Source organism: Actinoplanes sp. NPDC051851 (assembly GCF_040681165.1).
Lineage (GTDB): Bacteria > Actinomycetota > Actinomycetes > Mycobacteriales > Micromonosporaceae > Actinoplanes.
On record NZ_JBFAYF010000005.1, the window covers coordinates 227,817 to 275,914 of the forward strand.

Annotated in this window: 46 protein-coding genes (1 of these 46 only partly in view); 36 read left to right on the forward strand and 10 right to left on the reverse strand. The window is 71.4% G+C overall.

Annotated elements, in window-relative coordinates; translation table 11 throughout:
* The 11 genes in view from AB0M08_RS07790 to AB0M08_RS07840 are tightly spaced (at most 51 nt apart) and all read left to right on the forward strand, a layout consistent with a single transcriptional unit that may run on beyond the window.
* Positions 1-55: the final stretch of a hypothetical protein gene (locus tag AB0M08_RS07790; RefSeq protein ID WP_364490188.1), read on the forward strand. Its footprint begins 767 nt before the window's first position; 55 of the gene's 822 nt are visible here — the last part of the coding sequence; its start codon lies off the left edge, out of view; its stop codon occupies positions 53-55.
* On the forward strand, positions 52-804 hold the full coding sequence (locus AB0M08_RS07795) for a hypothetical protein (protein WP_364490191.1): 753 nt from the start codon (positions 52-54) through the stop codon (positions 802-804). The genes AB0M08_RS07790 and AB0M08_RS07795 overlap by 4 nt, the downstream gene beginning before the upstream one ends.
* Entirely contained in the window at positions 801-1,265 is a 465-nt protein-coding gene (locus AB0M08_RS07800) for a hypothetical protein (protein ID WP_364490194.1), read from the forward strand. Before AB0M08_RS07795 ends, AB0M08_RS07800 begins: the two co-directional genes overlap by 4 nt.
* Complete coding sequence (locus AB0M08_RS07805) at positions 1,262-2,194, forward strand: hypothetical protein (RefSeq protein ID WP_364490197.1); 933 nt, start codon at positions 1,262-1,264, stop codon at positions 2,192-2,194. Before AB0M08_RS07800 ends, AB0M08_RS07805 begins: the two co-directional genes overlap by 4 nt.
* Positions 2,191-3,366, forward strand: a complete 1,176-nt coding sequence (locus AB0M08_RS07810) for an OmpA family protein (RefSeq protein WP_364490200.1) — start codon at positions 2,191-2,193, stop codon at positions 3,364-3,366. Before AB0M08_RS07805 ends, AB0M08_RS07810 begins: the two co-directional genes overlap by 4 nt.
* 7 nt (positions 3,367-3,373) lie before the next feature.
* Complete coding sequence (locus AB0M08_RS07815) at positions 3,374-5,695, forward strand: serine/threonine-protein kinase (RefSeq protein ID WP_364490203.1); 2,322 nt, start codon at positions 3,374-3,376, stop codon at positions 5,693-5,695.
* A 51-nt stretch (positions 5,696-5,746) separates the two neighbouring features.
* Positions 5,747-7,039, forward strand: a complete 1,293-nt coding sequence (locus AB0M08_RS07820) for a hypothetical protein (RefSeq protein WP_364490206.1) — start codon at positions 5,747-5,749, stop codon at positions 7,037-7,039.
* Positions 7,036-9,048, forward strand: a complete 2,013-nt coding sequence (locus AB0M08_RS07825) for an AAA family ATPase (protein WP_364490208.1) — start codon at positions 7,036-7,038, stop codon at positions 9,046-9,048. Before AB0M08_RS07820 ends, AB0M08_RS07825 begins: the two co-directional genes overlap by 4 nt.
* Positions 9,045-9,599: an FHA domain-containing protein gene (locus AB0M08_RS07830; RefSeq protein ID WP_364490211.1), complete on the forward strand. Its 555-nt coding sequence runs from the start codon at positions 9,045-9,047 to the stop codon at positions 9,597-9,599. Before AB0M08_RS07825 ends, AB0M08_RS07830 begins: the two co-directional genes overlap by 4 nt.
* Positions 9,596-10,768, forward strand: a complete 1,173-nt coding sequence (locus tag AB0M08_RS07835) for a hypothetical protein (RefSeq protein WP_364490214.1) — start codon at positions 9,596-9,598, stop codon at positions 10,766-10,768. The genes AB0M08_RS07830 and AB0M08_RS07835 overlap by 4 nt, the downstream gene beginning before the upstream one ends.
* Complete coding sequence (locus tag AB0M08_RS07840; RefSeq protein ID WP_364490217.1) at positions 10,765-11,415, forward strand: 4Fe-4S single cluster domain-containing protein; 651 nt, start codon at positions 10,765-10,767, stop codon at positions 11,413-11,415. Before AB0M08_RS07835 ends, AB0M08_RS07840 begins: the two co-directional genes overlap by 4 nt.
* A gap of 9 nt (positions 11,416-11,424) precedes the next feature.
* Here AB0M08_RS07840 and AB0M08_RS07845 read toward each other — a convergent pair whose 3' ends face one another.
* Complete coding sequence (locus tag AB0M08_RS07845; protein WP_364490220.1) at positions 11,425-12,024, reverse strand: TetR/AcrR family transcriptional regulator; 600 nt, start codon at positions 12,022-12,024, stop codon at positions 11,425-11,427.
* A 128-nt stretch (positions 12,025-12,152) separates the two neighbouring features.
* On the opposite strand from AB0M08_RS07845, the gene AB0M08_RS07850 reads away from it, so the two are divergent.
* The 8 genes from AB0M08_RS07850 to AB0M08_RS07885 all read left to right on the forward strand — a co-directional run bounded on the left by AB0M08_RS07850 (position 12,153) and on the right by AB0M08_RS07885 (position 16,881).
* The gene (locus tag AB0M08_RS07850) at positions 12,153-12,911 is read left to right on the forward strand and encodes an SDR family oxidoreductase (RefSeq protein ID WP_364490223.1); all 759 of its coding nucleotides are present in this window, start codon (positions 12,153-12,155) and stop codon (positions 12,909-12,911) included.
* Positions 12,912-13,074: 163 nt separating this feature from the next.
* On the forward strand, positions 13,075-13,854 hold the full coding sequence (locus AB0M08_RS07855) for a hypothetical protein (RefSeq protein ID WP_364490226.1): 780 nt from the start codon (positions 13,075-13,077) through the stop codon (positions 13,852-13,854).
* 121 nt (positions 13,855-13,975) lie between these two features.
* Positions 13,976-14,401, forward strand: coding sequence for a YbaB/EbfC family nucleoid-associated protein (locus tag AB0M08_RS07860; protein WP_364490229.1), 426 nt, complete (start codon positions 13,976-13,978; stop codon positions 14,399-14,401).
* Positions 14,398-14,721 (forward strand): hypothetical protein, encoded by a 324-nt coding sequence (locus AB0M08_RS07865; protein WP_364490232.1) that lies wholly within the window; start codon positions 14,398-14,400, stop codon positions 14,719-14,721. The genes AB0M08_RS07860 and AB0M08_RS07865 overlap by 4 nt, the downstream gene beginning before the upstream one ends.
* Before the next feature lie 4 nt (positions 14,722-14,725).
* Positions 14,726-15,220, forward strand: coding sequence for a hypothetical protein (locus AB0M08_RS07870; protein ID WP_364490235.1), 495 nt, complete (start codon positions 14,726-14,728; stop codon positions 15,218-15,220).
* Entirely contained in the window at positions 15,213-15,770 is a 558-nt protein-coding gene (locus AB0M08_RS07875) for an endonuclease (RefSeq protein ID WP_364490238.1), read from the forward strand. Before AB0M08_RS07870 ends, AB0M08_RS07875 begins: the two co-directional genes overlap by 8 nt.
* Entirely contained in the window at positions 15,767-16,345 is a 579-nt protein-coding gene (locus tag AB0M08_RS07880) for a hypothetical protein (protein WP_364490241.1), read from the forward strand. Before AB0M08_RS07875 ends, AB0M08_RS07880 begins: the two co-directional genes overlap by 4 nt.
* Positions 16,342-16,881 carry an SUKH-4 family immunity protein gene (locus AB0M08_RS07885; RefSeq protein ID WP_364490244.1) on the forward strand — a complete coding sequence of 180 codons (540 nt, stop codon included), beginning with the start codon at positions 16,342-16,344 and terminating at the stop codon, positions 16,879-16,881. The genes AB0M08_RS07880 and AB0M08_RS07885 overlap by 4 nt, the downstream gene beginning before the upstream one ends.
* A gap of 6 nt (positions 16,882-16,887) precedes the next feature.
* Here the strand turns inward: AB0M08_RS07885 and AB0M08_RS07890 are convergent, their stop codons facing one another.
* Positions 16,888-17,649, reverse strand: coding sequence for an SGNH/GDSL hydrolase family protein (locus tag AB0M08_RS07890; protein ID WP_364490247.1), 762 nt, complete (start codon positions 17,647-17,649; stop codon positions 16,888-16,890).
* A gap of 180 nt (positions 17,650-17,829) precedes the next feature.
* On the reverse strand, positions 17,830-19,047 hold the full coding sequence (locus tag AB0M08_RS07895) for an NAD(P)/FAD-dependent oxidoreductase (protein WP_364490250.1): 1,218 nt from the start codon (positions 19,045-19,047) through the stop codon (positions 17,830-17,832).
* 119 nt (positions 19,048-19,166) lie between these two features.
* Here AB0M08_RS07895 and AB0M08_RS07900 point away from each other — a divergent pair, with 119 nt between their 5' ends.
* Entirely contained in the window at positions 19,167-19,880 is a 714-nt protein-coding gene (locus AB0M08_RS07900; RefSeq protein WP_364490253.1) for a TetR/AcrR family transcriptional regulator C-terminal domain-containing protein, read from the forward strand.
* A 105-nt stretch (positions 19,881-19,985) separates the two neighbouring features.
* Here AB0M08_RS07900 and AB0M08_RS07905 read toward each other — a convergent pair whose 3' ends face one another.
* Both AB0M08_RS07905 and AB0M08_RS07910 read right to left on the reverse strand, forming a co-directional pair.
* Positions 19,986-21,275 (reverse strand): cyclopropane-fatty-acyl-phospholipid synthase family protein, encoded by a 1,290-nt coding sequence (locus AB0M08_RS07905; protein WP_364490256.1) that lies wholly within the window; start codon positions 21,273-21,275, stop codon positions 19,986-19,988.
* A gap of 98 nt (positions 21,276-21,373) precedes the next feature.
* Positions 21,374-22,753, reverse strand: a complete 1,380-nt coding sequence (locus AB0M08_RS07910) for a S28 family serine protease (RefSeq protein ID WP_364490259.1) — start codon at positions 22,751-22,753, stop codon at positions 21,374-21,376.
* Positions 22,754-22,819: 66 nt separating this feature from the next.
* Between AB0M08_RS07910 and AB0M08_RS07915 the strand changes: the two genes are divergently transcribed.
* Positions 22,820-25,153, forward strand: a complete 2,334-nt coding sequence (locus tag AB0M08_RS07915) for a fibronectin type III domain-containing protein (protein ID WP_364490262.1) — start codon at positions 22,820-22,822, stop codon at positions 25,151-25,153.
* A gap of 88 nt (positions 25,154-25,241) precedes the next feature.
* On the opposite strand, the gene AB0M08_RS07920 is transcribed toward AB0M08_RS07915, so the two are convergent.
* The 4 genes from AB0M08_RS07920 to AB0M08_RS07935 all read right to left on the reverse strand — a co-directional run bounded on the left by AB0M08_RS07920 (position 25,242) and on the right by AB0M08_RS07935 (position 29,193).
* Positions 25,242-26,477, reverse strand: coding sequence for an Ig-like domain-containing protein (locus AB0M08_RS07920; protein WP_364490265.1), 1,236 nt, complete (start codon positions 26,475-26,477; stop codon positions 25,242-25,244).
* A gap of 160 nt (positions 26,478-26,637) precedes the next feature.
* Positions 26,638-27,618: a hypothetical protein gene (locus tag AB0M08_RS07925; RefSeq protein WP_364490268.1), complete on the reverse strand. Its 981-nt coding sequence runs from the start codon at positions 27,616-27,618 to the stop codon at positions 26,638-26,640.
* The gene (locus AB0M08_RS07930) at positions 27,611-28,126 is read right to left on the reverse strand and encodes a SigE family RNA polymerase sigma factor (RefSeq protein ID WP_364490271.1); all 516 of its coding nucleotides are present in this window, start codon (positions 28,124-28,126) and stop codon (positions 27,611-27,613) included. Before AB0M08_RS07930 ends, AB0M08_RS07925 begins: the two co-directional genes overlap by 8 nt.
* Before the next feature lie 23 nt (positions 28,127-28,149).
* Positions 28,150-29,193 carry an endo alpha-1,4 polygalactosaminidase gene (locus AB0M08_RS07935; RefSeq protein ID WP_364490274.1) on the reverse strand — a complete coding sequence of 348 codons (1,044 nt, stop codon included), beginning with the start codon at positions 29,191-29,193 and terminating at the stop codon, positions 28,150-28,152.
* 130 nt (positions 29,194-29,323) lie between these two features.
* On the opposite strand from AB0M08_RS07935, the gene AB0M08_RS07940 reads away from it, so the two are divergent.
* From AB0M08_RS07940 to AB0M08_RS07990, 11 genes are all read left to right on the forward strand, one after another.
* Complete coding sequence (locus AB0M08_RS07940) at positions 29,324-31,171, forward strand: cellulase family glycosylhydrolase (protein WP_364490277.1); 1,848 nt, start codon at positions 29,324-29,326, stop codon at positions 31,169-31,171.
* A gap of 40 nt (positions 31,172-31,211) precedes the next feature.
* The gene (locus AB0M08_RS07945; protein ID WP_364490280.1) at positions 31,212-31,466 is read left to right on the forward strand and encodes a hypothetical protein; all 255 of its coding nucleotides are present in this window, start codon (positions 31,212-31,214) and stop codon (positions 31,464-31,466) included.
* Between the two features lie 40 nt (positions 31,467-31,506).
* Positions 31,507-31,869, forward strand: coding sequence for a hypothetical protein (locus AB0M08_RS07950; RefSeq protein WP_364490283.1), 363 nt, complete (start codon positions 31,507-31,509; stop codon positions 31,867-31,869).
* Between the two features lie 40 nt (positions 31,870-31,909).
* Positions 31,910-32,041 (forward strand): hypothetical protein, encoded by a 132-nt coding sequence (locus AB0M08_RS07955; protein WP_364490286.1) that lies wholly within the window; start codon positions 31,910-31,912, stop codon positions 32,039-32,041.
* Between the two features lie 144 nt (positions 32,042-32,185).
* Positions 32,186-34,393, forward strand: a complete 2,208-nt coding sequence (locus tag AB0M08_RS07960) for a S8 family serine peptidase (protein WP_364490289.1) — start codon at positions 32,186-32,188, stop codon at positions 34,391-34,393.
* A 160-nt stretch (positions 34,394-34,553) separates the two neighbouring features.
* A complete protein-coding gene (locus AB0M08_RS07965; RefSeq protein ID WP_364490291.1) occupies positions 34,554-36,203 on the forward strand; it encodes an ABC transporter substrate-binding protein in 1,650 nt (549 codons plus the stop codon).
* Positions 36,204-36,207: 4 nt separating this feature from the next.
* Positions 36,208-37,215 carry an ABC transporter permease gene (locus AB0M08_RS07970; RefSeq protein WP_364490293.1) on the forward strand — a complete coding sequence of 336 codons (1,008 nt, stop codon included), beginning with the start codon at positions 36,208-36,210 and terminating at the stop codon, positions 37,213-37,215.
* On the forward strand, positions 37,212-38,171 hold the full coding sequence (locus AB0M08_RS07975) for an ABC transporter permease (RefSeq protein ID WP_364490296.1): 960 nt from the start codon (positions 37,212-37,214) through the stop codon (positions 38,169-38,171). The genes AB0M08_RS07970 and AB0M08_RS07975 overlap by 4 nt, the downstream gene beginning before the upstream one ends.
* Before the next feature lie 5 nt (positions 38,172-38,176).
* On the forward strand, positions 38,177-39,160 hold the full coding sequence (locus tag AB0M08_RS07980) for an ABC transporter ATP-binding protein (protein WP_364490328.1): 984 nt from the start codon (positions 38,177-38,179) through the stop codon (positions 39,158-39,160).
* A complete protein-coding gene (locus AB0M08_RS07985; protein WP_364490299.1) occupies positions 39,157-40,257 on the forward strand; it encodes an oligopeptide/dipeptide ABC transporter ATP-binding protein in 1,101 nt (366 codons plus the stop codon). The genes AB0M08_RS07980 and AB0M08_RS07985 overlap by 4 nt, the downstream gene beginning before the upstream one ends.
* A gap of 159 nt (positions 40,258-40,416) precedes the next feature.
* Positions 40,417-42,114 carry a GGDEF domain-containing protein gene (locus tag AB0M08_RS07990; protein ID WP_364490302.1) on the forward strand — a complete coding sequence of 566 codons (1,698 nt, stop codon included), beginning with the start codon at positions 40,417-40,419 and terminating at the stop codon, positions 42,112-42,114.
* Between the two features lie 60 nt (positions 42,115-42,174).
* Here AB0M08_RS07990 and AB0M08_RS07995 read toward each other — a convergent pair whose 3' ends face one another.
* The gene (locus AB0M08_RS07995) at positions 42,175-42,780 is read right to left on the reverse strand and encodes a LamG domain-containing protein (RefSeq protein ID WP_364490305.1); all 606 of its coding nucleotides are present in this window, start codon (positions 42,778-42,780) and stop codon (positions 42,175-42,177) included.
* A gap of 18 nt (positions 42,781-42,798) precedes the next feature.
* Here AB0M08_RS07995 and AB0M08_RS08000 point away from each other — a divergent pair, with 18 nt between their 5' ends.
* The 4 genes from AB0M08_RS08000 to AB0M08_RS08015 all read left to right on the forward strand — a co-directional run bounded on the left by AB0M08_RS08000 (position 42,799) and on the right by AB0M08_RS08015 (position 45,936).
* Complete coding sequence (locus tag AB0M08_RS08000) at positions 42,799-43,401, forward strand: polymorphic toxin-type HINT domain-containing protein (RefSeq protein WP_364490308.1); 603 nt, start codon at positions 42,799-42,801, stop codon at positions 43,399-43,401.
* Positions 43,402-43,508: 107 nt separating this feature from the next.
* A complete protein-coding gene (locus tag AB0M08_RS08005) occupies positions 43,509-44,936 on the forward strand; it encodes an IS1380 family transposase (RefSeq protein ID WP_364490311.1) in 1,428 nt (475 codons plus the stop codon).
* Positions 44,937-45,247: 311 nt separating this feature from the next.
* The gene (locus tag AB0M08_RS08010) at positions 45,248-45,454 is read left to right on the forward strand and encodes a hypothetical protein (protein WP_364490314.1); all 207 of its coding nucleotides are present in this window, start codon (positions 45,248-45,250) and stop codon (positions 45,452-45,454) included.
* Between the two features lie 152 nt (positions 45,455-45,606).
* On the forward strand, positions 45,607-45,936 hold the full coding sequence (locus AB0M08_RS08015) for a hypothetical protein (RefSeq protein ID WP_364490317.1): 330 nt from the start codon (positions 45,607-45,609) through the stop codon (positions 45,934-45,936).
* Positions 45,937-48,098: the final 2,162 nt, after the last annotated feature.

Below are 48,098 nucleotides of genomic sequence, written 5' to 3' on the forward strand. Positions count from 1 at the left end.
CTGGCTGACGGACGCGCGTGCCCGGTACGCGCCGCACGAGGGGGGTACGGCATGAGACGGCGGCGGAGACCGGAGCCGGAGGACGGTACCGGGCCGATCGCGTACGGGCCCGCGGACCGGCGGGCCGACGCGCGGCACGGGCGGCGGGACGGGCGCCGGCGCATCCCCTCGCTGACCACGGTGGCCGATCTCGCCGAGGCGGAGGCCCGGCTGAGCACGCCGTACCAGGAGGAGCTCGGGCACACCGGGACCTACCGGCTGAGCGAGCTGTACCAGGACTTCCTCCTGCGGACGTCGGACCTGCGCGACCAGGTGGCGCGGCTGCGCGCCGCCCTCACCACCGATCTGGAGCTGATCGAACGCGGCCGGGAGGCGCTGAGCGAGGCCAGGGCCGAGGTGACCGAGAGCGAGCTGCTGCCGCGCAACCCGCAGGAGCTGCCGCTGGCCGGCACCCCGGAGCTGGCCGGGCGCCGGGAGTCGATGCGGCGGCAGCGGATCGCGACGGCCGAGGAGGAGCTGACCCGGCGGCGGTCGGCGGCGGACGGGCGCCGGGAGGCGATCACCGCGGCGCTCGCCCGGATCGACCACGAGTTCGCGCTGGCGCAGGCCCGGGCCCGGCGGCTCGCCGACTACTACGTGCTGCGGATCGCGTCCTACTGGGACGCGGTCGTGCAGACCCACCCCGACGGGCGCAACCTCTCGTCGGCCCTGCCGCCGGTCTCCCTGACGACACCCGCCTGGGTCGACGGGACCTGCCGGGACGGCGTCGTCACCCTGTCGTCCGCCGAGGAGGTCGTGCCATGAGGTTCCCATCGCTCCGGCCGTGGCGCCGGGACCGCCCACCCGCCGCGCTGGTCCGGGCCCTGCACGAGCTGGGCCGGCTCTCCGCGGAGCCGGTCGAGTACGAGGTCGACGCCGACCTGAAACGGATCCGGGAGGGGCTGGTCCAGCTGATCGGCGACTGGGTGCCGGACGAGGGGGACGCGGCGATCAGCCGGAGCGTCGAGGAGTACATCACCTCGTCGATCGCCCGGCTCAAGGCGGACATGCACGTCCGGCACGACGAGTTCCTCAACCGGTACGACAAGCTCGAGGCCGAGGTGCAGCCCTACGTGGACCGGGCGGCCACCCTCCGCGACGACCGGTACCAGGACCTGCGGGCGATGACCGGCGCCGTCTCGCACGCGCTCGACCGGCTCAGCGATCCGGAGACCCCGATCTACGACCCGCGCGACACCGACGAGCCTGGGGAGCCCCGGCCATGACGACACCGCGAGGCGCCCGCATCATCTACGGCGACCCGTCCCAGATCGCCGGCCGGCCCTGGACGAAGGCGTTCTCCTGGCTGGTCCTGGCCGCCGCGGCGGGCGTCGACATCGTCACCTTCTACCAGGTGCTGGTCCTGGTGCTGAACGTGCCGGACGAGCTGGTCATCGTCTCGGTGGTGGGCTTCGCGGCGGTCGCGCTGGCGCTCGCCCACCACGCCGGGCTCCAGGCGCGCCAGGCGCTGGACCCGCGCACCGTCGCCGGCTCCCGGACCATCGCCGTCATCGCCGCCGGCGGCTGGGCGCTCCTCGGTGCCGTCGCCTTTCTGGTACGCATCGTCCTGGAGGACTCGACCGGCTCCGGCGCCTCGCAGTTCACCACCGAGGACGGCCTCGTCACCGATCTCGGCGCCGGCACCGGTACCGCCGAGCACTACCTGCCCGCCCTGCTCTTCCTGGTGCTCTACCTCGCGACCGGGCTGGTGGCCGCCCTGGCCGCGTACTTCCGGCAGGACCCGGCGGCCGTCCAGTTCAACCGGGCCGCCGAGCGCCGCTCCAAGACCGCCCGTGAGTACGCCGACACCCGTTCCCGGTACGCCCGGGCGAAGGCGGTGCTGGACGCCATCGCCCAGGCGCGGCGCCGTCGCGAGGACGCCATCCGCCAGCTGGACGGTCAGTTCGACGCGGCCGCGCGGATGCTGCACTCCGAGGCCCAGCTGAGGCTCTCCCGCAGCCGGGCGGCCGCGGGACGCCGTCCCCCGGTCTTCTACGCCCAGGGCTTCCCGGTGGACCCGGCGCACCCGCCGCTGCCCACCGACCGTGGGCTGGCCGACCCGACCCTGCGCATCCCCCTGATCCCCCCGGCCGCGCCGCTGCCACCGACCCCGCCGCGCGGTCACCGACCCGACGATCCCGAGGAGACACCGTGAAGTACCGGATCCGTTGCCTGGTGGCGACGTCCGCGCTGGCCGCGACCGCGCTCGCCGGTTGCTCCGAGAGCGACCCGTTCGCCGCCGAACCGGTGAACATGGCCTGCCCGGCACAGTCCGGCACGGCGGTGACCCTGGTCGTCGGCGCCCGGGCGAACAGCCCCGTACCGAAGCTCCCGGACCAGGTCAGGGCCCTGGTCCGGGAGGCCGCGAAGAAGTCGGCGCCGATCCAGGTGATCCGGGTGGACGGGGTGCCGACCGTGGCGCTGAACGCGACGTTCAAGAGCACCGGGAAGAACGACGCGATCCGGGGCCGGGAGCTGACCGGCTTCCTGGACCAGATCACCGGGTTCGTCGGACGGTTGCAGCCCAAGCAGCCGCAGGCGGACGTGCTCGGCGCGCTCACCCTGGCCGCGCACGGCACCCCGGAGGGCGGCACGATCGTCCTGCTGGACTCCGGCATCCCGACCACCGGGCCGCTGACCTTCACGAACACCGAGATGTTCACCGTGAAGCCGACGGAGGTGGCCGACTTCCTCGGCACCGAGAAGCTGGTGCCGGACCTGACCGGCCGCTCGGTGGTGCTGGCCGGTCTCGGCGACACCGCCGATCCGCAGGAGGTCCTCCCGGAGAATTACCACAAGCAGGTCACCGACCTGTGGACCACGGTGGCCGACCGGGCCGACGCGGCCTGCGTCGACGCGCTCACCTCGGCGCCGGGCCGTACCGCGATCACCACCGCGGTACCGGTCAGCGTGGTGGCGCTGCCGAAACCGCCGGCCTTCTCGGACTGCGGCACCACGGTGCTCTCCGACAGCAGCCCGGTCGGCTTCACCTCGAACACCGCCGACTACCGCGACCCGGACGGTGCCGCGGCCACGCTGAAGAAGCTGGCCGACCGGATGAAGGGGCACACCCAGCGGGTCACCCTGACCGGGACCACGTCCAGCGAGGGGAGCGAGGAGTCGAACCAGGACCTCTCCGAACGGCGGGCCGCGGCGGTCAAGACGTCACTCACCGATCTCGGGGTGGAGTCGTCGCGGATCACCGCGAAGGGCGCCGGGGAGCACGGCCCGAACCGGGTCCGGGACACCACGAAGGACGGCACGCTGATCCCGGGCGCGGCGAGCCGCAACCGGTCGGTCGTGGTCACCCTCGCCTGCGGGGACTGATCCGGCGATGACACACCCGGCCGGCGACGCGCCCGCCACCACGCTCGACCCGGGGCGGACGCGCCGCGGGCCGGGGGAGACCGGCGCCGACGAACCCGCCACCACGCTCGACCCCGGGCGGACCCGCCGACCGGGCGACGCCGGTGCTGACGTCACCCGGCTCGATCCGGGGCGTACCCGGCCGGCGGGCGGTGGACCGGTCCTCCCGGAGGGGCTGCCCGCCGAGCTGGACGCGCGGTTCGCCGTGCTGCGCCGGCTGGGCAGCGGCGCCGAGGCGGAGGTCCACCTGGTCGAGGAGCGGGCCAGCGGCGCCGAGCGGGTCCTGAAGATGTACCGGGAGGCGGGGCCGGACCGCGAGGTGCGCACCTTCCTGGCGAACAAGCGGAGCCGGCACACCGTCACGGTGCACGAGACCGGGACGGTGGACGGGCCGGCGGGCCGGCGCGGTTACGAGGTCCAGGAGCACCTGGCCGGCGGCAGCCTGCTGGAGCTGCGCCGGGAGCATCCGGGCGGGCTGGCCGCGGAGACGCTCGCCGCCATCGTCGGGCAGGTCGCGGCGGGTCTCGGCGAGGTGCACGAGCAGAGCATCGTGCACCGGGACGTCAAGCCGGCCAACATCCTGGTCCGGCGGCTCGCGCCGCTCGAGGTGGCGGTGATCGACTTCGGCATCGCGCGGTATCTGCCGTTCGAGACGACGGTCACCGACGGCTCGGGCACGGTCCGGTACATGCCGCCCGAGTTCATCTCCGGCGGGCTCCTCCACCCGGCGTACGACTGGTGGTCGCTCGGCATCAGCGTGCTGGAGCTCGCCACCGGCCGGCCGTTCCTGGAGCTGATGGACGACGCCGAGGTGCGTACGTTCGTCGGCACCCGCACGATGGGCGCGGAGACCGTGGTCGACCCGCGGCTCCGGCTGCTCTGCCAGGGACTGCTGGTCCGGGACCCGGACGAGCGCTGGGGAGCCGGCGAGGTGGACCGGTGGCTGGCCGGCGAGTCGCCGGAGGTGGCCGAGTCCCGGGTGTCCGCGCCCGGCGCGGCGGAGGCCGAGGTGGCCGAGCCGTACCTGTTCGCGGACGTGGAGTACCGCAACCGGGTGCTGCTCGCGATCGCCATGACGGCGGGCTGGGAGCACGCCGCGCGGCTGCTCTTCGGGCCGGACCCGGAGCCGCTGGACCGGCTGCGCGCGTGGCTGCGGCAGTTCCCCGGCACCGCGGCGGAGCTCGGCGACCCGGACGAGCCGCCGGACGTACGGCTGCTGCGGCTGCTGCGGTCGATGGCCCCGTCGCTGCCCCCGGTCTACCGGGGGATCAACATCGCCCGGCCCCGGCTGGACCAGCTCGCCCGGGGCGCGGTCCGCGGTGAGGGGAACCTGCCCGCGGTGGTGCGCGAACTGTGGCGGTACCGCCTGCTGCCGCTGCTGGCGACCGGCCCCGGCGCGGAGGGCCTGGACGGCGGCGACGGCCTGGACCGGGCGGACGCGGACTGGCGGCGGGAGCGGGCGCGCTGGGCGGAGGCGGTGGAGGCCGTCGGTGATCCGGGGGCGCGGGCGGCGCTGGAGGGCGCGGACCCGGACGGGCGGCGTCGCGCGGCCGATCGATCGCGGACATTGAGCCTGTGGGCGGTGTCGGCGGGTGACGCGGAGCGCGCCGCGGTGCACCGGGAGCTGCGGGTGCTGGCCCGGCGGCTGCGGCTGGACTGGTTCACCCGTCTGGTGGAACGGCCCGGCGGGATGTGGCCGGCGTACGCGCTCCGGGACCACGCCGAGGAGCGCGCCGAGGTGGAGCGGGCGGCCGCCCGCCGGCGCGCCTGGCTGAGCCGCAACCGGCGGTTCCGGGAATGGTCGCGGCGGCAGAACCGGCCGGTCGCGCTCTCCTGGGCGGTGGCCGGGGTCTTCCTGACGGACGCGGTGTGCGCGCTGCTGATCTGCCTGAGCGACATCCTCGGTACGGCGTCGGACACCGCCGTGGTCGACGCGTGGGCGGCGACCGCCTTCGCGAGCCTGGCGGCGCTCACCGTCGAGACGGCGCTCGCGTGGGAGATCGGCGGGCGGTTCCATCCGCGCTACTCGACGCTGGGTACCGCCTTCATCGCGCTGGGCCGGGCCGCCCGGTCGGTCGCCGGGCGGGGGATGGCGCTCGGCGCGGTGGCCGTGGTGCTGGTGGCGCTCGGGCTGACCGTCTACCGGCCGGTGCTGCCGCCGGTGGTCTGCGGCGTGGCGATCGTGGTCTGGGCGGTGCCGCGCTACCTGCGCTGGCGGGTGGAGAGCGAGCGCGAGGAGGCCGAGGCCGACCGCGGCGCCCGCGAACTCCTGGACGGCACCGGCGCCTGAAACCGGGCCCCTGTCCGTCAGGGAGGGGCGTCAGGACGGCGAGGAGGAACGATGAGCTCTGGTGGAATTGTGGTCATGCCGGCCGGTGCGGTGCTGTCCGCCGGTGCCGCGGTGGTGCTCACCGCCGCGGCGGCCGCGGCGCTCACGGTGTGGGCGGCGAACCAGGCGGCCGAGGCCGCGCTCCGGGGGCTCGGCAACCTCGGCGAGAGCCTGGAACGGACCGCGGAGGCCCAGGCCGCCGCGGCGATCGCGGCGCTGCGCTGGCCCCGGGTCGCGGCCGAGGTGGTGGAGCTGAACGCGCGCCTCCGGCTGCTCACCGAGCGGGCCAGCCGGGCCGGTGTGGCGGTCGCGATCCCGGAGCCGCTGGTGCTCGCCGGGCGTACCGAGCAGGAGGCCGCGACCTGGGCGGCCCGGGCCGCGCCGCTGCTGCGCGCCGCCGCCGAGGCGGTCGCCGCCGGATGCGCGGCGACCGAGTCGGAGCGGCTCGCCGCCGGGCTGCCGGAGAGCATCCGGTCCGCGCCGGGTACCGCGGCCGCACTGAGCCGTCTCCAGCAGACGCTGCGCGACCGGCACCGGACGGCCGCCCCGGCCCCCGCGCCGGCCCGCCCGGCCGCGCCGGCGCCGGACCTCGACGGGATCCTGCGGACGCTGGACGAGGACGCCACCGAACAGGAGCGGCTGACCGTGCTGCGTACCGCCGCGCTGGCCGGGGGCGCCGCTCCCGCGGAGGCCCGGGCGTACGTGCGCCAGCTGCGGAGCCGGGTCGCCGAGCTGAACGGGCGGGCCGAGCGCCGTCGTCTCGCGGCCACCCTGGTCACCGCCCTGGAGGAGCCGGTCGTGGTGCGTACGCCACCACCGGGACCGTACGGCGGGACGGCGGCACGGCTGCGCGCGGTGATCGGTGGGCAGGCCGACCTGACCGAGGAGCTGCTGACCGAGGCGTCCGGCGCCCTCCGGTGGGCGGAGACCGTGATCCGGGCCGCGTACGTCCGGGAGACGGTCTCCGCGTGCCTGGCCGAGCAGGGGTACACCGTGGACGCCGGTGACCCGGCCGAGCTGCGGCTCTCCCACGCGGACTGGCACGGCGAGCACTCCGCCGCGGTCTGGGTGGACACCGCGGGGACGGTGCACGGGCGCCTCGAGCGGGAGGAGGACGTCGACGGCGACGAGGCCGCCGGCCGGGACCGGGAACGCTGCGACACCTTCACCGCCGACCTGGCCGTGCTCGCCGGCCGGCTCGACGCCGAGGTGGTGGTCGACCCGCGCCACACGCCGCAGCGCCGGGCCCGGACCGCGCCGGTCACCGTGCCGGTCCAGCGGCCGAAGGCGCGGGAGGTCCGGTGAGCGCGCCGCTGCTGCCGGGCTTCCCGGCGTTCGCCCGGGAGCTGGCCGGCACCCTCGCCGTCCACTCGCAGTTCGTGCTGCACGGCAATCTGCGGGACCTGTACCTGGTGGAGCCGCCGGGCGGCCCGGCCCGCCCGGTGCCGATGCTGCAGCTGCTCTGGGCGGCGCTGGAACCGCGCGGCTACACCTGCCTGGTCTGCTACGACCCGGTCGACGGCATCACCGTGTACCCGCCGCACCCGGGTGCCACCGAGGCCGCGCAGCGGCTGCTCGGCTCCCGGGTGATCGGGCGGCGGCCGTCCCTGGAGCGGCTGCGTACCCACCTCGCCAAGGTCACCGGCGTCGCCGAGCAGGCGCCACCCGAGGGCGGCGCGGCAGGGGAGGCTCGGCAGGGCCACCCGCAGGGCCCGCCGCCGGGTCAACCGCAGGAGGGCGCGGCCCGCCGGGACACCGTGGTCCGCCCGCCGCTCCGGGCCGCCTTCGTGATCGACTACGCGGCCCGGATCACCCGGGTGCCCGGCCAGCTCGACCCGGTGGAGCGCGACTTCTTCCTGTACTGCCAGAAGCTCGCCTTCACCGCGGAGCCCTTCGCGAGCGGGCCGGTCCCCGGCGAGCGGTTCAACCCGGTGATCTGGCTGGTCGAGGGGGAGCGCGACCTGCCGGCCTGGCTGACCGCCGGTGTCGAGCCGATCCGGACGATCGCCGTCGGCACGCCGAGCCTGGGCGACCGGGAGCGGCTGGCCCGGGCGGTCACCCCGATGCTGCCGCCGAGCCAGGGGGCGACGGGCCGGTACGTGCCGGGCCAGGCGCCGCCGGACGGTGACCGGGTGGCGGACGAGTTCGCGAAGCTCACCGAGGGCATGACGCTGCGGGCGATGACCGAGGTGGTCCGGCTCTCCCGGGACCGGGGCATCGGCGCCGGGGAGATCGCCGACGCGGTCCGCACCTACAAGCTCGGCGTCGCCGACACCCCGTGGCGGCACGACAGCCTGCGCAAGCACATCAGCGAGGGGGAGGAGCGGATCGCCGAACGGGTGCTCGGGCAGTCCCGGGCCACCGGCAAGACGCTGGACATCCTCAAGCGGGCCGCGCTCGGGCTCTCCGGCGCGCAGGCGACCAGCACCGCCTCCCGGCCGCGCGGCGTGCTCTTCTTCGCGGGACCGACCGGCGTCGGCAAGACCGAGATGGCGAAGCAGATCGCCGAGTTGCTCTTCGGGGACGTGAACGCGTACCTGCGGTTCGACATGAGCGAGTTCGCGGCGGACCACGCGGCGGACCGGCTGGTCGGCGCGCCCCCCGGGTACGTCGGTTTCGAGGCGGGCGGCGAGCTGACCGGTGCGGTGCGGCGCAACCCGTTCCAGGTGGTGCTCTTCGACGAGATCGAGAAGGCCAGCACGTCGATCCTGGACAAGTTCCTGCAGATCCTCGAGGACGGGCGGCTCACCGACGGGCAGGGCATCACCACGCACTTCTCCGAATGCGTGCTGATCTTCACGTCGAACCTGGGCGTCGTGACGACCGACCCGGTGACCGGGGAGCGGGTGCAGCAGGTGGAGCCGGGGATGCCGTACCCGGAGCTGGAGAGGCGGGTGAAGGCGGCGGTGCGGGACTACTTCACCGTCACGCTGGGCCGTCCGGAGCTGCTCAACCGGCTCGGCGACAACATCGTGGTCTTCGACTTCATCGGCCGGGAGGCGGCGTACAAGATCTTCGATCTGCAGCTGGCGAACACCGTCCGGGCCGTGCTGCGGGAGCAGCAGGTGGCGCTCCGCTTCACCGAGCAGGCCGGCTGGCAGCTGCGCGAGGCGTGCACGGTGGACCTGCCGAACGGCGGCCGGGGCATCGGCAACCTGCTGGAGAGCAACCTGATCAACCCGCTGGCCCGGGAGCTCTTCGACCGGGACGTGCCGCCCGGCTCGGAGGTGCTGGTCACCGGGGTCCACCCGGGCAGCGACGTCGCCGGTCCGAGGATCGAGACCCAGATCTCCGGCGTACGGAGGCCGTGGTGAGCCGGGTCTGTCGTAGCTGCGGTCCCGGCGTGCTCTACGGCGACGACGAGGTGCTCTGTCCCGAACACATCAGGGATCTCGAACCGCAGGCGGAGGCGACCGCCGCACCCACCCCGGAGTGGGCGGAACCGGAGGCCGTACCCGACGACGGGCGGAGCTGCTGGAGCTGTGGCGCCGAGGTTCCGCATCCGTCGAACACCGAGTGCGTCAACCCGGCCTGCCGCCGGTCGCTGACCCCGCCCGGGCTGGTGATCCGGTTCCCGGCCGGCGAGGTGACGGTGGCACCGGGGAGCCGCGCCGAGCTGGGCCGGCGGGGCGCGCACGCCGGGATCTTCCGGGACTACCCGAACGTCTCCCGGCACCACGCGGTGGTCGGTGCGGAGCCGGGTGGGCGCGCCTGGATCGAGCCGGGCCCGGCGCCGAACGGCACCTTCCTCGACGGCGCCGAGATCCCCGTCGCGGAACGCCGGGATCTCCACTCCCACCAGCGGATCCGTCTCGGCCTGCACGCCGAGGGCACCGTCACCGTGCACGCCGTCCGGGAGGGATGACCGTGGCCTTCTTCCAGCGCCTGATCGAGCGGTGGTGGTCGTTCTGGGCCGTCGCCGGCGGCATCGGGCTGACCCGTCTCACCCCGCCACCGCCGCCGCAGGTCGACCCGTGGCTCTCGGCGGGGGAGGTGGCCGCCCAGGCCGAGCGCGCGGCGGTCGCCGACGCGGCGTCGGCGATGTTCAACCAGTGGTCGTTCGGCGGTCCGGGCGACCCGCCCTCGGAGGTCTTCGACCCGCCGTTCGTCCGGGAACTGCGGCACCGCCGGGAGACGGCGATCGGCGCGCTGCGCACCGCACATCGGCTCACCGGCGAGCAGCTCCGGGAGGCCCGCCGCCGCCGCGACGAGTCGCAGGCCCGGATGGACGACGCCCGGGCCCGGATGTCCGGTCTGGCGTCCCGGGAGGACGCCGACGAGCTGGACCCGGTCTTCGAGCCGGTGGAGGGCCCGCGGGAGGGCGACCGGACACCCTGGGAGGGCGAGTCCACGCCGCTGCGGCTGATCTGGCGGCTGCTCATCCTGGCCGTGCTGATCGCGGCCGAGGCGATCCTGCAGTACACCGTCTTCGACTACTTCCTCGGCACCGCCGGACGGGACGAGGTGACCCGGTGGATGGCGCTGCTGGTCTCGGCGGTGGTGGTGCTCGGGCCGTTCCTCTCCGGGACGCTGCTGCGCAGCCGGGCGGCGACCGGCGGGGAACGGCACGGCTGGTACGCGTTCGCCGTCCTCGCCGCGAGCTGGCTCTTCGTCATCGTGGTGCTCGGGCTGGTCCGCGGCCGGGTGCTGGAGGCCGGGGTGCCGGCGACCGGGCGGCTGCACGTCACCCCGCTCACCGTGATCCTGATGTTCGTCGCGCTGATGCTGGTCGGCGGGTCGATGGCGTTCATGCTCGGGCTGGCCCGGCGGCACCCGTTCCAGGAGGCGTACGTCCGCAACCGTGCCCACCGCGACCGGTACGAGCTGGTGATGCGGACCATCGCGGCCCGGCTGAACCCCGCGTACGTGACGCCGGACGAGGGCGAGGACCCGCTCGACGTCCAGGAGCGGGCGATCCGGGAGGCGTACGCGGCGGCCGAGGAGGCGTACTTCGCGGCGCTGGCCCGGGCCGTCGGGGATCCGGCGTTCACCGAGGCGGTCCAGCACCGGCGGGGATCGCAGGTCCGGTCGTGAGCGGGGCGGTGCTGCGGATCGCGCGGACGCACTTCCCGGTCACCGCGCTCGGGCCGGGCCGCCGTTTCGGCGTCTGGGTGCAGGGCTGCCCGCTGGCGTGCCGGGGCTGCATGTCGCTGGACACCTGGGCGCCGGAGGAGGGCACCGCGATCGCGCCGGCCGAGCTGGCCGGGCGCTGGCGGGAGGCGGTCCGGCAGGGCGCCACCGGGCTGACCGTCAGCGGTGGCGAGCCCCTGGCCCAGCCGGTGGCGCTGGCCGCGTTCCTGGCCGCGGCGGCGACCGGCGAGCACGACGTGCTGATCTTCACCGGGTACGAGCCGGAGGAGCTGGACGAGCGGCAGCGGCAGGCGGCCTCGTACGCGGACGTGCTGATCACCGGCCGGTACGACGCGTCCCGCCCGACCCGGCTGATCTGGCGCGGCTCGGCGAACCAGCGGATGCGGGTGCGGACCGAGCTGGGGCGCCGCCGCTACGAGCCCTTCCTGGAGCTGGAGCCGGAGCGCCCGCCGCTGGAGTTGTCCGCCGGCGCGGACGGGGTGCGGCTGATCGGCGTGCCCACCCGGGGGACCCTGCCGCGCCTGGAGCGGGATCTGCGCGCCCGCGGGCTGGACGCCGGGGTGACGTGGCGGCCGTCCGCGCGTCCCTGAGAAGGCCCGTCAGCCGCCCGGGACCGCGCGCAGGGCGATGTCGACGGTGCGATGCAGGCTGGCCCGGTCGGCGCCGGCGGCCGCGTGCACCGCGTTGCCCTCGCTGACCACCATCACGTAGCGGGCCAGTCCGGCCGGGTCGGTGCCCGCCGGCAGGTCACCCTCGGCGACCGCCCGGCGCAGGCGTTCCGCGAGCGCCTGCTCCCCGGCGAGCCGGCTCGCGGCGAGGAACTCGGCGACGCCCGCACTCCCGGTGGCCAGCCCGCCCTGGATCGACAGGCACCCGGGTGGCCGGTCCGCCCTGGTCAGCGCGTCGGCGTTGGTGTGCAGGAAGGTCGCGATGACCGCGAAGCCCGTCTCCTGTCGCAAGGCCTCTCCGGCGTACGCCATGTCCACCGCAGCGTAGCGCGCGATCGCCGCCCGGAAGAGCTGCTCCTTGTTGCCGTAGGCGGCGTACATGCTCGGGCGGTTGATGCCCATCGCCTCGGTGAGATCGCTGAGTGACGCGCCCTCGTAGCCGCGCCGCCAGAACACCTCGACGGCCCGGTCCAGTACCGCGTCGGCGTCGAAGCCCCGCGGCCGTCCCCGGTCCCGTGCCGTTCCGCTCATCGCCGTCTCCTTCCCGGGTCTGGGTGACACAGCTCATCTTAACCGATCGGTACAGAAATAGGCGGGGCGGTGGTAGCGTTCCGACTTGCGTACCGATCGGTACAGAAATAGTCGAGGAGACGATCGTCATGGCACAGCTCACCGGCAAGAACGCCCTCGTCACCGGCGCGACCTCGGGCATCGGGCTCGCGGCCGCCCGCCGGCTGGCGGACGAGGGTGCGCACGTCTTCCTCACCGGGCGCCGGACGGAGGCGCTGGACGCCGCGGTCGCCGGGATCGTCGCGGCGGGTGGCAGCGCCACCGGGATCCGGGCGGACGTCGCCGACCTCGGTGACCTGGAGCGGGTCGCCGCGGCGGTCCGCGAGCGGGGGAACGGGCTCGACGTGCTCTTCGCGAACGCGGGCGGCGGCGAGTTCGCGGCGCTCGGCGACATCACCTGGCAGCACTACGCGGACACGTTCAACACCAACGTCGGCGGCACGCTCTTCACCGTCCAGACCCTGCTGCCGCTGCTCAACCGGGGCGCCTCGGTGATCCTGACCAGCTCCAACATCGACGTGAAGGGCGCGGCGGCGTTCAGCGTCTATGCCGCCAGCAAGGCCGCGCTCCGCTCGTTCACCCGCAGCTGGGCCGCGGAGCTCGCCGGCCGGGACGTCCGGGTGAACAGCATCGCGCCCGGTCCGATCGGGACGCCCGGGCTCAGCGGTCTCGCGCCCGACCCGGAGGCCGCCGAGCAGCTGCTGAAGAACCTGGCGTCCGGCGTACCGATGAACCGGCTGGGACGCCCGGAGGAGATCGCCGACGCGGTGGTCTTCCTCGCCTCCCCGGCGAGCACCTTCATGACCGGGGCGGAGATCTATGTCGACGGGGGTGCCAGCCAGATCTGACACATGGTGGGCGGCACCACTTTCGGGTGATTGACGCGGCGAAGGCTGGGTACGGTGACATTCGGTTGATCTCCATCGTGTGGCCGTGCCGGGTTCCTTCGCCGCCCGGCCCGGCCCGTCGTTGATGCCGTTGTAGCCGATCAAGCCGAGGGGTTCCCGGGTCGTGAATGTGTTCGCCGAGACGTTGCTGGCCGCGCCGATGGCGCCGATGGTGGCGTGGGTGGTGCTGATGCTGCTCTCGCTGCCCGCACTGCTGTTGCTGGCCGCTCCACGGGCGCTGCGCAGCCCACGGCAGGCGGCCGTGGAGACCGTCGGCGCGCTCCGCCGGTACCGCCGGGAACTCGCCGTCCGCCGGGCCAAGGCGACCGAGGCCGCGCGCTTCGCCGACGAGGTCTCGGTCGCGGCGGAGCGGGCGGACGAGGCGGCGCAGCGATGGCACGACTGCTGGGCGCAGGCGGACCGGCACGTCGACGAGGTCTGGCAGGCATGGCAGGACGCCGAGCGGGAGCTCGCCCGGATGCGGGTGGCGGGTGCGTTCCGGCTCTGCGCCAGCCAGCGCACCACCGCCGAGTACGCCGACCGCGAGCGGTACCTGCACCGGGCCGTCCGCGACGCGGTCGACCGCGGTGACCTGCCGGCCGCCACCCTGACCGAGGTGCTCGCCGGGCGCGGTGACTGGGACGCCCGACGGCACCCGGTGGAGCAGGAGCTGGTCGTGCAGCAGGCGGTCGTCGCGCACCGGGAGCGGGTGTACCGGCAGGCCGCCGCGGCGGAGCGGACCGCGTGGCACGACGCGCAGCTCGCCCTCTCGGCGCGGGGCAGCCTCCGGCACGAGGCGGGTCGCGCGGGTGCGCAGGCGGCGGCGCTCCGCCACGACCTGCCCGCGAGCGTGCGTCACCAGCGGGCCGCGAGCCGCCGTCTCGTCGTACAGCAGGCGGCCTGAACGACGCCGCCCGCCGGGCGGCCTGAGGGAAGCCTCCCGGCGCGGGGCCGCCTCCCGCTGATCCTCGCGGATTGTCCGTACTGACTATCCTGTGCGGAGATTCGGACGGCGGGGAGGCCACGTGTCGACGGAGAAGACGACCGGCGAGGATTTCGCTCGCATGCTGGACACCACGGTCGGGGCACTCCGTGCCGTGCGGGCCACCCCGGAGGACGAGGAGGCGGCCCGCGAGCGCCGGATCGGCGAGGCCGCCGACGGACAGGTCCGGGCCGAGTTCGGTGCCGACGGCCGGCTGCAGTCGGTGACGTTCGACCCGCGCCTGATGCGGCTCAGCTCGGCCGAGCTCGGTGAGTACGTGGTCGAGGCGGTGAACACGGCGATCGACGCGATGCGCGGCGCCTCGCCGGCCGCACCCGAGACGGGCGACCTGGGACGGCTGACCGAGCAGCTGGAGGAGATCCGGGACACCGCGGTGCCGCGGCTGGGCGCGTTCCTGCAGGCGCTCACCGACGCGCAGGCGCGGATGACGCCGGGCGGCCCACGGTGAGCGGCTTCCAGGTCGAGCCCGCGCTGCTGCGCTCCGGCGGTGACCAGGTGATCGGCGTGGCCGAGCGGTTCATCGGCGACCTGGACGGCTTCGAGTCCCGGATGCAGGGGTACGGCGAGCCCTGGGGCGGCGACGACATCGGCACGCTGATCGGCACCGTCTACACCGCCGTCTCGGCCTGGGTGCTCGACTGCATCGGCGTGGCCGCCGAGGAGATCGGGTCGGCCGGCAGCGACGTGACGCTGATGGCCGACAACTACGAGGCCGCCGACCAGGACGTGGCCGACGGCATGACCGGCATGCAGAAGATGCTGGGCTGACGCGATGGGACTCCAGCTCCCCGGCGAGCTGATCACCGCGCTCGGCTGGATCGGCCTGAGCTGGCCGGAGGCCGACGAGGAGAAGCTCTTCGAGATGGGCCAGGCCTGGATCGAGTTCGGCGGCCGGGTGGCGGGCGCCTCCGGCGAGGCGTCCTCGGCCGCGGCGGCGATCTGGCAGCAGCACGAGGGCGACGCGATCCAGGCCTTCCAGAAGTGGTGGACGAAGGCGGACAGCGGTCCCGGCACCCTGCCCGACTACGCGAACGCCGCGATGCTGGTCGGCACCGGGATGATCATCTGTGCGGCGATCGTGCTGGTCCTGAAGATCCAGATGATCGTGCAGCTGGTGATCCTCGTGATCGAGGTGGCGCAGGCGATCGCGACCGCGATCGCCACGTTCGGCGCCTCGCTGGCCGAGATCCCGATCTTCCAGACCATCACCCGGGAGATCGTCGGCATGCTGATCGACCAGGTGATCTCGGAACTGCTCAATGGCTAGGCACCATTCGCCGTCGAGCTCGACGACGCGGGGCGGCGCGGCCCGGCCGTCGCGGGCCGGGCGGCTGGTCAGCCAGGCGCTCGAGGCCGCACCGTCGGCGCCCCGGCGGCGCAGGTCCGCGCCCGAGGTCAAGCGGGACGACAGCCTGCCCGAGTTCGTCGTCCGGATCGAGCGCAAGAGCTCCTACAAGCAGGGCGCCTGGCTGGAGAAGTCCCGGTCGCTGAAGAAGCTCAGCGACGAGGGCAAGCTCTTCAAACAGGCCAACCCGGTCGCCCGCAACGGCAGCATCACCCGTGGCTACAAGGCCCGCGTCGAGAGTCTCATCAAGAAGAAGTACGACGAGGACGACCCGATGCGCGACAAACTGCTCACGGCGCTGAAGAAGACGAACCCCGATCACGTGTGGGAGCTGCAACTCGGCGGCGCCGACGACCGCAGTAACCTGAAGCTGCTGGACGGGCATACGAACCAGGACATCGGCCGGGAGATCCGGAAACAGATCGCCAAGCTCCCGAACGGTACGCCGATCCGAATAGAGGTAGTGGATTGAACCCCGAGCTTCGGGAGCTCATCGAGGAGCTGCGCACCGACCTCGCGGTGACCGGCGCCGGCGCCGAGGCGTGGGCGCACATCAACGCGGGCGCTCCGGCCGAGCGGATCCCGGCCGGCACGCCGCAGCCGGTCCGCGAGCTCCTGGAGGTCGCCGACGGGATCGGTGCCGGCCCCTTCGAGCTGATCTCGCTCGGCATGTACGACCACTACCAGGGCCTGCTGCAGCACATGCCGGACTTCACCGGGGTGGCCGACGACCCCGGCGCCTGGTTCCACCTCGGCACGATGGACGAGGAGCCGTTGCTGCTGCGGCGGGACACCGGCGAGGTCTGGTGGGTACCGCCGACCAGCACCGACGAGTGGTTCGCCCGCGAGGAGTTCGCGATGGCGATGCCGAGTCTCGAGTTCTTCCTCGTCCTCTACGTCTTCGGCCCCCGGTATGCGGACGTCGCCTTCGACGAGTTCGAGAACGAGGAGACCGACCGCTGGTGGGCCTTCCTCGAGGAGCACGACCTGACCACCGTCCCCGGGGACGACGACTACGACGATGACGATGAGGAGACCGGCGCGTGACGGTGACCCGTGAGCAGCTCACCGCCCTCTGGGGTGCCGACGGCCTGCTCTCCTTCCCGGCCGGGCTCTTCGACGACGTGCTCGGCCCGCTCGGCGACGGCGTCCTCCCCCCGGAGAACCTGTTCCCGGCGCACGTCCCGATCCTGTTCGACGCCGCCGTCGAGGTGGAGGGCCTGGAGCTCTTCTCCAAGATGAAGATCGAGATCGGCGACGAGGGGCCGCGGATCTACATCGTGCTGGGCAGCTCCCCGGAGAACCCGTCGCTGCTCTTCTGCCTCGAGGCGGAGACCGGCGTGGTGATCCTGCTGGACCTGGCGACGCCGAACTTCGAGCAGGTCAACGCGACGTTCGCGGCCTTCGTCGAGTTCCTGTACCGCCTCGGCCAGCTGATCGAGACCGACCCGGGCGGCCGGGAGCGGGCGGTCCGGGCCCGGCAGATCCGCGGCACGCTGATGGCCGTCGACTCCTCCGCCTTCGTCGACCCGGAGGCCTGGTGGAGCATGGCCTTCGACGAGCTGGAGTCGACCGGCGGCTGACCGGGGTCAGAGCAGGCCCTCGGTGCGCAGGGCGGTGAGCAGCGGGGGCAGGGTGACCGCGGCCGCGCGGGCGTATCCGTCGGCCGACGGGTGGAAGCGGTCCGCGCCGAACATCCGGACCGGGTCGGCGGCGAAGTGCGGGTTGAGCAGGCCGGCCAGCGAGAACGAGTGACCGCCGGCGGCCGTCACCTCGGTGCGCTGCGCGGCGGCCAGGCGGCGGCTGCGCAGGCTGGCCAGCCAGCTCAGCGGCGGCCGCAGCGGGGGCAGGACCCCCAGGTCGGGGCAGGTTCCGACGACGACGTGGCAGCCCGCGGCGCGCAGCCGGCGTACCGCGTCGCCGAGGTGCCGGGCGGCGGTGCGCAGCGGCGCGAACCGGGTGACGTCGTTACCGCCGACGTAGATGACGGCGAGGTCGGGCGCCCGCCGCAGCGCCGCCTCCACCTGATGATCCAGATCGGACGACATCGCCCCGACGATCGCCTGCCGGTGCAGCCGGATCCGGCGGCCGGTCCGCCGGGCGAGTGCGGTGGCGAGCAGGAAGCCGGGAGTCTCCCTCGGCCGGGCCGTACCGTAACCGGCCGCGAACGAGTCACCCAGCAGGACCATCGTCAGGGGCCGCCCGGCTCGCCGGCGGCCGATCTCGGCCTCGCCGCCGGGCGGCGGGCTGGTCGCCAGCGGGATCGTGCGCTGGACGCCGATCACCTGGCGGACCAGGACGGCCGCGGTACCGGCGGGCAGGGCGGCGACCACGCCGAGGATCTCGATCACGCGACGACGGTAGGAACACCGGCCGGTCTGTCGCGAGATCAGCCGCTGTCCGATCACCGTCCACTGTCGGCGATGGCCCCGGCCGTTCGCGCGGAGCGGCTGTCCGGCCGCGTCAGCCTCTCGTGCGGAGCGCCTGCCCGGCCGCGTCAGCCTCTCGTGCGGAGCGCCTGCCCGGCCGCGTCAGCCTCTCGTGCGGAGCAGCCGTCCGGCGAGGCCGGCGATCCGGAAGAACCGGGCGATCCGGCGCGGCGGGCCGTCCCGGAACATCATGTCGAGACCCCGCTGCGACATCGCCGCGGCCTTGGCGGCGCGCGGGAACATCCGTTTCTCGTACGCCGCCACGGCCGCGCCGACATCGCCGGTGCGCAGCAACTCCCGGGCCAGGTCCGCGCCGTCGATCAGGGCGAGGTTCGCGCCCTCCCCGGCGAACGGCGACATGAGGTGGGCGGCGTCCCCGATCAGCGTCACCCCGGGAACCGGATCCCAGCGGAGCCCGGCCGGCAGCGCGTGGATCGGCCGCGGCACCACGGTGTCGTCGCAGTCCCGGATCAGGTCGGTGAGTTCCGGCGCCCAGCCGTCGAACTCCCGCAGCAGAGCGTGCCGGGCGCTTACCGGATCGGCCCAGTCGACGCCGCCGGTCGCGGCCCAGTCCTCGGGGACCCGGAACCCGCACCCGAGTGCGAGGTGGTCCCCGCCGTGGCCGCCGATGTACCGGTTGCCGGTGAGCGCGAAGAGGCTGCCCCGCCCGGTGACCGCGAGGTGCCGGGCCTCCGGCGCGGCGTGCCCGATCTCGACCAGCGTGATCCCGGAGTAGTGCGGCTTCGCCGTGGTGAGCAACGGCCGGACCCGGGACCAGGCCCCGTCGGCGCCGACGATCAGCCCGGCGCGCACGGTCCGGCCGTCGGCGAGTGTCAGCTCCGGAGCGGCGGCGGGCACGCGAGGGGTGGCGGGCACGCGAACTGTGGCGGGTTCGCGAGCTGTGGCGGGTTCGCGAGCTGTGGCGGCGGTGACCTTGGCGTTCCAGGTGATCGTGCCCGGGGTCAGGGAGTCGATGAGCAGCTGCCGCAGGACGGTGCGGTCGATCTCCGGGCGCCCGCGCCCGCCGTTGCGGTCCGGGAGGTCGGCCAGGACCCGTCCGCCGCTGTCCAGCACCCGGACCGCCTCGCCGCCGGGGTGGGTCCGCGCCCGGAACTCCTCGATCAGCCCGGCCTCGCGGAGCGCGACCTGCCCGGTGTCGTGGTGGATGTCGAGCGAGCCGCCCTGCCGCCGGGCGTCCGCGGACGGGTCGGCCTCGTAGACGGTGACGGACCGCCCGTGCCGTTGCAGGATGCGCGCGCAGATCAGCCCGCTGAGCCCCGCGCCGACGACGGCGATCTCCGGTTCCGGTGAGGAAGTCATGCCGGGAACGCTATTCGTGACGAACGCCGTTCGTCAAGGACGGTGTTCGTCGAGAATGCAGTTCGTCGAGAGCGCTGTTCGATTGACGAACGGGGTTCGTGGCGAATAGCGTTCCGGACATGGCGCCGCGTGACCCGTTCCGGACATCCGAGGTGGCCAGCCGCCGCAGCCGCCCGGCCAAGCCGCCGCTGAGCCGGGACGCGATCGTTGAGGAGGCGTACCGGCAGGTCATCGCCCCGGACGGCGCCGGGATGAGCCTGCGCCGGGTCGCGCTCGCCCTGGACACCGGGCCGGCCTCGCTCTACGCCTATGTGGACGATCTCACCGAGCTGCAGGCGCTGGTGCTCGACCGGGCCCTCGACGACGTGACGGTCGGTGCGCCCGGCGACCCCTGGCGGGCCCGCCTGGACCTGATCCTCGGCTCCTACCTGCGGGCGATATCGGCCAGTCCGGCGCTGGCCCGGCTCGCCTTCGGGGCCATCGCCGTCGGTCCCAACGCGCTGCGCATCACCGAGGCGGTGCTGGAGGTGCTCGCCGGCGCGGGCGTCGACCGGGCGACCGCGGCGTGGGCCGTCGACCTGCTCACCATGTTCGTCAGCGCCCAGGCCGCCGAGCACGCGCCCACCATGCACGCCGCGGAGCCGGGTGGGCACGCTGCGGAGCCGGGTGGGCCGGTGGCGCAGGCGCTCGATCGGGCCTCGGCGGAGGCGTTTCCGCACGTGTACGCCGCTCGCGGGGATCTGCTCTCCGGCAGCGGGGAGGAGCGGTTCGCCTGGGCCGCCGACGTGCTGATCCGGGGCATCCTCGCCCGCGCGGGCCAGGCACCGGGCTGACCGTCCACCTCGGGGTCAAGACCGTTCTCCGGTACGCCGAGGAGTGGCCGGCCGCCTTTTGAGCGGGGCGGCCGGGCTCTCGCCGTACCGGAGGAAAGGTTGTCGTCAGGCTAGGAAGGACGTGCGGGTCGGTGGCATGTCGCTGGTGCCGTCGCGGTGATCCTTCACGGCCAGGACCTGGTTCACGCCGATGTTGGCGCGTTCGAAGGCGAGCGCCGACGCGGCCATGTAGAGCCGCCACACCCGGGCCCGTCCCGGGCTGGTCAGGCGGACGCCGCGGGACCACTCGGCCTCCAGGTTCGTCACCCAGGCGCGCAGGGTGCGGGCGTAGTGCTCGCGCAGCGCGTGCACGTCGCGGACCTCGAAACCGGCGCGTTCCAGCAGCGTGACGGTGGTGCCGACGGGTGCCAGCTCGCCGTCCGGGAAGACGTACGCGTCGATGAAGCCGCGCTGGTGCGACTCCTCGGGCGCGTGCCGGAGCGCCGAGATCTGGTGGTTGAGCAGGCGGCCGCCCGGCTTGAGCTGGCCGTACAGGATGCGGGCGTACTCCAGGTACGGGCCGGTGCCGACGTGCTCGGCCATGCCGACGCTGGAGATCGCGTCGAACGGGCCGTCGTCCAGCTCGCGGTAGTCCTGCACCCGGATCTCCACCTGGTGGCCGAGGCCCGCGTCGTCGACCCGCTTCCGGGCGTACGCGGCCTGCTCGGCGGAGATGGTGATGCCGACCACCTGGACGCCGTACTCCTTGGCGGCGTGCATCGCCAGGCTGCCCCAGCCGCATCCGACGTCGAGCAGGCGCTGGCCGGGGCGCAGCTCCAGCTTGCGGCAGATCAGGTCGAGCTTGTCGCGCTGGGCGTCGGCCAGCCCGTAGCCGGGGTCGTCCGACGTCCAGTACGCGCAGGAGTAGACCATGCTCTCGCCGAGGACGAGCCGGTAGAAGTCGTTGCCGACGTCGTAGTGGTGTCTGATCGCCTGGCGGTCCCGGCCCCGGCTGTGCCGGGCGCCGGTGACCGCCATCTCCTCGGGCGGCGGCTTGGGCTGGCTGCCGATGATGCCCAGCCGCAGCGCCTCGCCCATCGCGGCGCGCAGCGGTACCTCCGTCACCCCGGGCGCCTGCCAGAGCAGCGGCGCGAGGCGGGTGAGCACGTCGTAGAGGTCGCCCTCCACGTCCATGTCGCCGGAGACGTACGCCCGGGCCAGCCCGAGCTGGTTGGGCTGCCAGACGAGGCGGCGCAGTGCCCGCCGGTGCCGGATGACCACGACCGGGGCGCCGGCGGGCCCGGCCTCCGAGCCGTCCCAGGCGCGCAGCCGGACCGGTAGGGGGGTCTGCAGCAGCGTCTCGAGGAGGCTCTTGAGCCGGACGGCGGTGGTGTCGGTGGGATTCCTGGTCAGCATGGGACCTCCCGAGGGTGGTGCTTGACCGTCGATCGCTCCACTATCCGCCCAGCTCAACTGTTTATATAAGATCCTTCTATAGTTTTGTGGCCGACGACTCACCCCCGGCCGGGTCGGTCCTCCACCATGTCGTCCAGCGGCAGGTCCACGGCGTCGGTGGCGGCCAGGCTCGCCGTCACCCCGGCCCAGCGGAACAGCATGGCCGTCGCCGCCGCGTTGTCCGCCGCGTCCAGCCCGGCGATCTTCGCGCCGTGGTTCGCGCCCGGCGCCACGAACAGCGCGGAGTCGTGCCGGCTCGGGGTGAACCGCTCGGCGCTCCACGGGTCGTTCTGGCCGTAGACGAAGAGCATCCGCTCCGACGAGGTCCGTACCCAGGCGTCGACGTCGCGCATCGGGCGCGGGTCGTAGCGCCGCCGCAGCTCCGGGGGGAGCGACGAGTTCGCGGTGTAGAGGCCCGGGTAGTGGCGCAGGCCGCGCAGGTGCTCGAAGCGCAGGCTCGGCCAGCCCAGCTGACTCGCGGCCTGGAAGTAGTACGGCCAGTAGTACTCCAGACCCTGATCGGTGTAGAAGCTCCAGCCGGCCACCGTGTCGACCCAGTCGTAGATCTCCTCGTCGGTCGCGGTCGCCGCGTCCGGCACCGTCGCGCAGTCGTCCGACGAGCTGTACTGCCAGAACGCCCAGACCGTGTCGAGAACGGTCATCTCGAACGACCTGTCGGCGGTCCCGATGCTCCCGTCGAACGTCCAGCCCTGCTCGGCGGCGTCCGCCTCCAGCCGGGGGAGCAGCGTGTCCCGGCGGCGCAGCGCCTCGGCCTGCACGTCGTCGAGGGCGGCCCGGCACGCCTTGTCGCCGACCGTACCGAAGAAGTGATCGTAGGCCCTGTCCTCGTCGTTGACCGCGTCGTTCGGGGCCACGTAGGCCACCACGCCGTCCACGTCGTCGGGGTAGAAGCGCCGGTGGTAGACCGAGGTCATCCCGCCCTTGCTGCCGCCGGTCTGGATCCAGTGCCCGGAGTAGACACCCTTGAGCGCGGTGACGATCCGGTGCTCGTCGTCCGCCTCCTGCCGGATGGTCAGGTCCGACCAGTCGGCCGGGTCGGGGCGCGACGGGGTGAAGAAGCGGTGCTCGACCGAGACCTGGTTGCCGCCGAGCAGCGCGGTCGGCTCGGTCTGGGTCGGCCTGGGGGTGGCGGCGAGGCCGTACCCGCTGGTGTAGAGGACGGTCGGCGCGGTCTCCGAGCGGTGCAGCAGGGTCAGGCGCTGGTCGTAGGAGCCCCGATCGGGGTGGCGGTGGTCGGCCGGCTGCCGGTAGGTCAGCACGAAGAACCGGTAACCGGTGCCGTCGGTCTCCGAGACGACGGTGAGGCCGGGTACCGCTTCCAGCCGATCGAGCAGCGGGTCGTCCGAGGCGCGCGCGGCGGTGGCCGGCGAGAGCACGACCAGCAGCGAGGCGAGGATGGCGACGATGCGTGTCTTCACGGTGACACCATATCGACGTGCGGCTATCGCTGAACATGGAGCGCTTCGCATACGTCGATAGACCCTGTGAGACCCCGAAAACTACTCGCCTACCTCCTGCCGGCTGCCGCCGTCGTCACCGCGGGAGTGATCGTCCTGCCCGCGCTGGCGGCGGAGACCCCCGCCGACCTGACCGACGACGGAGGCACCCTCACGTCCCAGTACGCGGCCGGATCGGCCGCCGAGGGCCTGGACAAGCTGACCGACAACGACGCCACGACCAAGTACCTCACCCACAACACCAGCGGCTGGGTGCAGTACCAGGCGAAGACCGCGACCGTCGTCGACCGCTACTCCATCACCTCGGCGAACGACGCGCCGGACCGCGACCCGGTGGACTGGACGCTGCAGGGTTCGGCCGACGGCGGCACCTGGACGACGCTCGACCAGCGCTCCGGGCAGACCTTCGCGGCGCGGGCGCAGACCCGGGGCTTCCTGGTCACCGGTGTCCCCGCGGCGTACGCGTACTACCGGCTGAACGTCACCGCGAACGGCGGGTCCCCGGCGCTGCAGATGGCCGAGTGGCGGCTCTGGCCGCAGGGTGACGGCGTACCCGCCGCGCCCAGTGGTCTCGTCGCCGCCGCGGTCGGCACCGACCAGGTCGACCTCGGCTGGACGGACGAGTCCACCGTGGACGACGGCGGGTACCCGGAGACCGGCTTCGCGATCGAGAGCGCCGAGGAGGGCGCGGCCTGGACGACCGTCGCCACCGTGCCGGCCGAGACCGTCACCTACACCGACCACACGGCGCTGGGTGCGAGCACCCGCAGTTACCGGGTCCGGGCGGTCGGCACGGGCGACACGGCCTCCGCGCCGACCGCGGCGGTCACCGTCACGGCGCCGGAGACCGGCGTCGACATCACCGACATGTACGGCGTCATCACCGACGAGCACAACCGCACCGGCAGCGAGGGCGCCGAGAAGATCGCCGACAACGCGACCGGCACCAAGTACTACACCGGCGACACCACGTCCTGGATCAAGCACACCGCCAAGGTCCGCTCGGTGGTCACCGAGTACACGCTGACCTCGGCGAACGACGCGGCCGACCGGGACCCGAAGAGCTGGGTGCTGGAGGGCTCGAACGACGACACCACGTGGACCGCGCTGGACAGCCGGACCGGCGAGACGTTCGCGGCCCGGCTGCAGCGCCGGGACTACACGTTCACCAACACGACGGGCTACCTGTCGTACCGGCTGCGGGTCACCGCCAACAACGGCGCCGGCCAGCTGCAGCTCGCCGAGTGGGAGCTCTTCGGTACGGGTACCACCGCGGCACCGTCACCCGCGGCGCCCACCGCGCTCACCGCGACCGCCGTCACCGGTGACCAGGCGATCCTCACCTGGGCCGCCGCGGACCGGTGGGCGACCGGGTACACCCTGGAGCGCTCCACCGACGGGCAGAGCTGGAGCTACACCCGGTCGCTGGCGGCCGGCACCACGAAGGCGTACGACCTCGGTCTGACCGGGGCGACGGCGTACCTCTACCGGATCCGGGCGAAGAACGCGACCGGCGCCTCCGGCCCGTCCGCGACGGCGACCACGACCACCGGCTCGGCGGAACTCCCGGCGACCTGGCAGGAACACTGGCTCGAGCACACGCAGTCGCTCACCCGGGTGTCGTACAACGACGGGCTCGCCGTCTACCTGGACCCGGACATGGACACCGCGCAGGCGGCCTGGCTGACCGAGTTCACCGGGAAGCTGTGGGCGTACACCAGGCAGACGTACGGCGACTTCAGCAACCCGCGGCTCGCGGCCGTCTTCCACCAGGGGAAGTACGGCGGCGGCCACCCGGCGACGGTCTTCGACGACAGCCACGACAACCGGAACGTCATCGACATCGGCTACTCGAACTGGGTCTCGACGGACACCCAGGCGCGGGACATGACCTCGCACGAGATCGCGCACATCGTCGAGCTCAGTGGGTACGGCGTGCACGAGTCGCCCGCCTTCGCCCTCTGGAAGGACAGCAAGTGGGCCGAGATCTTCCAGTACGACGCGTACGTCGGCACGGGGATGACGGCCGACGCGGAGCGCTGGTACGCCGCGAAGACGGCGGGCACGGATGACTTCCCGCGGGCGGGTACGGCCTGGTTCAAGAACTGGTTCTACCCGATCTGGCGCGATCACGGGCACAGCGCCCCGCTCGCGAAGTTCTTCCAGCTGCTGGCGGCGAACTATCCGCAGGCCAACGGCTCGTACGCGCGTGACATGAACATGGGCGAGTTCGTCCACTTCTGGAGCGGCGCGGCCGGGGCGGACCTGAAGCCGCTGGCCACCGCGGCCTTCGGCTGGACCGACGAGTACGAGGCCCAGTACCAGCAGGCCCGCACCGAGTTCCCCGCCGTCACGTACTGACGTTCCCGGCCGGCGCTGGGGGGTGTCTCAAGGCCCTCGACACACCCCTCAGCACCAGCCGACAGGTCGGGTGGCCGCCGGGCTGGGGTCAGGCGCCGTACTTGTCGTACGAGACGGTCCAGTCGCCGAGGCCGTTCCAGATCTGGAGGGTGCGAGGGCTGTTCTTCACGTCGACGACGTCGCCGACGATGAAGTTCTCGTAGACCCACTTGGCGTCGGCGGTGCTCAGGTTGATGCAGCCGTGGGAGCGGTTCGACTGGCCGAGCTGGCTGTTCCACGGGGCGGCGTGCAGGAACTCACCGGAGTACGAGATGCGGGTGCAGTACTCGATCTCCTCGGAGTCGTAGTAGTACGGGTTGCTCGGGTCGGAGACGCCGTAGCTCGCCGAACTCATGTTGTGCGTGCGCTCCTTGGAGAGCACCACGTGCGGGCCGCCCGCGGTCCAGAAGCTGACCGTCTGGCCGTCGGCGCCCTTGGTGGTGCCGCCCATGCCGAAGCTGCTCCTCATGGTCCGCACGACCTTGCCGTCGATGTAGACCTTGGTCATGTGGGTGCGGGTGTCCGCGATCGCGATCAGCTGGCGCCCGATCTTGAAGTCGGCCGACGCGTTGCGGGCGCCGTAGACGCCCTTGCCGAGCTTGACGCCGAACAGGTTCACCTTGACCTTGACCGTGGTGCCGGCGGTCCAGTACTTCGCCGGGCGCCAGTGCACGATCTTGTCGCTGACCCAGTAGAACTTGCCCTCGACCGACGGGGAGGTCTTGACCTCGATCGCCTTCTCCACCGCGTTCTTGTTGACGCTGTGGTTGAAGGCGACGATGACCGGCTGGCCGGCGCCGTACGTGCCGCCGTCCTTGAGTACGGAGAGCGCGTTCGACTGGAAGGTGATCTTCGCGAGGGTGTCCGGGTCGATGGTCTTGAACGAGGAGTTCAGCTCCTGCTCGACGCCGAGGCTGTCGGTGACCGTGGCCACCACCTTGTAGGTCTTCGAGTACGCCAGGTCCTCGCTCGACGTCCACGTTCCGTCGGCGTCCAGCGAGCCGTCGATCTTCGCCTTGCCCGCCGTGACGGTGACCGACTTCAGCGTGCCCCCGGCGGCCGCGACGGTGATCGCCTTCAGCGGCGAGACGTCGGTGGCGTCGTCCTCGGGCGTCACGGTCAGCGTCACCGGCGCCGCGGTGGCCTCCTGGTTGTTCGCCACCGGCTCGACCCAGGTGGTGCTGCCGGTGCCGACGCTCGCCGTACCGCGTGCGGAACATCCGGCGGCCGTCGCGGCCGTGGCAACACCGAGGGTGCCGATGATGACCTTGCGTCGCTGAATCATGGCTCTCACATTCGCGGTCAGGCGCGCCGGGCTTGGAGGGGTCGCGCCCTGAAGGAGGTCATCTTGACAGATCTGGATCCCGCGCGGTAACCCGGATCGACGCTGATTTCGGACTCTGACCGCTTTGAACCATGATGTCCACCGGGGAGGATGATGGCGGTCACTCGGGATCCGACCGGTTCAGGATGGTGACGCCGGCGGCGTAGCGGATCAGGTCACCGTCGGTGATGTCGAGGCCGTCGTCGACCGTGATCTCCAGGACGGCGTCCCAGTCGTCGACGTCCACCTCCAGGGTCACCTTTTGCGCGGTGCGGGTGAGCGTGGCGTCGTACCCGGAAATCTTTTGATCTGGATTGTTGATTTTGTGGTGTTCGCGGAGGACGGTGCGGAAGCCCGCGGTGCTCGTGCCGGGTGCGCGGAACGTCATCCGGGAGGCGCTGACCGTGTCGGTGATCAGGCCGTTCGGACTGAATTCAAGATCAAAAGGTGGGAGTACGGCGATCGACGCGCCGGTCAGCGAGTCGGCGAGCGCGACCACCTCCTCCGGCGTGTAGGTGTCGTCGGTGGCCAGCAGCATCCACTCGCCGGCCGACTCCCGCCAGGTCAGCGTGAGCTGTTTCGCCGGTGCGACGTCGACCGTGCGCAGCGTGCCGGTGTGCCCGCGGACCGTCATCGTCTCCGCGGTCGCGCCCTCCGGCGGGGCGGGCTCGGCGCCGGCGACGGTGACCGTGACGTCCGCGTGGTCCCGCAGCTCGGTGGCCTCGAAGAACGCGCTCACACTCCCGGCGTCCACCGAGGCGATCGGGTCGCTCAGCCCGGCGACGGCGGGGAGCTCGTACGGGAACGCCGGCGCGGTCCATCCGTCCGTCAGCGATATCCGCCTCGCCGAGGGTGAGGCGGGCGCGGACACCGCCGGCGCGGCGGGTGGCGTGACCGCATGCGGACGGGCGGTGAGCGCGGCCACCAGCGGGACCGCGGCGACCAGCAGCGCGGCGGCGGTGACACCGGCGATCCCGGCGACCCGGCGGCGGTGGTAGCGGCGGGAACGGTCGTGGACCGTACCCAGCAGGCCGGCCTCGGAGGGTGCGCGGCCCGCGGCGTCGTGCATCGTCTCGGCGAGCAGCCGGTCCAGCTCATCCATCGACGCCCACTCCTGTCTGGCTCATCAGGGCGCGCATCCGGACGAGCGCGCGGGCGGCCTGGGAACGGACCGTCGACTTCCCGCAGCCGAGCAGGGCCGCGATCTCGTCGTCCGGCAGGTCGCAGTAGAAGCGCAGGACCAGCACGGCCCGCTGCGCCCGGGGCAGACCGCGCAGCAGCCGCCACATCTGGTCCCGGGAGGCCAGGCCCTGCTGCGGGTCGGCCAGGCCCGGCGGCTCCGGCACCTCGGCCAGGACCGCCTCCCGGTACGCCCGCCGCCGGCGCCAGGACAGGAACTGCCGCACGATGGAGGTCCGGACGTACGCCTCGGCGTTCTCCATCGCGGTGATCCGGTCCCAGCGCCGGTGCAGACGGGCGAGGACCTCCTGGACCAGGTCCTCGGCGAGGTGGGCGTCGCCGGAGAGCACGAACGCGAACCTCAGCAGCGCACCGCCCCGGCCGCGGACGAACTCGTCGAAGTCCTCGGCGGCCGGTCTGTCAATGATCATCGTGGCCCGTTCGGGGCAGTGCCTCAGCACGCCTCATAGACGTAGGAATCCGAGCCCGGCGTGGAGACGTCGACGTCCCGCAGCACGATCGAGAGCTTATCGCCGTACGCCTTGCACGCCTTGGTGAAGCCGCTCTCCGAGTATTCGATCACGATCACCCGGTTCCCGTACGAGGCGGTGTAGGCGTCACACTCGTCCCAGTCGGCGCACTCCTCGGCGACGGCGAAGTCGAACCCGGCGCCGGTGGCGCTCGCGCCGGTCAGCTCGGCGAGGTTCTTCTGCCCGGCGGCCAGTCCGGCGGCGTGCGCGCGGGCGTTGAGCGCGGTGGCGTACGCGACCGCCTCGGCCTGGGTGAGCAGCCCACCGGACCGGGTGTACGAGTCCAGGTTGTCGAACTCGACGGCGTCGAACCCGTCGTCCGCGCAGCCGTCGATCCACGCGCCGACGATCGCGGTCAGCGCGGTCCGCTTCGCCGCGGTGGAGACGTCCAGCATCAGCTCGTCCCAGTCCTCGTCGACGACCAGCTCACCGTCACCGTCGGTGAGCAGCAGGTCGGCGTGGTTCTTCTTCCACCACGACTCCTCGCCCGGCTGGGCCTGGAACGCGTTGACGTAGCAGATGTCGTAGGCGCCGCTCGCCGGCTTCGCCTCGCGGTCCCGGCTCACCACGGTGACACCGGACGGCAGCGTGTACGCGCCGCCGATCTGGTAGTCGACGCCCGCGTTCGCCGGCGGCGCGGTCCACGCGCCGGTCGCCGTGGCGCTCGCCGTGGTCGCGGCCGTGGTCGTGGCCGGGGTCGCCGCGGTGCTGGTCGTCGAGGCACCCGGCGTGGCGCTGGTCGGCGTGACACCCGGCGTGACACTCGGCGTGGCGCTCGCCGTCGAGGCGCTCGGGGTGGCACTCGCGGCGGCCGTGGCGGCGGCGGTGGTGGTCGTCCGGTGCGGCTTGCCGCCCCACCAGGGCGCCCGGGTGCCGGCGTTCGCGGTGCCGATGCCCACCGCGATCACGCCGAGCACGACCGCCGTCGCGGCGGCCCCCACCGTGAGCCTCCTGCGGTTGACTGCCATCGATGTGACTCCTCACGCGTCCAGAGCTGCTTCCCCCTGTGAACGCGATGGCCGTCCCCGGTTGCTGCCGAAAGATCGAAAAAACTTTCCGCGCCTGGACAGGATCGACGTTTGGCGATGAGATGGGGGTGTGTCCGTCACGGTCTCCCGGGTGCTGGCAGCCGTCGCCCTCCTCGCCTCGCTGATCCTGGTGCCGGGGCCCGCGGTGGCCTCGCTCGCCGACGGCTGGACGCCGCCGCTGAGCACCCGCGGCCGGTACGTCGTCGACGCCACCGGGCAGCGGTTCAAGCTCAGGTCCGGGAACTGGTACGGCGCGAGCGGCACCTGGACCGGCAGCGGGGATCCGGCCGACGACGCGAACAACCACGCGGGGGAGAACGCGAACCGGATGCCGCTCGGCCTGGACCGGGCGCCGATCACGGAGATCGTGGCGTCCTTCGTGGAGCTGGGCCTGAACAGCGTGCGACTGCCGTTCTCCAACGAGATGATCCACGACACGGTGCCGGTCACGGACGCCGCCGTCGCCGCCAACCCGCAGCTGCGCGGCGACACCCCACTGCAGGTGTACGACGCCGCGGTGGCCGCGCTGACCGCCGCCGGACTCGCCGTGATCCTGAACAACCACACCAACACCACGCGCTGGTGCTGCGGTCTCGACGGCAACGAGCGGTGGAACGCGAGCCAGAGCACCGCGCAGTGGGAGACCGACTGGCTCTTCATGGCCGCCCGGTACCGGGACGACCCGCGGGTGGCCGGCGCCGACCTCTACAACGAGGTGCGCCGCGACGTCCTCTCCGACCCGAACTGGGGTTCCGGCGACGACCGCGACTGGTTCGCCGCCGCGCAGCACCTCGGCGACCGCATCCTCACCGAGGCGAACCCGGACCTGCTGATCGTGGTCGAGGGCATCAACTGGACCGGGCTGCCGATCGACGGCTTCCCGCACGGCCGTCCCACGCTCACCCCGGTCGCGCAGCTCTCCCACACGCTGGTCACCTCGGGCAAGCTGGTCTACTCGGCGCACTTCTACGACTACACCGGCCCGAACCACAGCGGCGCCACCGGGATCGGCGAGACGACCGACCCGCGCTACCGGGACATGACCCGCGACGAGCTGTTCGCCACCCTCTACCGGCAGGCGTTCTACGTCGCCGACCAGGCCGGACAGCACTTCACCGCGCCGGTCTGGATCAGCGAGTTCGGCATCGGACTCAACTCCGACGCGGTCTCGCAGGCCTGGTTCCACCATGTCGTCGACTACCTGATCCAGGCGGACGCCGACTTCGCCTACTGGCCGATCGCCGGCTGGACCGAGGCCCGTGGCTCCGATGGCTGGGCTCTGCTCTCCTGGTCCGCCTCCGGTTCCCGTACGACCGTGACGGACGGTGGGGACTGGCGTGCCGCCGACTGGACCCGGCTGATCGCCGCCGACGCCAGGACAGGGCTGGTCGAGCCGGTGCGGCGCTTCGCCATGCTCAGCCCGGACCACGCCGACTTCGTACAGTCGGCGACCATGCGCCAGGCGGGGGACTGGGACGTGGGTGCCCGCAAGACGGCGTGCCCGGACGGCCAGGCGCTGACCGGCCTGGCACACAGCGGCAACCGTGGCCTCTGCACCGACATGCCCGCGCCCTGGTCGTCGTATCGCGTGGTGACCGGCGAGGCGTACGTGACGGCCGACTGGGCGTCCGGCTACACGAAGTTCGAGTGCCCGGCGGGCGGCTTCGTGATCGGCTACGCGGTCCGCGGCGCCGTGGTCTCCAGCGCACTCTGCGCCCTCTCCTCGGCGGGCACGTCGACCGGCCGCACCGTCTGGTTCGACCGCTCCGACACCCGCCCGTCCGGGAATCCGGGCGGCGACTTCGCGTCCGGCGCCTACAAGGGCCAGTGCGAGGTGGGCGAGTACGTCGCGGGCATCGCCTTCACCCGCCGCATCGGTTCCTCCGGCAGCCCGGCCGCGATCTACTGCCGCTCGTAGGCGAGTGACTCAGCATGGTACGAGTTTCGTGTCGTGCCGGGTGGATGTGCCGTATCGCCGCGACCCGCCCGTCGGCTTCTTCGGTATCCATCTGGCACCGTTCCTCGAGGGCTCCTACACGACCGTTTCAACATCATCCGATGAGGCCGAGGATGGTGAATGGTCTGGTCAGTCGCGGTTGGTCCAGCGGGTGGCCTATGTCCAGGACGCCGCGACTACAACGTCGCTGCACTCGCCGACTGGTGTGATCGGCTCGACACGATGGCGACGGCGGGTGACCGCGCTGCCGCGGTGACACTCCGAGACCAACTCATGCGCGCGATCTGGGGACAACGATGAGCGATTCCAGCCAAGCTTTCGTCCGTCGACTGGTTACGGACTTTCCCGGCCTGAGGCCTCTGTACGACGAGCACATCGCCGACAATGACGAGTTGCTGGATCACATGTTCTTCTATGTCGTCACCCAGTGGGTGGTGGAGGGCTTCCAGGCCGGCCGCGACCAGGAGTGGCTGCGCCTCCTTGACTACCTGGATGCCGGGCTCCGAGAGGGGGACGCGGACGTGCAGGAGCTGATCGGTGTCTCGTTCGTGGAGAACCTGCCCCTGCCGAACGAGCCCGGTGCCGACATCGCCGGCCACCTGCCCACCGAGTTGCGGGCAGAACTGGGCAGGCAGCGCCCGTTCCAGATCCCGCGCTGAGCGCCCGTGACTCGACGGTGTTGTCACAGTGGGGAGCCTGATGGTCACAGAAGTACAGTTCTCAGAACTGTACTTCTGTGACATCTTCGGCCGTGCCCGGGAGTGGGACGGGCTCGTCACCTTTGCGACCATGACCTCGGCGGCGACCGAGGGGGCGCGCTGGGCGTGGTGAGCGGCCGCCGCCGCAGCGGATGACCGGATCCTCCTCGTCGACCTCGCCCGGTTGTACTCCTGAGCCGGATGGTCCGAAATGGTGAACGTTCAGCGCATTTGATACGTCCGAAGAGGTCGTACCGCCTACATGGGAGGAACGACCTTGAATTCGGCACGAAAGGCCCGGGCACTACTGGTCTCGGGGGTGATGCTGGCGGGGCTCGTGGTCGCGGCGCCGGCGCTCGCCGCCCCCGCCGAGGGGGAAGTGCGGGGAACCGGTGGGCCGGGCGCCGTCGCGGGCTCGTACATCGTGGTCCTCGAGGACGGCGCGGGCGACGTCGCCGCCCAGGCGCGAGCGCTCGCCGGGGCGCAGGGCGGTGGTGTCGTCCGGACCTACACGCACGCGCTGCGCGGGTTCGAGGCCACGCTCACCGAGCAGGGGGCCCGGCGGCTCGCCGCCGACCCGGCCGTCGCGTCGGTCACCCAGAACCATCTGGTGCACGCCAGCGACGTGGGCTCCTGGGGGCTGGACCGGATCGACCAGCGCGCGCTGCCGCTGGACGGCGCGTACGCCGCCCCGAACGACGCCGCGGGCGTGACCGCCTACATCATCGACAGCGGGGTGAACCTGACCCACACCGAGTTCGCCGGTCGGGTCCGGTCCGGGTGGGACTTCGTCGACGGGGACGCGGACGCCTCGGACTGCCTCGGGCACGGCACGCACGTGGCCGGGACCGTGGGCGGTACGACCTACGGCGTCGCCAAGGACGTGCAGCTGGTCTCGGTGCGCGTGCTGGACTGCGCGGGGTCGGGCTCGGCCGCCACGGTGATCGCCGGTGTCGACTGGGTGACCGCCGACCACGCCGCGGGCGCGCCGGCCGTCGCCACCATGAGCCTGGGCGGCACCGGGGTGTACGCCGCCGAGATCACCGCCGTGCAGAAGTCGATCGCCGACGGGGTGACGTACGCGATCGCGGCCGGCAACGACTACGGCGGCGACGCCTGCGGGTCCACGCCCGCCGCCACGCCCGAGGCGATCACCGTGGGCGCCGTCGAGGCGGACGACACCCGGTCGGACTTCTCCAACATCGGCTCCTGTGTCGACGTGTTCGCGCCCGGCCGGGACATCGTCTCGGCGTACGTCGGCGACGACACCGCCACCCACACGTACAGCGGCACCTCGATGGCCACCCCGCACGTGGCCGGCGCGGCCGCGCTGATCCTGGCCGACCACCCGGAGTACACCCCGGCGCAGGTCGCCACCGAGCTGCTCGCGGACGCCACCCCGGACGCGATCCCGGACCCGGGTACCGGCTCGCCGAACCGGCTGCTCTACGTCGACCAGGCCACGCCCGCCGACGACTACGCGCTCGCCGTCGCGACGGCGAGCGGCCCGATCACGGCCGGCGGCACCGTCACGGCCACGGTCTCGGCGGCGCTCACCGCGGGTGCGGCCCAGCAGATCGCGCTGAGCGCGAGCGGGCTGCCCGCCGGTGTCACCGCGACGTTCGCGCCCGCCTCGATCACCACCGGCGGGACGAGCACGCTGACCGTCGCCACCACGGCGAAGACCGCGGCCGGCACGTACCACCTGCTGGTCCTCGGCACCGGGACGAGCGCGACCCGGGCGGCGTATCTCACGGTCACCGTCGCGGCGGCGCCCGGATGCGTCGGCACGAACGACACCGACACGGCCCTGCCGGCGGTCGGGTACGCGTACCTCCCGGTCACCATCGCCGGGTGTACCGGAACGGGCGCGGTGAACAGCACGGTCGAGGTGCATCTCGACCACGCGTACATCGGTGACCTGGTGGTCGATCTGGTCGCGCCGGACGGTACGGCGTACCACCTGATCGACCGGACCGGGAGCTCCGCCGACGACCTGGACTACACGTTCACGCACGACCTGTCGCCGGAGACCGCGGACGGCGCGTGGACGCTGCGGATCCAGGACAACGGCCCGTACGCCAGCGGTGTCTTCGACTCCTGGACCCTGAACCTGGCGGGGGAGGACCTGGCGGTCCCGGTGTGCGGTGGGGCGAGCGGGACCGACTACGCGATCGCGGACCGGGCCACCGTCGAGAGCCCGATCACCGTGTCCGACTGTGATCGCTCGCCGGCGGCGAAGAGCTACGTCGAGGTACGCATCGTCGAGCCCTCCGAGCGCAATCTGACGCTGTACCTGATCGCGCCGGACGGTGAGCGGATCGTCCTGCAGCAGACCAAGGCGTCGGGCACCGCGGACGTCTTCCGCACGTACCTCGTCCTGGTCGGCGGCAAGTCCGCGAACGGCGTCTGGATCCTGCACGTCGAGGACCAGATCACCGGCGGCGCCGCGGGTTACCTGGACCATTGGAAGCTGACCCTCTGAGCAACCGGATCGTGTCCTTCCCGTCCGGTGGAAATCCGTGACGGGAAGGACACGATCCGATACCGAAAACAGACTTTGATCATCGTGAATGGATATCGTCGCGCCAGCGGTTACCAGCCGTCACAGCGTTTATCCGTACCCACAGGACGGGGTGGACACGATGCGTACACCAAGGATCATCGCCGTGGCGGTCGTCGCGGCGATGGCGATCGGGGCGGCCGGGTGCGCGGAGAGCGACCGCGGCGACGGCGACGACGCCGGCGACGGTGGCACCTTCATCTTCGCCGGGGCGGGCGACCCGAAGAACTTCGACCCGATCTTCAACGACGACGGGGAGTCGTTCCGCCCGATCCGGCAGCTGTACGACACGCTGATCACCCACAAGCCGGGCACCGCCGAGCTGACCGGCGGCCTCGCGGAGAGCTGGTCCAACGACGCGACCGGCAAGATCTGGACGTTCAAGCTGCGCCAGGGCGTGACGTTCCACGACGGCACCCCGCTGGACGCCACCGCGGTCTGCGCGAACTTCGACCGCTGGTACCGGATGAAGGGCGAGGCCGCCCAGTCCCAGATGATCTACTACGCCGACGTCTTCGGCGGGTTCGAGGGCAGCCCGGACGCCGTCTACGACAACTGCGCGGCGCCGGACGCCTCCACCGCGGTCGTCACGATGACCCGGTACAAGGGTGCCTTCCCGGGTGCGTTCGCGCTCACCGCGTTCTCCATCGCGAGCCCCACCGCGATCAAGCAGTACGACGGCGACACGGTCACCCAGAGCGGCGACTCCTTCTCCTACAGCGCGTTCGCGAACGAGCACCCGACCGGCACCGGCGCGTTCACCTTCGGCGGCTGGAACAAGGCGACCGGCGAGATCACGCTGAAGCGGAACCCGGACTACTGGGGCGAGAAGGCCAAGGTCGGCACGCTGGTCATCAAGGTCATCAAGGACGAGAACACCCGGAAGCAGGAGTTGCGGGCCGGCACCGTGCACGCGATCGACTTCCCGGCGCCCGCCGACCGCACCGCCCTGGCGAGCGAGGGCTACCAGGTCCTCGAGCGGCCCGCGTTCAACATCCTCTACCTGGGCATCAATCAGAAGAACAACCCCAAGCTCAAGGACCTTCGGGTACGGCAGGCGATCGCGTACGCGCTGAACCGGGCCCAGCTCGTGCAGACCAAGGGGCCGGGCGGCGCGAAGGTGGCCGACGAGTTCCTGCCCGAGTCGGTGCTCGGCTACGCCACCGACGTGCAGAAGTACGAGTACGACGTGGCGAAGGCGAAGCAGCTGCTGGCCGACGCGGGCGCGACCGGTCTGACGCTGAACTTCTACTACCCGACCGAGGTGTCCCGGCCGTACATGCCGAACCCGCAGGAGATCTTCACGGTGCTGGCGAACGACCTGCAGGCCGCCGGCATCAAGGTCAACGGGGTGCCGCGGCCGTGGAACGGCGGCTTCAAGGACGACGTGCAGCAGGCCGGCAAGCAGGACCTGCACATCCTCGGCTGGACCGGCGACTACAACGACCCGGGCAACTTCGTCGGCACGTTCTTCGGCCGGGCCAAGACCGAGTTCGGCGACGCCGCGATGACCGACATGTTCGCCGCCATCGACAAGGCCGACGCGACCGTCGACCAGGAGGCCAAGCGGGCCGCGTTCGAGCAGGTCAACCGGGACCTCGCGACCAAGTGGCTGCCGGCCGTGCCGATCTGGCACGCCCCGCCGGCGCTGGTCACCACCAAGAACGTGCAGGGGCTGGTGCCGAGCCCGCTCACCGCCGAGCAGTTCAACACCGTCTCCCTGACCAGCTAAGGCGATGGTACGCGTCGTCCTGCGCCGCCTGATCCAGCTGGGCGTCACGCTGATCGCCCTGGCCACGCTGGTCTTCGTCTGGCTGCGCAGCCTTCCGGGCGGCCCGGTCGACGCACTGCTCGGCGAGCGGGCCACCCCGCAGAGCCGCGCGCTGCTGACCCGGGCCCTCGGCTACGACCAGCCGATCTGGGTCCAGTACGGCCGTTTCCTGCGCAACGTGGTGACCGGTGACTTCGGCAACTCGATCCGGACCGGGGAGCCGGTCACCGCGGTGATCGGCCGGTCCTTCCCGGCGACGGTCGAGCTGGCCGTCGCCGCGATCGTGATCGCCGTCGGTCTGGGCATCCCGCTGGGCTACCTCGCGGCCCGGCACCACGGGCTGCTGCTCGACAACGCGACCGTGGTCGTCACGCTGCTCGGCATCTCGATCCCGATCTTCTTCCTCGGCTACCTCCTCAAGGACTGGCTGACCCAGGGCGTGCACGTCTTCCCGCCGTCCGGCCGGATCAGCACCGGACTGGAGAACACCGACGTGACCGGTTTCTTCGTGCTGGACGGGCTGCTGACCCGGGAGTGGGACGCCTCCGCCGACGCGCTCTGGCACCTGGTGCTGCCCGCGGTCACCCTGGCGACCATCCCGCTGGCGATCATCGTCCGGATCACCCGGGCCAGCGTGCTGGACGTGCTGGACGAGGAGTACATCCGGACCGCGGACGCCAAGGGCCTGCGGAACGCCGTCATCCGGCGGCGGCACGTGCTGCGCAACGCACTGCTCCCGGTGGTCACCACGATCGGCCTGCAGACCGGGGCGCTGCTGGCCGGCGCGGTGCTCACCGAGAAGGTCTACAACTGGGGCGGCCTCGGCACGCTGATCACCGACTCGATCAGCGGCGGCCGCGACTACCCGGTGCTGCAGGCGCTGATCCTGCTCGCCGCGGCCGTCTTCGTGGTGGTCAACCTGCTGGTGGACCTCTCGTACGCGGTGATCGACCCGAGGGTGCGTGTGCGATGAGCGGCACCGGGGAGATCACCGCGCTCGCCGACCACAAGCGCCGCCGGATCGACGAGCTGACCGCGCGGACCGCCGCGGCGGGCGGCAGCAGCCTGCTCCGCGACGCGTTCCGCCGGCTGTCCCGCAACCCCACCGCGATCGTCGGCGCGGTGGTGATCCTGCTCTTCCTCGCCGTCGCGATCCTCGCGCCGCTGGTCGCCCCGCACGATCCGGCGCAGCGGTTCCCGGAGCTGACCCGGGAGCTGACGGTCGACTCGATCCCCGGTGCGAGCGCGGGCCACCCGCTCGGCAGCGATCCGCTGGGCCGCGACTTCGCGTCCCGGATGATCTACGGCGCCCGGCAGACCCTGCTGGTCGGCGTGCTGGCCACGCTGATCGGCCTGCTCTGCGGCGTGCTGCTCGGCGCGATCGCCGGGGCGATCGGCGGCTGGGTGGACGTGATCGTCATGCGGATCACCGACGTGATGCTGGCGCTGCCCAGCCTGCTGCTGGCGATCACGCTGGTCGCGCTGGCCCGGGAGTCCACCCAGTGGACGGTGATCGTCGCCGTCGCGGTGGTGAACGTGCCGATCTTCGCCCGGCTGCTGCGCGGCGCGATGCTCGCCCAGCGGGAGAGCGACCACGTGCTCGCGGCCCGCGCGCTCGGCGTCAGGCGGCGGACCATCGTGCTCGGGCACATGCTGCCGAACTCGCTCACCGCGGTCATCGTGCAGGCCACGCTGACCTTCGCGGTGGCGATCCTGGACGCGGCCGCGCTGTCGTTCCTGGGCCTCGGCGACCCGGACATCAACCGGGCCGAGTGGGGCCTGATGCTCGGGGTGGACGGTGTCCGGTACTTCGAGGTCCGGCCCGAGCTGGCGTACTTCCCGGCCTGCGCGATCATCCTCGTCGCCCTCGGCTTCACCCTGGTCGGCGAGAGCATGCGCGAGGCGCTCGACCCGAAGAACCGGCGGTGAACGGCATGCCCCTGCTCGACGTCCGCGACCTCTCCGTCGTCTTCCGGCGCAGGGGTGCCGCGCCGGTCACCGCGGTGGACGGCGTCGGCTTCGCCGTGGAGCCCGGACAGACGGTCGGGCTGGTCGGCGAGTCCGGCTGCGGCAAGTCGGTGACCAGCCTGGCGATCATGGGACTGCTGCCCCGGCGCGGCGTCACCGTCACCGGCGAGGTCCGCTTCGAGGGGACCGACCTGCTCACGCTGCGTCCCCGGGAACTGCGCGACCGGCGCGGCCGGGACATCGGCATGATCTTCCAGGACCCGCTCTCGTCGCTGAACCCGGTGATCCCTCTCGGACTCCAGGTGGCCGAGGTGCTGGAACGGCACCGGGGGCGTACCCGGCGGGCGGCGCTGCGCGAGGCGCGCCGGCTGCTCGACGCGGTCGGCGTGCCGGACCCGGAGCGGCGGCTCACCGAGTACCCGCACCAGCTCTCCGGCGGCATGCGGCAGCGCGCGCTGATCGCGATCGCGCTGGCCTGCGAGCCGCGGCTGCTGATCGCCGACGAGCCGACCACCGCGCTGGACGTGACCATCCAGGCGCAGATCCTCGCGCTGCTCCGGGACCTGGTCGACCGCACCGGCACCGCGCTCGTGATGATCACCCATGACCTCGGCGTGGTGGCCGGGCTCTGCGACACCGTCAACGTCCTCTACGCCGGCCGGGTCGTCGAGCGGGCCGGCCGCCACGATCTCTTCGCGGGGCCCCGGCACCCGTACACCCAGGGCCTTCTGAGATCGGTCCCCCGGCTGGACCTCGGGCGTGGCGAGCGGCTGCACCAGATCCGCGGCTCGGTCGGCGACACCATCCCCTGGCCGGAGGGGTGCGCGTTCGCCCCGCGCTGCGACCGGGTGGCCGATCCGTGCGTCGGCGCGATCGTGCCGATCGAGCCCACCGTCCGGGGCGGCGCGCTGCGGTGCGCGAATCCGGTGCCCCAGGAGATCCCGGCATGAGCGACGTCCTCGTCCGGATCGACGACCTCAAGGTCCATTTTCCGATCAAGAGCGGACTTCTCTTCGACCGTACGATCGGTCACGTGCACGCGGTCGACGGGGTGTCGCTCACCATCCGCCGCGGTGAGACGTACGGGCTGGTCGGCGAGTCCGGGTGCGGTAAGTCGACGCTGGGCCGCGGCCTGCTCCGGCTCGTCGAGCCGACCGGCGGCGGCATCGTCTTCGACGGCACCGACGTGCGCGCGCTCGAGGGCGAGCAGATGCGGCGGTTCCGGCGGCGGATGCAGATGGTCTTCCAGGACCCGCTGGCCAGCCTCGACCCGCGGCAGTCGGTGGAGTCGCTGCTGGCCGAGGGGCTCACGGCGCACGGCCTGCACCGGGACCGGGCCGCGGCGCGCGAGCGGCTGCGCACCACACTGGACGCGGTCGGCCTGCCCGCGTCGGCGCTGAACCGGTACCCGCACGAGTTCTCCGGTGGCCAGCGGCAGCGCATCGGCCTGGCGCGGGCGCTGGTCCTCGGGCCCGAGCTGATCGTCGCCGACGAGCCGGTCTCCGCGCTGGACGTGTCGATCCAGGCGCAGGTGGTCAACCTCCTCGCCGACCTGCAGGAGTCCCTCGGGCTGACCTACCTGGTGATCGCGCACGACCTCGCCGTGGTCCGGCACATCGCGGACACCACCGGGGTGATGTACCTGGGTGCGCTGGTCGAGGAGGCGGACGGCGACCGGCTCTACGAACGGCCACTCCACCCGTACACGAAGGCGCTCCTCTCGGCCGTGCCCATCCCGGACCCGGCGGTGGAGGACCGGCGCAAGCGCATCCTGCTCGCCGGTGACCTGCCCTCGCCGGCGAACCCGCCGAGCGGTTGCCGTTTCCGGACGCGCTGTCCCTGGTCGCGGAGCCGGTGCGCCCAGGAGCGGCCAGAGATGCTGCCCTTCGACGACTCCGGCCAGCGGGTGGCGTGCCACTTCGCCGCGGAGATCCTCAGCGGCGAGTTGCCGCCGCACGAGGTCCGGGCGGAGCTCGTCCACCCGGACACGGTCCTCGGCGCGGGCGACGGCCTGATCCAGACTCGCCCCGACCTTCCCACGCCGTAACTTTCCCCTGGTCCTCGGCGGGGTGATCGGTCTCGGCCACCCAGGGCTCCCGATCGCGCTCGGAGGGTGACAAGCTCATGGGAGAATGCCCGGGCTGCCGATGGGGAGACGACGAGCGTGGTGACGCGTGGCGACGCGGATCACAGGGGAGGCGGGCCCGTGCCGAACGCCGGCGGACTGGACGACGCCCGGGCGGCGGCGATCGAGCGGGCGTACGACCTGGTCGGCCTGGCCCAGGGCCAGAACGTGGACGCCGAGATCGCGGCGGCCGAGGACGCGGCGATCGAGCGGGGCTGGACCGACGTCCGGCTGATCCTCAAGTGGGCCCGGACGATGGCCACCCGCGACTCCGGCCTGGACAACGTCGAGCACCTGCGCGCCATGATCGACCTGGCCGAGAGCACCGGCGAGACGGTCCTGCTCGCGCTCGCGCTGGCCACGGTGGCCGCGCGGGGCACCACCCTGAAACCCGCCGTCGACGTGACCGATTCGACCGCTATCCCGCTGGTCCGCGCGGTCGCGCTGCTCGACGAGCGGAGCGGCCCGGTGGTGCACCGGGCCGGCGCCCTGATCGAGGTCGGCGTCGCCGCGCAGGAGCTGGGCTTCTGGGAGCTGGCCGTAGAGTACTACGACCTCGCCGAGCAGGCCCTGGACGGCGCCGACGACTCGCGGCTGGCCGGCACCATCCTGCTGCAGCGACGGGTGCTCGCGTACAACCGGGCCGAGGTGGTGCTCGACTGGGCCAGCGCCCAGGCCATGATCGGCAACTGGGACGCCGCGGCCCGCAACGCCGCCGCCGCGCTGCCCGGCGGGCTCACCGCCGTCGACGAGGACTGGCCGGCCAGCTGGGAGCTGGAGCACCGGGCCCACCTGCACCTGCTCGCCGCCCTGGCCGGCGGCCGCCCGGCGGACATCGCCCTGCCCCCGGACGCCCCGAGCACGGGCGTCTCGGCCACCGCGATCGTCGCGCTGGGCGCCGCCATCGCGGCCGCCCGGATCGCCGCCGCCCGCGCGGCCGCGGTACCCGCCTTCGTCGCGCCCTTCGCCGCCGCGGCCGAGTTCGACGCGGCCGCCCGGCTCGCCGCGGATCTCGCCGGCCGCCTCGGCTGGGCCACGCCGCCCGGGACCCGGCTGCTCTGCATGAGCATCGCCGCCCGGCAGCCCGGCACGCCGCCGGCCGCCGTGGCGTACGCCGACGAGCTGGCCCGGCTGCGCTGGAACGCCCGCCTCGACCAGCTGGCCGGCCTGCGCGACGCGATCGAGGTGGAGCGCCAGCGCCGCGACCACGAGCACCTGCGCCAGCAGCTCCTGGTCGACGAGCTGACCGGCCTGGCGAACCGCCGGGGCTACCACGCCTACCTCAACGCGCTGCTGGTCCCCGGCGCCGCGCCGGCCACCGGCGGCTCTCCCGCCGGGGCCCCCGCCGCCCCTCCCGTCCGCGATGATCGGGAGTACGCCGTCATGATGATCGACGTCGACCACTTCAAGCAGGTCAACGACCGCTTCGGCCACGACGTCGGCGACCTGGTCCTGGCCCGGATCTCGGACATCCTGGCCGCCCACGTACGCCCGGTCGACCTGGCCGCCCGTCTCGGCGGCGACGAGTTCGTGGTGGTCCTGGCCGGCGCCGGCCCGAACCACCCGGAGAAGCGCGCCCAGCAGATCATCGACGCGGTCCGCACCGAGCCCTGGGACGACCTGGCCCGCGGCCTGGCCGTGTCGATCAGCATCGGCGTCCACCGCGGCGGCGTCCAGGAGCTCCCGACCCTGCTGACCGGCGCCGACCGCAACCTCTACTACGCCAAGGGCACCGGCCGCGGCCGCGTCGCCGCCACCAGCGCCCCGGCCCACTCCTGACGAAGGGGCCGCAGCCCGGGCGGCGGCCCCTTCCACGGCCGGAGGCGGACAGCAGCGTGGCTACCTACCCACGGGATTGACGACGCTGTTCCACGTCTGGACGTTGGCGATCTCGCTCTTGGTGTAGCCGCTGTAACCGGTACTGGCGGCGGTGACGCGCATGCGAGCGATCTGCAGGTTTCCGTTGGACTTGTCGCTCAGGGTGGTGTGGCTCTTGGTGCCGGCGAGCTTGTCGTTGACGTAGAGCGACATGAGATCGGTGGAGGCGTCGTAGGTGGCGGTGATGTGGTACCAGATGCCCAGCTTGGTGGTTCCGGTCGCGGAGATCGCCGCATCCCACAGCACCGTGCTGGCCGGGTCGTCGGTCCTGGCCATGGCGAAGGCCCAGTACGTGTTGATGGACGGATAGATCTTGAAGATGGCGCCCTCGGTCCCATCCTGCGAGATCACCGTCTGACTCAGGACGCTCGGCTTGACCCAGAACGAGACGGTGAAGTTGCCGTCGCTGCTGACCGCGTGGCCCGCGGTGATCGTTCCGGTGCTGCCGTCGAACTGGGCGTCCGGGTCGAAGGTCTCGCCGTTGTTCCAGGTGGCCCCGCCCTGACCGGTTCCGGTGAGAGTGCCCGCGACATCCGCGGCGGTGGTGACGGCGCTCTCCTCGCTCACATCGCTGAGTGGCCAGAAGTGAGCCGGCGGGGTGAGGGTCTGCGCGGTGATCGTGCCGGTACCGGTCCCGGTTGCCAGAGCGGTGACGAGCGGGCCACCGAGAACCACGACTACGGCGAAGCCGCTCTGACATCACTCGCGTTCATTCCCGCTGAGGGGCTGGCAGTAAAATACGGCGGCAAGCTGCTCCGCGTCGACGTTGAGTCCATCGAGGGCCTTAACCTGGTCGCGTCAGGATGTAGAGCAGCAAACAGCTTCGACCCGAAGACACGGGTCCTACTGGCGGACGGAACCACCAAGACCATCGACGACGTTGAGGTCGGCGACGAGGTCCTCGCCAGCGACCCGGAAGCCGGAGACACCGAGGCGAAGGAGGTCACGGCCCTCCACGACAACGTCGATACCGACCTGGTCGATCTGGTCGTCGAGGACGGGAGTAGTCGGCAGTCGGTTGTCCACACCACTCAAGGCCATCCGTTCTGGTCCGTCGACACCTCTCTCTGGACCGACGCCGGCGACCTCCAGCCCGGGGACCATCTTAGGAGTGTCGACGGGGCCCCGGTCAGTGTGGTTGCAGTTCACGCTTTCCTCAGCGCCAAGCGGATGCTTAACCTCCCCTGATCAGCGGAGATTTGACTGATCGAGGGTGACGAAAGAAAGGTGCACCTGACCTGCAAGGATGTGAGTGTCTAGATCAAATCCACAGCAGAGCAAGGTGCACCTTTCAGGTGAGTAAGGGTAGCGGGTGGGATCAGCGGCTGGTCGTCGGCTCGGGCGGGAAGGGCCTGGTCGGGCACGCGGGCGCGGTCTTGATACGTAAATGCGCGGACCGAGTGGGGCTGACCGGCGGGTTGAACAAGGTGCTGCCGCGTGGTGACGGCCCGGGCTGGTGGGACCGCGGCACGGTCCTGGTCTGCCTCGCGGTCACGCTCGTGCTCGGCGCCACGAGCATGTCCGACATCGCGTTGCTCGCCCATCAGGACCTGGTCCTCGGTGACCGGCCGTCGGAATCGACCGTCCGCCGCGCGTTGGCCGGTCTCGACGAGACGGCATTGAAACGGATCGGCAAGGCGCGGGCGAAGGTCCGCGCCCGGGTCTGGGACCTGCTCTCACGTCGACCGCAGGGGTTCCCGTGGTTGACCGTGGCCGGGAAACTGCTGTCCGGGTGGGTGGTCATCGACCTGGACGCCACCCTGATCGCCGCTCACAGCGACAAGCAGGGCGCGGCGGCCACCTTCAAGAAGGGCTATGGCTTCCACCCGCTCGGCGCCTGGTGTTCCAACACGGCGGAGTGTCTGGCCATGCTGCTCAGATCCGGTAACGCGGGGTCGAACACCGTCGCTGATCACATCCGGGTCCTCGGCGCTGCGATCAACCAATTGCCGGTCGCCTACCGGCGCAAGATCCTCATCCGCGTCGACGGGGCCGGCGCCACCCACGAACTGCTCGACCACATCGAGGCGATGAACCGGCTGTGGCGCAGCGTGAAGTTCACCGTCGGCTGGACGATCACCGACGCCGACGAGACCGCGATCGAACAGGTCCCCGCCGACGCGTGGACCGACGGCCTCAACCAGGACGGCACCGCCACCGGCACCGCGCATGTGGCCGAACTGACCGGTCTCAACCAGCGCCTGGACAGGTGGAACGGCAAGCTGCGGCTGACCGTGCGGCGCACCAAGCCGTCGGCTCGGCACGTCAAGAACCTCACCGACCTGGAGAAACGTACCGGCTGGCGGTACCGGATCGTGGCCACGAACATCACCCGCATCGCCGGTGTGCCCGGCTCACATCAGCCGCAGTGGATCGATGCGCTCCACAGAAGCCACGCTGGAGTGGAAGATCAAGTCCGGCATGCCAAGGCGATGGGCTTACGGAACCTGCCGTCGAAAGCCTGGACCGTCAACCGCGCCTGGGTCCTCACGGCGAACATCGCCGCCGACCTGACCGCCTGGACCCGGCTGCTCGGCCTGCACGACCAGCCGGATCTCGCTCACGCCGAACCCGAAACGCTGCGCTACCGGCTACTGCACCTACCCGCGAAACTGGCCACCCACGCCCGCCGCCGTGTCCTGTCCATCTCCGAGACCTGGCCCTGGGCCGACGCGTTCACCCTCTGCTGGCAACGCCTCACCCTGCTACCACCGGCCACCTGACCTTCAATCCTGTACCTACCAGCAGAAAGGCCGCCTCCCGGGGCCCGGAGACCTCGCGCGTCCACAGCGACACGTGGCGACCCGCCACCCACCACGAGTGGACAAAACGGTCAAGCCGAAACGGTCAGGCAGGGAGCAAGACCCTCTGACGAATCGAGGTTAATCTCACCGTTGCGGGCATCCACACGTACTATGTGCTCGCCGGCACAACACCGGTCCTCGTACACAATGCGGGTCCGTGTTTTGGACCTGTGCAAAATCCGTCGCGGGGCAGCACTGCGCGACGACCTCACGTCGACTGGGAAGAGGATTTGCTGCTGGAAGTGAGGAATAATCCGGAGGCCGGTGAAAGATTGGTGAGGGTTCCTCAAATGGATCCGAGATGGCCGGCCGATAAAGGTTGGCAAAAGATGACCCAGACGATTGATGACGTGGAAATTCATTACCAATACCAGACTACGACAGGTGCAGTTGACGACCTCAAGGTGAAGGACTGGGTTCCGGGAGCGGTCGACTGATGGTTATGCGGGTAATCTGTGTTGGAAATCGTGGCAGTGACTTGCCGGAATCAGTCTTAAGCCGGAGTGGGAACTTAAAATCAACTAAATTTCAGTTAACGGTCGACGGTGCCTACGCGGTCTACGCAATGGCTATCAGTCGAGGAAATCTCATGCTCCTTGTCCTGAATGACGGTGTTCGGCCGATCTGGGCTCACGTTGAACTGTTCGATTTTACCGATGCCAAACTTCCTTCTGACTGGAGCTTCGTTAAGCGAGATGAGGGGACATTTGGAATTAGTGCGCTGTGGGGGTACCGCAGCATGATTGAAAACCCTTCGCACAATGATGACTTGATGGAGCGTGAGCGTGACGCGTGGAGGGACTTCCTGGCAGACAATGAGGGGACCTTTGAGGAAGGGCCAGATCAGGAGAAGATCCGGGTGCTGAGCAACGCATTCAACTCTGGTCGTACCTTTTCGAAGCCTCCTAGCGCGGGATAGCGTGTCGGCTGATATTGGCGCTGAATCAGATTGTTCAAGATCTGTATTGGTGACGGAAGGTGCGTGACTTCCAACTTCCGTCACCAACCTGGACATTGGCAGGTCGTCCATGCGCCGGGCGTGGGCTGCGCTCGTGCACGCTCGCGTACGCCGTGATGCGCTGGCGTTGCTGTCGCGGTTGATGTCAGTTGATCAAGTCAATCTAAAAATATCAATACCATGGCCTGGGCTGTGTATGCATGCCGATATGCGCAGATCGGAAGCGCTCTGCTTCGCCAGGCGTGCGCGCGGGGCCGTAGGCCTTGAGCGCGTGCGCGCGGCCCGGCTTCGGCCGGGCCCTTCTTGATTACGTATAGCTTTTCTTGGCCAGACTCTTCTACTCATAGCACCGTGAAACAGTCTGAAGCTAACCTTTCGGGTGCTCGTTGGCGCTCGGCTGTCCGGGCGGCGGTCGGCGGCGTGGCTGGGGTGGGCGCCATGGGTGTCTGCCCGCGTGATCGTGGCGTCTGCGGGGCCGTAGTGGTCTCCGGGGTCAAGGGTCGCCCGTAGGGCGGTCGCTGTGGCGACGCGGTAGCGCCCTTGAGGCCGGAGGGGCGGCCTCGTACCCTCGCGGCGCCGGCCGCTGTTGGTCTCCTCTGGTGCATGGGCATGCTCCGGCGCTTCGTTCCGTGCCCGGTGGTCCGCCCGTGGTCGTGGTTGTGCGTGGGGGGTTGCTGTCACCGTTGCTGTCACGATCGATGATCGTGGTTCTTCGGGACGGCCAATCCTTCTGAAATCGCAGGTGGAGTCAGGTGTGACGTAGCGTAGTCGCCGGTCGCGTCCACACGTACTATGTGCTCGCCGGCAACACGTCCGTACTCGTCCACAACACTGGGCCAGCTTGTGAAATTGGTCCGAATGGGTGGCCAGTGCCAGCCATGGACAACTGCAAGGCGTGCGCTACGGAGATCCAAAAAATTGTCGGTGGTGACGTTGTTCATATCAAGGATGCGTATGGTGCTCCGGCGCTCGGGCCATCAGTTCGTGATCCCCTCGGCAAGTGGATTGAGCACTATGCCGTTATCAACGGATGGTACGGTATACGATGGGTTTACTGGGCGAACAGGCATGCCATTGAATGCGTATCGCGCTCAATGGGAGTATGGTGAGTATCTTTCGTTTACTCCGGTGGGGTGATGGATCATGAACGTCTCTGAGCTCTGCTTCCATCTTCGACGCCGGCGGCGGATGTACTTGCTAGATGATCGATTCGCTACGGCGGTCGCGTTCGTGGAGGGATATAATGCCGCGTTCGATGGCGTGCCGTTGGCGGGTTTCCGCGATTATGTCGCAGATCAGATTGTCGGTCACGGCTCCGCCCTTCATTGGTCCTACCTGATTGCTTCTACTAGGGCGACTGGCATTTTAGAGGGCGAGATTTCTCTTGACCGACTCCCGGCCGATTGTGAGGTTGGGCTAACGGACATGCTCGTCGATCTGTTGGAGCGATATCAGGAGGGGGTGCAAGAGCCGCGACCGTAACTGGATAGGTGTTCTCCCGACGGAGTGATGCCATCACCTTGGGGGTCGGTCTCGCTCCGTCGCGTGCTGAAGGTCGTAGTTGTGTGTCCCGGTTGATGTCAGATACTTAGCGTGTGCGTAAATGCATCGATGCCTTGTTGGTGGTGCACCGAGGTAGTCGACGGGCGGCGATGGGACGTGATCGAGCAGTCACCAGCTCGGTGTGATGGCCGCGGCCTGTCCGGTGCCTCGGCGCGTAGCGTCGTGGCGTCGATCCCCGGAACCACTGCGGAGCTCGTCCAGCGAAGAAATCGTCACGGCCTGTTGCAGCGCCGTGGCGGCTTCTCGCTTCTGCCGCTCCGTCGGGTGCCTGCGCGCGGGCCGAAGGTGTAGCGCGTGCGCGCGGCCCGGCCTTGGCCGGGCCGTTCTTGATCCTGTATGTGCTCGCCGGCACAACGCCCGTGTTAGTGCATAACGTAGGGGAGTGCCCGGTGACTGGACTACCTCACGGTGCGATGGGAGAAGCGGCGACTCGCCAGCGAATGGCAGCGGACGGCTTCACCAATGGTAACTAATCAGGTCGGTCGTTTCGGGCCGGTTTGATCTTGGTGGGGTTGTTGGGCAGGATGTCCGGGTGTCCGAGATGCCGTCCATCGTGGAGT

Coding starts and splice junctions, on each gene's coding strand:
- AB0M08_RS07980 (WP_364490328.1), top strand. CDS start 38,177: ATGCCCCTGCTCGACGTCCGCGACCTCTCCGTCGTCTTCCGGCGCAGG.
- AB0M08_RS07970 (WP_364490293.1), top strand. CDS start 36,208: ATGGTACGCGTCGTCCTGCGCCGCCTGATCCAGCTGGGCGTCACGCTG.
- AB0M08_RS07955 (WP_364490286.1), top strand. CDS start 31,910: ATGGTCACAGAAGTACAGTTCTCAGAACTGTACTTCTGTGACATCTTC.
- AB0M08_RS07850 (WP_364490223.1), top strand. CDS start 12,153: ATGGCACAGCTCACCGGCAAGAACGCCCTCGTCACCGGCGCGACCTCG.
- AB0M08_RS07870 (WP_364490235.1), top strand. CDS start 14,726: ATGGGACTCCAGCTCCCCGGCGAGCTGATCACCGCGCTCGGCTGGATC.
- AB0M08_RS07815 (WP_364490203.1), top strand. CDS start 3,374: ATGACACACCCGGCCGGCGACGCGCCCGCCACCACGCTCGACCCGGGG.
- AB0M08_RS07935 (WP_364490274.1), bottom strand. CDS start 29,193: ATGGCAGTCAACCGCAGGAGGCTCACGGTGGGGGCCGCCGCGACGGCG.
- AB0M08_RS07820 (WP_364490206.1), top strand. CDS start 5,747: ATGAGCTCTGGTGGAATTGTGGTCATGCCGGCCGGTGCGGTGCTGTCC.
- AB0M08_RS07895 (WP_364490250.1), bottom strand. CDS start 19,047: ATGACTTCCTCACCGGAACCGGAGATCGCCGTCGTCGGCGCGGGGCTC.
- AB0M08_RS07875 (WP_364490238.1), top strand. CDS start 15,213: ATGGCTAGGCACCATTCGCCGTCGAGCTCGACGACGCGGGGCGGCGCG.
- AB0M08_RS07930 (WP_364490271.1), bottom strand. CDS start 28,126: ATGATCATTGACAGACCGGCCGCCGAGGACTTCGACGAGTTCGTCCGC.
- AB0M08_RS07965 (WP_364490291.1), top strand. CDS start 34,554: ATGCGTACACCAAGGATCATCGCCGTGGCGGTCGTCGCGGCGATGGCG.
- AB0M08_RS07800 (WP_364490194.1), top strand. CDS start 801: ATGAGGTTCCCATCGCTCCGGCCGTGGCGCCGGGACCGCCCACCCGCC.
- AB0M08_RS07900 (WP_364490253.1), top strand. CDS start 19,167: ATGGCGCCGCGTGACCCGTTCCGGACATCCGAGGTGGCCAGCCGCCGC.
- AB0M08_RS07975 (WP_364490296.1), top strand. CDS start 37,212: ATGAGCGGCACCGGGGAGATCACCGCGCTCGCCGACCACAAGCGCCGC.
- AB0M08_RS07985 (WP_364490299.1), top strand. CDS start 39,157: ATGAGCGACGTCCTCGTCCGGATCGACGACCTCAAGGTCCATTTTCCG.
- AB0M08_RS07845 (WP_364490220.1), bottom strand. CDS start 12,024: ATGAGCGGAACGGCACGGGACCGGGGACGGCCGCGGGGCTTCGACGCC.
- AB0M08_RS08015 (WP_364490317.1), top strand. CDS start 45,607: ATGCTCCTTGTCCTGAATGACGGTGTTCGGCCGATCTGGGCTCACGTT.
- AB0M08_RS07950 (WP_364490283.1), top strand. CDS start 31,507: ATGAGCGATTCCAGCCAAGCTTTCGTCCGTCGACTGGTTACGGACTTT.
- AB0M08_RS07805 (WP_364490197.1), top strand. CDS start 1,262: ATGACGACACCGCGAGGCGCCCGCATCATCTACGGCGACCCGTCCCAG.
- AB0M08_RS07905 (WP_364490256.1), bottom strand. CDS start 21,275: ATGCTGACCAGGAATCCCACCGACACCACCGCCGTCCGGCTCAAGAGC.
- AB0M08_RS07835 (WP_364490214.1), top strand. CDS start 9,596: ATGACCGTGGCCTTCTTCCAGCGCCTGATCGAGCGGTGGTGGTCGTTC.
- AB0M08_RS07920 (WP_364490265.1), bottom strand. CDS start 26,477: ATGATTCAGCGACGCAAGGTCATCATCGGCACCCTCGGTGTTGCCACG.
- AB0M08_RS07795 (WP_364490191.1), top strand. CDS start 52: ATGAGACGGCGGCGGAGACCGGAGCCGGAGGACGGTACCGGGCCGATC.
- AB0M08_RS07925 (WP_364490268.1), bottom strand. CDS start 27,618: ATGGATGAGCTGGACCGGCTGCTCGCCGAGACGATGCACGACGCCGCG.